A 52130-nucleotide genomic window follows, 5' to 3' on the forward strand; every position below is an offset into this window, starting at 1 on the left:
GGGTGCGGATTTCTTGGCCTGTTTCTACATTCCAGAGTTTGATAGTCTTGTCCCAACTACCGCTCACCAATGTCTTGCCGTCGGGACTAAAATTAACGCTATTGACAAGCTCATCATGCCCCTTGAGGGTGCGGATTTCTTGGCCTGTTTCTACATTCCAGAGTTTGATAGTCTTGTCCCAACTACCGCTCACCAATGTCTTGCCGTCGGGACTAAAATTAACGCTTCTGACCCAGTTATCATGCCCCTCTAAGCGATTGCGTTCACTTTTGCGGTTGAGAAGTTCCTGTAAGGCATTAGTCACCTCCTTGTTGTACGTCTGCTGCTTTTGTAGAATTTTTCCCGCTTTAATCGCTTCGACGAAAGCTTCCAACTCCTTATGTTCATTAAACAGAGACACAGAAGAAAAGCCGCGAGAGTGTGCTAGATTGAGTTCTGCTTGTTGCGTTTTTTGCCAAGCCATCCAACCTAAACTACTACTAATTATAACCGCTACCAACGAAACCGCCGTAATCCTTCGCGCTGTTCTAATTTTTTCATTTTTTTGACGTTCAGCTTGAGTAACACTCGCCTTAATAAACTCTATCGCCACAGCCTCTAAATTAGGCAGAGAATTATTCTTTTGAAACTCAACAATTTTAGCTAACTTAGAACCTCCCCAAAGCTCACTACTCGCTTTTACTGCATCTTGCTTCTGTAAATCATCCCACTGTTTAGCATCAGCATATAAACGACTTCTCAGAACAATTATCTCCTCTTTTTCTCGAATTAAATCCTGTAACACTTGCCAAGAACGTAATAACGCCTCATGTGCCACCTCAACCGTTGCTTTCCCGTCTTCTCCCTTACTCACCAAAAGACGATTATCTATTAATTGATAGAGAACCTCTCTTTGCATTTCCTCCTGTTCAAAACTCGATTTATCCGCCCTTCTGCTAACCGCTTCTTTCCCTTCTAAACTAATTAACTCTAGAAAAATTTCCTCTGCTGCTTTCCGTTGCTGTTCATTAAATTGACTATAAATTTTATCCGCTTGTTTTTCTAGCGCACCCGTTACCCCACCAATCTCTTGATAAATCTTAATATTTAAAACCCGATTTTGAATATGATTTTTTTCCCACAATAAATCTAACGTATATTGTAACAGAGGTAAAGAGCCAGCCTGTTCATAAAAATCGGCAATAATTTGATTAATTAATCCCTTTTCAAAGATTACCCCATTTCTCGCCGCCGGTTCAGCAATAGCTAATCTTAACTGACTTTCATCCATATCTGTTAACATCTTGCTATACTGATCATGGATTTTTCCTAAACTGGGATAAGGACTTAATTTATCTAAAAAATCCGCCCTCATCGTCATCACAATTTTAACTAAACTATCATTATTTTCAATTAATTTAATCAAACTTTTAATGAAAATATCTCTTTCCGTCTTCGGTGTACGAGTAAATAATTCCTCAAATTGGTCAATAAAAATAAACCATAAATCAGAATTATTTTTTAATCCTTCAACCACCTTAATTAAAGTCTCTTCTTTAACAGCTTGTGCTAATTTCGCTTGGTATTGTTTATATCTATTTGCCAAAAGACAACCATAAAAAGACTCAAAGGGATTAACATCAGGAACAAAAGTTAAATTAACCAATTTATTTGCGCCCAAATTATCCTTTAACTTAGGAATTAAACCCGCTTGCACGAGAGAAGATTTACCGCTTCCTGACGCACCTAAAAGCAATAAAACATTCTTTTGCTTTAAATAATCAGTTAACTCAATAATCCAATTATCTCGCCCAAAAAACCTATCCTTGTCATCTACCTCAAACTTCCTTAAACCCAAATAAGGTGAACCCGTAATTAAAGTTTGAGCCTGAATCTCAACTCCTGACTTTTGGGTGATAATATATTGATTGATTACACCGCCACTAATATCACCTGCAATTCCCTTAAATTCACCATCACCGATAAGACCTTTAACATCACCCCCTATTTCTAAATAATAACTTTTATCAGTCATTTTTGCTACCCCAAAATTATTCTTTTAAAGTTAACTTTAAATTGCAGTTTTAGAATTAGCACTCTTTAAGGACTTCCTACTAAACCAAACAATTTAGCCAAACCGCCTAAAATCGTTACAATTAAAGCAACTAAAATCCCTCGACTGACAAACTCTTGATTCTCTAAGCGCTTTTCCAATCCATCAATTTTTCCCTCTAGACGCTTCTCGACACCATCGATTTTTTCCTCCAGACGCTTCTCGACACCATCAATTTTTTCCTCCAGACGCTTCTCGACACCATCGATTTTTTCCTCCAGACGCTTAATTTCACCTTTAACTTCACTAAGTTCAATCTTAATATCAGTAACATCTTTTTGAAGATTGTCTAACTTTTGATTGATTTGAATTAGAAAATCTTTAAGTTCTACCTCAACAGTAATTGACATAAATTTCCCTCCTAAATAATCCTCAACTAATTAATCTTCTGACTAATATTTCCACCACTAATATCTCCTGCAATTCCCTTAAAAGTGCCATCTCCCACCATTCCTTTAATATCACCACCAACATTAATATTATACTTACCTGCGGCAAATTCTTCAGGTTTTAATTGCTTAAGTAATGCTTCTGCTGTCTTAATAACCTCTGCATCTCTATCAATTTTTGCTTCAAGTAACTCTTCTTTGAGCAGTGTTTTTACCCCCTCTGAATCTGGTTTTTTCTCATGTTTATCGACGATATCACTATCATCTGTTTTCCCTTTTTCTGCAAATTTCTTCTTAATCAACGCTTTTAAACTCTCATAAGCATCCTTAACGGCTGTTCCTGCCGTATCCTTAGCAGCAGCAACCGCACCAGCAGCCAACGCAGCGAGAATTAGAGAAATCGGTTCCATTGCCTGAGACTCCAAATTAGATATTGCTGACTCAATCTTAGATCAAAGCAAAGTATCTGACGCGATTATGGCGCAGGTATTGGGCGCAAATGGCTTGCTCGTCGGGGTTGTTGGCTACTACTATAAGCTGGACGTGGGGGACTTGCTTGGGAATAATATCCCAGCTTTGAAAATCGCTCTGTAGAAGAATCAGACCAGCCAGATAGCATATTATCAAAGCGTAAGTCCCTTAGCTGCGGGGACTCTCGAAGGACTTCCCCCTACTTAGGGTGATCAGCACACTTGATCGATCGGAGGGCGCAGGTTCCTGGCACTTCTACAGTAACGGATTTTGTCCACAATGTAGGGGCGAACTGCGTTCGCCCAAAAGATACATTATCAAAGCGCAAGTCCCTAATCCCGTTTAGAGCATATTTCATTTAGACGAGAAAGGCTGTACTTAAAAAAATATGGTATGATAGTAAATTGTCAGTTTTACGAAAGCCGATGAAAACGGAAGAGATTATCAAATCAATCGAAGCCGAGTATCTCAAGAGCGATCTGCCCATTATCCATGTCGGTGACACGATCCGGGTAGGGGTGCGAATCGTTGAAGGAGATAAAGAGCGGATTCAGCCCTACGAGGGTATTGTCATCGCCAAACGCCATGGCGGTATCAACGAAACGATTACAGTACGCAAAGTCTTCCAGGGTGTGGGAGTAGAAAGAGTTTTCCTGCTCCACTCGCCCCGGGTTGCCAATATCAAGATCATCCGTCGTGGTAAAGTACGCCGGGCGAAACTCTACTATCTGCGCGATCGGGTTGGCAAAGCCACCAGGGTCCAAGAACGTTTCGATCGCCCTCTCTAAAAAATTTCCGGCGACAGCCTAACCAAGAAAGTTGCTTAATCGCCAACAACTACGCTATAATAAATAAAGGCCTTAAAAAAGCCAAATAGTTTAGCGAATGGGCGCTCTTAGTTCAGTTGGTAGAACGCAGGTCTCCAAAACCTGATGTCGGGGGTTCAAGTCCTCCAGGGCGCGTTTGGTAATCACCAAGCCGATAATTGCAAAGGACATAATCTAAATGTCTGGGGGTTAGTGTGGGTTGTCCGGTGAAAATGATAAGTTAAGGATAGCTTGAGTATCATTTTAAGGAGTAGCGATCGTGGCCAAAAAAGAAACCCTAGAAAAAGACGCGAGCGACAAGAAAGAGGGAAGCTCCTTTCAGGTCAAGGAATTCGTCAATGAAACCAAAGAAGAACTCGCCAAAGTCGTCTGGCCTTCCCGTCAGCAACTTTTGAGCGAATCGGCGGCGGTGATGTTAATGGTGACTTTGGTAGCCACTCTCATCTATCTGATTGATAAATTCTTTGCCTGGGGTGCGGGGAAGGTGTTCCCATGAATCTAGAAGAAGAGCAGTTTCCCGAAGAACTCAATCTTAGCGGCCTACCGAAAAAACCCCGTTGGTATGCCGTGCAGGTGGCTTCCGGTTGTGAGAAACGGGTCAAAGCTAATTTGGAACAGCGCATCCACACCCTCGATGTGGCCGATCGCATTCTGCAAGTTCAGATTCCCCAAGCGGCCACCGTCAAAGTCCGCAAGGATGGCTCACGGCAGCACGGCGAGGAAAAAGTCTTCCCCGGTTATGTCCTGATCAGAATGATCATGGATGATGACGCTTGGCAGGTGGTGAAAAACACCCCCCACGTGATCAACTTTGTCGGGGCCGAACAAAAACGCCACTACGGACGCGGCCGCGGTCACGTCACCCCGCTACCCTTGAGTATGTCAGAAGTTGATCGCATCTTCAAACAAGCTCAGATTCAAGAACCCGTCGTCAAAATCAATATGGAAGTTGGCGATCAAATCTTGGTCCTATCTGGTCCATTTAAGGACTTTGAAGGGGAAGTGATCGAAGTTAGTCCCGAGCGCGGCAAACTCAAGGCCCTGCTCTCCATTTTTGGTCGGGATACCCCGGTCGAATTGGAATTTAATCAAGTCGAAAAACAAAACTAAATCATGGCTAAAAAAGTCGTCGCAATTATTAAACTAGCTTTACCTGCTGGTAAGGCTAACCCTGCTCCTCCGGTCGGTCCTGCTTTGGGTCAACACGGGGTGAATATTATGGCGTTCTGTAAAGATTACAACGCTAAAACCGCCGATCAGGCCGGGATGATCATCCCTGTGGAAATTTCCGTTTTTGAGGATCGGAGTTTTACCTTTGTTCTCAAAACTCCCCCCGCTTCCGTTCTCATCCGCAAAGCAGCCGGCGTGGAAAGAGGTTCCAACGAACCTAACAAGAAATTTGTCGCCACCATTACCCGCGACCAATTACGCGAAATCGCCCAAACTAAAATGCCCGATCTTAACGCTAACGACATCGAAGCGGCCATGAATATTGTGGCGGGAACGGCCAGAAATATGGGTGTCAAGATCTCAGACTAAATCTTATTTCGGGGAGAAGTTAAGCTTCGTTATTACCCAAGGAGCAACAAATCAGATGGTAAAAAAAGTTTCACGACGTTTGCGAGATGCCCAGGCTAAGGTAGAAAATAAAGCCTACGAGCCATTAGAGGCACTGACATTATTAAAGGAATTAGCGACGGCGAAATTCGACGAAACCGCCGAAGCTCATATTCGTTTAGGTATCGATCCTAAATATACCGACCAACAACTGCGGACAACGGTAAGTTTACCCAAAGGAACCGGACGCACGGTGCGAGTAGCGGTCATTACTCGCGGGGAAAAGGTACAGGAAGCGAACAACGCCGGGGCCGATATCGTTGGTTCGGAAGAATTAATCGAAGAAATCGCCAAGGGGATGATGGATTTCGAGGTGTTAATCGCCACCCCCGATATGATGCCGAAAGTGGCTAAATTAGGTCGTCAACTCGGTCCACGGGGTTTAATGCCCTCACCGAAAGGGGGAACCGTAACCACGGATTTAACGGGGGCAATCGCTGAGTTTAAAGCGGGTAAATTAGAATTCCGGGCCGATCGCACTGGGATCGTTCACGTTCAATTTGGTAAAGCTTCTTTTAGTGCTGAGGATCTGTTAGTTAATTTGAAAGCTTTACAGGAAACGGTGGACAGAAACCGTCCTTCCGGGGCAAAAGGTCGTTACTGGCGCACAGTTTACGTTTCTTCCTCCATGGGGCCATCGATTCAAGTGGATATTAGCGCTCTGCGGGATCTGAAATTAGCAGAAGGTTAATGACAGTTATTTTTTCTGAAAAAGCCTCCAAGTAATTGGGGGCGTTTTTTTGGCTTGATCCCCCGATTGATATAGAATCAAAAGGCTACACTCAAGATTAATCGCTTGAACTATTCTCTTGTATCTGTTCTTAGAGCCAGCGTGTGGATTGTAGATTCCCCTAATACCCGTATTTTAGCCCCTTGTGCGATCGCTCTTGGTAACTTTGATGGTTTGCACCTAGGTCATCAAACCGTCCTACAGCCAATTTTTCAGGATGAACCCGCTTATCCCACCGTTGTTAGTTTTACTCCCCACCCGCGGGAATTTTTTACGCGAGAAAAATGGCAATTATTAACTCCTCTAGGGGAAAAGGTGGAGGTTTTAGAGAATTTAGGCGTTAAACAATTAGTTTTACTGCCTTTTTCTGCTCAATTAGCTTCCCTGACTCCCTTGGCTTTTATCAAACAGATTTTAGTAGAAAAATTACAGGCTAAATCGATCAGTGTTGGTCAAGATTTTCGCTTCGGTTATCGTCGTCAAGGTACAGCCGAAGATTTATTACAGATCGCCTCTCAATTTAATATTAAAGTCGAGATTGTTGCTTTAAAAAACTGTGGGACGGGTCGAATTAGTAGTTCCCTAATTCGTCAAGCTTTGGCAGCAGGAAACGTTCAGCAAGCTGGGCAAATGTTAGGTCGTCCCTACAGTTTAACCGGTCGCGTGGTCATCGGGCAACAGCTGGGCAGAACATTAGGTTTTCATACCGCTAATCTAGAGGTTCCCCCCGATAAATTATTGCCGCGATTCGGGGTTTATTGCGGTTGGGTGCCTCTTGATGGTTCTCGCTTACCGGCAGTTATGAATATCGGTTATCGTCCCACGATTGAGGGAAAAACTATCAGTGTGGAAATCCATTTATTGGATTGGTCGGGCCATGTATATGATCGCATTTTAACGATGGATTTAGTGCAATTCCTGCGACCAGAACAGAAATTTAATTCTCTCGATCGATTAAAAAATCAGATCGAGATAGACTGCGATCGCTCTCGGTTAATTCTAAGTTCTGTAACCGACAACTCCTAATATTTTTGGTATTCTCTTTCCACTTTACCCACGGCTTTCAATAAAGGAGAATCGAGGGAATCGATCCAATCAGCTACTTCTCGCGCCAATCCTAGGGTAACAATGCCTTGAGACGGTGGTAATTGACCAGCTAACGCCTGACTTTTGATGGTTTTCAGGACAGAAATTAAACCCTCAATCCGAGTTGATATTTCTGTTTTCCGCATCTGTTCGGCCACGGTAATAGCTTGGTCAATTGATTGAACTAATTCCCTCATGTTCGTTTCCATAATATTCTAGCGACAGGAAAAAGATGTAACCGTTATTGCTCGCCCCTCTCCCCATTGTATATTGGCATCTCGCGAGTCTTTAATAAAAGTTTGCTGACCACCACCGGGATAACAATCAGCCGGATTCTGGGGGGCGACAATTCCTTGATAAACCGTTGTTCCCGCCGGTAAAGTCACCGATACCACTTTGGTCGCTTGATTGGGGGGATTCCACTTTTGATCGAGGGCTAAATTTCTGATCACCTCCACATTGGTGGTATATTGATCCGTTGTTAGAAAACGACCTTTTTTGTAATTTTCGTCACTATAATAACGGAAGAAAGTCTGGGGTTTTTCTAGGGTAATTGCCTGACATTCACTATTGCGAAAAGTGATGGCAAGATCTGGAGGAAGGGGACAGGAAGGCGCCTGATCTTGAGCCAATATTTTCCGAGAATTGAAAGTCAAATTTTCGGGTAAACTATTGGTTAATGTACTGGCAGCGATTCCTAAAACAAGACTAAAAACGAGCGAACTAGCTTTCATCTTCACTGATTAAGAGAAATTCTTCTCGATTTTACCGTACTGAACCGACTGAAAATCTTGATTTCGCCCACTGGCAACAATTCTTAACTAATTTTCTCTATGCTCGCCACCCTAACCCCGATTAGCTCCCTAGCAGAAAAATTACCGCCATTGTCTGTCAACTTTCCTCGCTAGTGTGGGCAAATTGGGAAAAGAATCGTTAAGATCAAAAAAATTAACATTAATCTTCTTGACAAAATACCCCATTTGTACTATGAGAGACGCTATTGATATTTTGATGGAAAATTTGAGCCAGAGCATCGTCGGCCAAACCGAATCGATTCGCATTGTGCTGGTGGCTTTGCTCAGTGGTGGTCACGCTCTCCTCGAAGATGTCCCCGGAGTCGGCAAAACCCTGTTAGCTAAATCCTTAGCGCGTTCAATTAACGGTCGTTTCCAACGGGTACAATGCACCCCTGACCTCCTCCCTAGTGATATCACGGGAACCACGATTTGGAACCCCAACAGTCGCGAATTTGAATTTATCCCCGGCCCCGCTTTTGCTAACGTCCTGTTGGCCGATGAAATCAACCGGGCCACCCCGCGCACCCAATCGGCACTTCTAGAAGTCATGGAAGAAAAACAAGTTACCGTCGATGGAGAAGCGCGGCCGGTCCCCCAACCCTTCTTTGTTATCGCCACCCAAAACCCAATCGAATATCAAGGCACTTTTCCGCTTCCAGAAGCACAAATGGACCGTTTTGCCGTTTGCCTGAGTTTGGGTTATCCCAGCGCCACAGAAGAATTAAAAATGTTACAAAGACAGCATTCTCAAGAGACGGTTAAATCCCTAGAAGCTTGTATTTCCCTAGAACAGGTGGGAGAATTGCAAAGATTAGTCAGTCTGGTCCGGGTAGCTCCTGCTTTACAGCAATATATTGTCGATTTAGTCCGCGCTACCCGTGACCACGAAGATATTAGTTTAGGAGTCAGTCCCCGGGGTTGTGTGGTTCTGCAAAAAGCAGTTCAAGCTTACGCTTTCCTCGAAGGTCGCGATTATGCTATCCCCGATGATGTTAAGTTAATTACTCCCTACGTCTTCTGCCATCGTCTGATTCCTAGTCACGGTCGTCAAGCTAAAGCTATCGTAGAAAGACTTCTGCAATCGGTGGCGATCGAGGATCGCATCTATGCTTAAATTTCAGTTATCGATGAACGGTAAGTTACAGGGGATTTCTAAATTCTGCCAAATTGGTAGAGCCGATCTATATAATTGCTAGTATTGCTTTAGCTCACTAAAGACTTGAGTAAAAGTATTTAGTGAGTCCACGGAAAATCTGCTCTCAGGAGAAAACAATGTTTTGTTCACAGTGTGGAACCAAAAGTGGACATCTCTAAAAATTATCACCCGATCAGAGCTTGCTTTTATGCTCTGTACTAATCAAGCAGTTCGATAACGGAAATGTATGTCTATCGTTGCTAATTCGATTTCAATGATCATTCCTTTCCTCCTTCCAAGAAAAGCGATCACCCGATCTTGTATAGACTAGATTAATTTTCTGTGAAATTACCTCTCTGAATTCGAACATCAATCAATTTTGATACCACGGAAGTATGTAATTTTTAGAAGCTCTAACAAACCCTTTTTGGTTGTTATATTCAACCATCAGCCATAAACCACTATTGCCAAAACCAACATGGAAAACTTTAGGTCTTTGAGAACTAGAGTCAACCAGACTTTTGATCACTGTATCTATAGGGATAGTGGTGATAGGCGGTGAGCCTGTACCAACTGAAGGACGTAAATTCAAATCAGTCAAGGTTTTAAAGTTTGGCGCATTCATAATCTCCCAAACCTCAACATCATTTTCACCGGCCTTTTCTTGCATTTCTTCCTGCGTCATGGAGTAGGTTACGTCACCAAAGTATTCTCGAAAGACTTCTAGACCCACAGATTGAATTTCATCAAAAGAGGATGGGATAGGTCGTGTAGCAGTTGATTTTGGAAAAACCAGGTACTCAACTCCAAATTCGATTCCACTAATAATCTCAGTTTTACCAGCATTCCAAGGGTTTTCTCCCAATGCTTCAACCAGTTTGATCGAGCCTTCGCCAATTTTATCGGTAGGTCCTTGATCAGCATAAATTGCCAAGATTTCATGTCCTTGCCAACGAACAAGAGCTAAGTCTCCTAGTTTACAAGTTACACCGGAGACTGAAGCAAAATTTCCGGGTAAAACATAATAGGGAATGGTTTCTGCATTGACATACTCAGCATCTCCTCGCCAACCATTGCTCTTGCGGAGAGATGTGGGAAGTTGACCATATTTGGGATCAATCTGGTTTGCGCGAGGTGAACCATCAGCATCCGTATCCATATCAGCTTTGATGTAAACAGCACCGTTACTGAGTATCTTGATGCGTGATTGAGTTGGTTTATAGGAATGGGAAATGCTCCTTCCTGCTTGTATAGCAGAAACAATTTTATCTGACCATAACTGAGACATATTGACTTTCTCCAAAGGATAAAAGATAATTTTAGTTTGACATTAAAAACCGACTGGATTTACTCGCATTTAAAATATCTACCTTCTTTATCTTCAGACTTTTGTTTACACCAATCGTTCAATCTCTCGTAAAAGTTTTTGTGCTTCTGGATAGCATCGATTTATTACGAATGTTTCACTCATTTTTCTTTCCCTCCTAAGTCGTTACTCACTAGCCCCTGGCTGTCCGAGAAGCCTTTACTCTCGGACTTGGAGCGTGACAGTAAATCGTTCGACAACTGACGATTCTCCTTGCCACTCTCGCCAGAGCTTAAGCCTTAGTTGGTCTATCCCAGCCCGTTGCGCTTTAAAGGTCAGGATTCTCCGACCGCCCCCGCCGACTTTCGACTCCCCGGCAGGTACATACTCAGAGGACTGCAGCTCCACTAAATCGCCCCCGCCGCCATCAAGCGCCCACTGAAAGCCGGTAGTGGGATTCTCGTCGAGGGACAGTAGCAGCAGGTCGTTGACCTGCATGATGATGGATTTGCCGTTGTCAGTGCGAGTAAGGGTTAGCATTGTATCTTGACCGTTCCCTCCTTTCGGGTTCCACTCTGTCGCCCCAAAGCCCTGGGAAAAGACCGGGGAAAGCACGAGGATTAGAGTTATGACAATCGCAACGGCCCACTTAAGAGAACGATCCATTATTTTCCTCCCTCGTCTCTATAACGGCCACAGGGATTTACTCTCGTTATTGCAGTTAGGAAATCGCGCCAAGCGCAGAACAAACTGGGAAACGATCCAATTTAATTGTCTCTTGCTTTGCCCACCGAGAAATGGTAGGATGGAAGATTTGTGATTTTTCTTAATAATCCCCCTCGCCTACGCCTACACGAGCTTCAAATACCCTTCAGAGCAGTCCTATCCGTAATTTGAAATAACTCCTCAATGCTCCCCCATTTCGCCCCCCTAGAGGAGAGAATTGCCAGGATCAAAACCTCTAGCGGGGGAATAACAACGACTAGCAATTAAACCCAAAACTAACCACCAGAGGGTACTAACCTGGGGACGATACCAAACCGTATCAAAAAAACCGTGGGCAAGAATTCCAGCCATAGCGGCAATTGCCCCGATTAACCAAAAGCCTTGACTATCCATTTTATCGCGTAAAAGTTTAATTTGATGGATGCCTTGGCCGATAGTTGTGACTAATAACCAGAGGAAACAGGTAAAACCAATAATTCCCGTTTCTACCATGATTTCTAATAGCACAGAATAGGCACTTAAAGCCGTGTATTTTGGCTTCATGAATAGGGGGTAAATTTTCTTAAAAGCATCATTACCCGGTCCGATGCCCAAAAGTGGATAGGTTTGAATCATGCGAATAACTGCATCCCAAACATTAATCCGAAAGTTATTACTACTATCTTCCCGTCCGGCGAAAATACTCATCACCCGAATTCGCAGGGGATCGACCAATAAAATCGCCCCTAAAATCACCACCGCTAAACCACCTAAAATTAATGGTAAAAGCCATGTTTGCCAAAATAACGGTAGATAATTTTTGAACCAATAAAATAATAGCAATAAGAAGACGATTCCTAAGACCATCAAACCAATCCAACCGCCACGACTCTCGGTAAAAAATAAACAAGCGGCATTGGCTAAAGTTAATAAAGCCGCTAAAATTTTCGGTAGCCATCCCTGCCACACAAATAATGCCGCACCGCTAAAGGCAATACCAGGGAATAAATAACTAGCTAATAAATTAGGATTACCGAGATAACTATAAACCCTAGTATCCCCCGCTAATTCTGAAGTGGGATCGTTCCAAGTTGCTAACTGTTCCGCACCAAAAATTTGCTGACGAATGCCGTAAACGCTGACTGCTAAAGCGGTTAAAACTAAAGTAGTCAGAATCCAATTTGTTAGGCGTGGTGATCGCATGATTCGGGCGGTAAAGGCAAAAAAGATGAGATTGAGAGTTAATTTAATTAATCCTTCCAAAGCTGCGGTTTTAACGGGAGAAAAAGCCGTAGAAACCGTGGCAATTCCCCAATATAAAAGTACTAAAATGTGAATCGGTGTCACCCCGATTTTGCCTTCATCCACAAGGGTTAAGAGTAGCCAATAACCCGCTATTGCTAACAATAAAAAACCGATTTGACTGGTGGAGAAAAACGGCGCAGTGGCGATAAGGAGAGAGATTAACAGCGCACCCATCAGTTCTGTCCACTGCACAAACCAGCTACCCTGTCGCCATTGACTAAAAAGGCCGACTAAACGATGCAGATAGCTATATTTTGACCAAGAAGCAGGCGAAAAGTTCAATAGGGTGATTTGTTTCCATAAAGCATTCATAGGGTTTTTAGTTGTGGTTGTCACCATCACACTTTGATTAAGATACCGATTGTATCTTAATTGTTGACTCTTGGGAGCCAAAAGAGTTTCAGTCTGGTGTCTTAGGACAGCTTCACACAGTCAAAACCTAATAGCATAACCAGTCTAAGCGTGGGGTGAACGTAAAGCTTGACCTAAACGAGTTAAGCCTTGGGAACAGTCAAAACGATCGAGATGTACTTCAATAAATGATAGGCGATCGATGTTACCTTGGGCAATCGATAAAGCCTTTTCTAATTCCCCTTCTGTCCTGACTTGACAACTCCAACTTTCCCCGTTAAATACTGCTGGTAATTGGTGATATTTCCACGGTTGTAGATCATTATAAATATTATCCTGAATTACCCGCTCGATCGTGTAACCGTCGTTATTAATTAAAAAGATAATTGGATTGAGATGGTGACGGATAATTGTCGAAAGTTCTTGGGCGGTCATTTGAAAAGCACCATCACCCACAAAGACGATAGGACGAGTATTGGGTGCGGCAAAAGCTACTCCCAAACAGGCGGGAATTGAATAACCAATAGAGAGATAAAATGCTTGACCGATAAAGTCGGTTTTTTGGGGCATTAATAAATCAATTGTGGCAATAATTGAGTCCCCCGTATCGGAAATAACAAAAGATTCTTGAGCGATAAAATGATTCATTCGCTCATAAAAACGAGCATTAGTTAATTTTTGCTCTGGCACGGGGATGAATTCTAAATTCTTCAATTCGGCCGCGGGTTTAATCTCTAGTGTAGCCGCTTCTTTGTGACTTAGCTTATCAATTAAACCATCGATAAAATCCCCTAGGAATACCGGTTGATAGAAGTGATGTTTAATTTTTACTTTCTCGGAATTGGCATTAATCAAATTATTGGGATTTAAATTAGCCGTAAATCCGCCTAAATTCATGTCGGACATTATTGCCCCTAAACAGAGGACACAATCGGCATTTTCCACCCGTTGATTAACGTATTCGCGACTTAATGCCCCCACATAAGTGCCGATAAATTGCGGCTGCATTTCCGAAATTGACGACTTACCTAAAATAGTGGTGGCTAAGGGATAACCCGTTACCTCTAAAAGTTTCAGCAACTTATCCTGGAGTTTAAACCGATGGAATTCTACCCCTGCTAAAATAATTGGTTTTTCCGCTTTTTCTAATAAAAAAACCGCTTCTTCAATGGCTTCTTGTAAAGCGGCGGCATCCGTGAGATTATCGGTTAAATAAATTGGCTTTTCTGAGGGGATACAGGGACGATAGACCAGATCCCGGGGAATTTCGATATACACGGGACGTTTGTGATGCAAACAAGCGGCTAAAGTTTGATCGATTTGACTGGCTGCTTGGGCAGAATTAGTGAGAATAACCGAGGCAACCGTGACTTTTTCCATGATGGACAATTGCAGATTATAATCGCCCGTGGTGTGGTGTAATAATAAATTATCCCGGCGAATCGAGCGATCGGAAGCTCCACTAATTACCACCAGGGGAACTCTTTCAGCGTAAGCACCGACCACAGCATTAACCAGGCTAAATCCCCCAACACCGTAGGTGACACAGACAGCACCCATCCCTTTGACTCGCGCGTAGGCATCGGCGGCATAACCCGCGTTAAGCTCATTACAGGTACAAACTAATTCGATCGGACTTTCCACCAAAACATCCATCAAATCGAGGACATAATCCCCCGGCACCCCGAAAACATGATTAATCCCTAAATTATGGAGACGCTGGCATAAATATTCGCCGATCGTGATCATAGCAATTTTCTCCCCTGTGTTGGCACTTTCACGCCGATCATAACGATTTTTTCAAAAAATAGGCTAATGCCCAGTAATAAACTGGAAAGTAAAGATCAGGAAACCTTGATTATATCTAGGCGATGGTGATCAATGCTATAGTATAAAATCTGGGGTTTTTTCTTGGGTGTAAAAAAATATCTGCGGCACTTTTTCAGGTATAATTTTTACAGGAGATTCCCTAAAACTTTCGACTTAACTAAGGCTGACTGTTAATGATTTTTACTGAATTAGTTTTGCAAAATTTCGGTCCCTACGCCGGTCGTCAAGTGATTAATTTACGTCCCGAAAAAGATAACAATCCCTGTCCGATTATCCTTTTAGGAGGCATGAATGGCGGCGGCAAAACTACTTTAATGGATGCGATTCGTTTGGCTTTGTACGGTGCGCGGGCGAAGTGTTCTACTCGCAATAATTTAAGTTATGCCGAGTTTCTCAGTCAAGCAGTTAATAATCAAGCTTCCCTCATCGATCAAGCTAGAATAGAACTGGCTTTTGAACATCTAGTTAATGAACAATGGCGACAATATCGTATCGTTAGATACTGGACAAAACAGCCCAAAGATGGTAGGGATACCCTCGGTATTTTAGATGAAGATTGGCCCGATCCCGCCTTAGCTAATACTTGGGATGAATATATTGAAACTTTATTACCTTTGGGTATTTCTAACCTGTTTTTATTTGATGGGGAACAGGTAAAAGAATTGGCAGAACAGGATGTACCTCCTGACAGCGTTAAGGATTCGATGCAGACTTTATTAGGGTTAGAATTAGCGGAAAGATTAGCAGTTGATCTTGATATTTTAGCTGGTCGCAAGCGCCGGTTATTAGCAGCAGAAAATGAACTGGCAACTATTGAAGCTATTGAGAAAAAATTAGCTCAGTACCAAGAAGATTTAGAATTGGCTAGACAAGAGATGGAAACTCAACAAAAAAATTTAGATTTGGTTAGAAATGATTTTGATGCAGTCTCGGATAAATTTCGCATTGATGGCGGAAAAATTGCCGCCGAAAGAAGTCAATTAGAGAGCAGAAAAAAGGATTTAGATAAAAAGTTAGATAAACAGAGAGAATATTTAGGTCAATTGGCGGGGGAATTTTTACCATTAAAGTTAATTTTTCCTCTCCTAGAAGCGGCTAAAATTCAGGGAGAAAAAGAGCTAAAATTTCAATCGTCTCAAGTCGCTCAATCGGTTTTAGAATCCAGAGATAAAAAGTTACTTGCTTATTTAAAACAACTGAATTTAACTTTAGAACAATTAGATAATATTAGAGAATTTTTACAGCAAGAAAATCAGTTTTTAGCTGAGGATTGCGATTCTTTGATTACTCCTTACTTAGATTTAGACGAGGAGGCGATCGAATTATTAAATCGAGTCTTAACCCATCAACTACCGGCACAAATTAACCTCGCTCATCAAGCGATGGAACAATTAAGAAATCTGGAAGTTGACTTAGATAATTTAGAGCGAGAATTAGCAGTAGCAGCCTCTCCCGAAGAATACGAAACCCTGAGTAATAACTTAAAAACCGCTCAGAAAAAGTATCTAAATGCTCAAGCGGAATACGAGCAAAGCCACAAAAATTATGAGGAAATCAAAAAGAAAATTGAGAAAACTAAAAAAGAATTATTTGCCTATAGTGAGAAAGCTTTAGAATCGCAAAGTAACGAACATATCGTCAATGCAATTGTCAAAGCACAGCAAACTTTAAAAGTGTTTAAAGAGCGCTTAACTTTAAAAAAGTTAAATAGATTAGAGGGAGAAGTGGCGGAATGTTTTCGTTATTTATTGCATAAGTCCGATCTGGTGCAGAAAATAGCGATCGATGCTGATACTTTTGGTCTATCTCTCTTTGGTCCCGATGGACAAAATGTGCCTAAACACCGTCTTTCTGCTGGAGAAAAACAACTATTAGCGATCGCTTTTTTGTGGGGATTAGCGCGAGTCTCCGGGCGAGATTTACCCATCGCTATCGATACACCCCTCGGACGTTTAGATTCTTCCCATCGCCATAATTTAGTTGAACGTTATTTTCCCGCCGCTTCCTCTCAAGTCATCCTCCTTTCTACCGATACAGAAATTGGACAAAATGAGCTACTCTTATTAGAAGAACAGGAAGTAATCGCCCGAAAATACCTGCTAGAATACAATTCCCAACAACGTCAAACCACTATTCACCCTGACCGCTACTTTTGGTAAGATTATGACTGAGATAAATTCCCACGAAATCCTCCCCCAATTAACTTGAGACATTGAATCAGTTATCAGTTATCAGTTCACTGTTTACCGATCACTGAAAAAAAGCTCTCCACTTCCCACTCTCCTATTAAACAGTATTGAGTATGACTAACTATTTTATCATCGGTAAGATCGAGGGAAAATTATAGATTATGGAATCACCGATCGAACGTTTTCGACTATCTCAAACCGCCAAAGATAGCCTAATAAAATTAAAACGCTACACCAAAATTGACCAATGGAATATCCTCTGTCGTTGGGCTTTTTGTCGTTCCCTTGCTGAACCGAGTCTCCCCTCTCCCGTTCCCATTCCTGCCGATAGCAATGTAGAATTATCCTGGAAAGTATTCGGTGGAGAAATGGCCGATATTTTCTTAATTGCCCTCAAACAACGTTGTCATCAAGACGGATTAGGAACCGATAAAGAAACTCTAACTCAACAATTTCGCTTACATTTACATCGCGGGATCGGTTATCTTGCCGGGGATGCCAAGCTAAAAAAAATCGATAATTTAATCGAATTAGAGAGAGAAAATCTCAGAGAATCTTAATCAAGAATGATCTGTTTTCAGGGGGAGCGCATCTCAAACGCTATTGACAATTGGCCAATTTTGTGATGGTATTTAAAAGAGGGCGGCTATCGGGGGATGAGAAAAAATGGAAAATTTAATCGAGGAAGCACTAAGCCATCGAGCGATTAATCATCCGTATTTACTGGCTTTAGAAAAAGGAGAATTTCAACATATTGATGAAGTTCTGACAGACTTTGCCAGTCAATACGGAGCTTATAGTGACTGGTTTTCCCGTTATTTAACAGCAGTAATATCAAAGCTAGAAAATCCCACTCATCGAAATCACCTGCTGAAGAACTTAGCTGAAGAAAACGGACATCTACACCATGAAGATCTCGAAGCAATCCGTAAATTAGGTATTAAGGACGAGTGGGTACAGGAAATTCCGCACCCACAGTTATTCAAGCGTTTTCAAGAAGCGATGGGAGTAGATAGCACGCAAACGCCTTGTGTTGAAGTGGAAATCTGGCGTGAATCATTCTTATCGCTGCTCCAGAATGGAAGTTCACTCCAAGCTATTGGAGCGATAGGTTTAGGGACTGAATCTGTTGTTAAATTTATCTACAAACACATTATTGAAGCGATCAAAAAACATACATCATTATCCTTGCAGCAATATGTATTTTTTCCTTTACATACAGAAGTGGAGGATGAACACAGCTTAACTTTAGTTGAGATTGCTAAAGAATTAGCCAGTGAAAGCGAACAGGCTGTTCTGGAATTACGGAAAGGAATGTTAAAAGCCTTAAATCTACGTGCTGCTTACTGGGACAATATGTATGAACGTGCGTTGGCACTAGATAAATCTTTGACATCATCAGACCAACTCAAGATTGTTACGCTTTTCACTAAAATGATTAAAGGCAAAAAGCTGTCTAATCAGGAACAGGAACTTTTATTGCATCAAATCAATGACGTGCGTATTGGATTGACGGAAGACTTATCTACTGTTCCAGTGGAAAAACTACTACCCGGATTGAGTTCACTTTTGCTATACGGGATGCAAACGGAAAAGCACAAAGAAGAAGTTCTGAACCTGTTAAATTGGCTTGCAGATCCATCTAATGAATGCCAATGCTCTCAAACAATATTAAGGCTTGCATCACAACTTTACCATGATTTTCAAACAGTGCGACTGGGAGCATTGACCGAAAAAATCAATGAACAAAAAAGCTTGACTCATGTGCAAGAAGGTAAAGAGCTTATTTCAACAATCAGCGCCAGCAACTTAGAAGCCTTATACAACAATAAGGTTGATAAACTCAATATTGATTTTAACGTATTTCGCCTACCATTTGATCTAGAAGTTTTAGATCCACGCCTAGTTATAGTCAAGCCAGGAAAGGCGAATGAAATGCACAGACACGCACATGAAACCGTATTTGTATTTCTTCAGGGTCAAGGAAAAGTTATTGTTGATCAATACGAAAACGAAGTCGAACCGGGTACTTTTGCTGTTATTCCCCGTTGGTGTGTGCATCAATCTGTGAACTTAGGAGAAGAAGATCTGGTTTTTCTGGCGATAGCTGATTTTGGATTAACTGGTAAAAGTTTTATGGGTAATTACTTACACAGTGCTAGACTAAAACAAAATTAGTGCAAATTTTATCACGTTAGATAGGTATGAAAGCAACACAAGAAACCAAAAAACTTTACGACGAAAGCGCAGCAGACTGGAAACGAGTAGAACCGATTTTGCTTTCTGATTACTCCGCGCGTCCGTTTGTCATTGATTTATGTGAACCGATTGTCAACAAGAATATATTAGATCTAGGCTGTGGGGAAGGTTATGTAGGAAGAGAGTTAATTAACCGAGGCGCTCAATATGTTCATGGGATTGATATTTCATCGCAAATGATCGAGCAGGCCTTGATTCAAAAAAACGAGTATCAGATTACTAATGCTTCTTATGAAACTGGTGATATTCGTGATTTTGCGGTCACTGAGTCCGAACAATACGATTTAGTTCTGGCTATGTTTTTGTTCAACTACTTAAATGTTTCAGAAACTATTAGCACGATGCAAAAAGCCTACCAACTTTTGAAATTCGGTGGCTATTTCCTGTTCGCCGTACCCCATCCCTCTTTACCTTTTCTGAAAAAAGATGAGTTTCCGTTTTATTTTAAACCGAAAGCCGGTTATTTTTCTGGGCGCAATCAATTATTCCCCGGGGAGATTTGGCGCAGAGATAGAAAAGCCGTCGCCGTGCAATGTGTTCATAAAACTATGGAAGATTACTTCACATCTCTTCGTTTAGCCGCCTTCACAAAAATGCCAGAAGTTTATGAACTAAAAATTAATCAGGAACATTTAGAACTAGACCCAGAATTTTTTACTCCGCTTATTGACCTTCCCCTTCACGTTGCTTTCAAAATTCAAAAATGATTATACCAATTTCTGATCCTAATATTTCATTACTGACTTGGAAAAAATTGCCTGATCCTTCTCAACTATTTTTTAATTTACCAGAATCATTAGTCTCAGATTTACTAAAAAGAAGCAATCACAAATGGCTTGAAAAACCCAACGAAATAGGACAGGAAACAGTCAATAAAAATCTTGATTTTTTACTACCATTTCGTGAGAAATTGCTCCAGGAACCAGGAATAATTATTTTCCGATTAGAACCGGAATTAACAGAAACGGAAATGCGATTAATTTATGCTTTTATTTCTCGTGTTTTTGGACTGCTAAACCACCGCTATGGCTATTTTTTTGATGTAATCGATCGAGGAATGGATTACACTAAAGAAGCTATACCCGTTTCGATGACGAATGCAGAAACTGGCTATCATACCGATAGTACAGCCAAAAACTACTTCCCTGATATTGTTGGCTTACTCTGTCTTGCTGCCGCGGATGAGGGAGGAGATTCCCTGGTAGTAAACGCCGCCAATTTGTATCAATATTTCTGGCAACACCATACAGACCTAGTTCCCTATCTTTACGAACCTTTGGCGCGGGATGTGATTACACCTGGAGAGATTAATTCTCAAGAAGCTATTCAAAATAATAATTTCCCCTTATTCTCAGCCGATTCTCAGGGTCTGGTTTTTCGTTATATGCGGTACTGGATTGAAGTCGCTTACTCCAAACTGGAAATAGCGCAACCGGAAGCTATCACAAAAACACTCGACATCATCGACGACTTTTTTTCGGAACTGGAAAATACAGTCCGCTTCAAAATGAAAAAAGGTGATATATTTTACATTAATAATCGCTTTTTATGCCACAATAGAACCGCTTTTAAAAATTCAGGAAAACCCCGACAGATGGTCCGTAGTTGGATTAACCTTTAAACAAAATACGTCCAAGGGAGAAAGTGAACCGGTCAAAGTACAGAGTACAATGACCTCAACTTCCTTGTCACCCCTTCAGTGGTTCAAACTCACCTTAAAAAACTTTCGGTCGGCCTAAAGTAGTGATATAGATAACTGCTTCATCGGAGGGAATTCCTAACACTTCATTCACTTGATCATCAAAAAAACCACCGATACCACTAACCCCTAACCCCAGATGAATAGCCGCTAAATTTAATCTCTGTCCCAAATGGCCCGCATCTGCATGAAGATAACGATAAACTCGATCGCCATATTTAGCCACTGCTTTTGACAGATCCGCCGTATGAAAAACCACAGCAGCCGCATCCCGTCCCAAATCCTGACCTAAACAGAGATAATGTAACTCTTGCTGGAAATTTTTAAAGCGAATTTGCCGCAATTCTTGGGCTTTAGGAGCATAATAATAACAGCCTTCCTCTAATCCAGTTACTGCCGAAACAGCGATAAAAGTTTCCAATAAATCCAGAGCAAAATAATCGGGATTGGGATCGAGATTTTGACTGGCATAATCTTGGGGTTGATAGGTAAAATGCAGCAGCGCTCGCAATTCGTCTAAACTGAGACTAGCACCACTATAAGCGCGGGTAGATCTGCGTTTAAGCATCGTACTTTCCAGATCGATTAAATCTTCCCCCCAATTGACGGGACGGGATGTCACGGAAACTTTTAGACAAAAAGGAAAATTATATTTATCTTCCCAATTAGAGGGGGTAACAGTTGCTTCTATCTTCTCATCTGTAGCTATGATAGTGGCTCGGTGTAGGGAGTTTAATAATTCTCCCTCGGGAATTTTGGGATAAAGAGTCGTGGTTGCCGAAGGGAGTGCCGTGGTACTATGGGGGAGATTTTGCCGGATATTGAGCAGATCTGCCAAAGGAATCACCGTCATGACACTTTCTTTCTCGGAATCAAGATAAAGTAATTCATTCATCTGACTATCGTTAAAACCACCGATTAAATGAGCGCGATAGTCATTAATCGAGGCTGATAGCTCAATATTGCCCAATAAATGCCCTGTATCGAGGAAAATACGCCGATAAGCTCGATCCTCGTAGCGCCAAGCAGACCGATAAAAAATGGCACTGGTAACTAAAGCGATATCGGTATTTTCTAAAACAGGATTCCAGAAACAAGCAGATTGTAGGTTGGTCCAGACATCACTTTCCCAGAATAAAAGCAGCGAGTGACTTTGACCTTGATAACTGTAGAGACCGGCGGGTAAAAATTCCGTGCCACGGGAGATCAGATAGACCTCGGCGGGGTATAATCCACCAGCAGAGGGTGCAGAACGTAGGTACAAGGGACTACCCATAGTGGCGATTTTGGCAGTTAACCCATAGCTACAGCCCAAAATTCGCGATATACGTCGCCAAAAGTCTCCTTTTTGGGGAACCGTTTGACGGGAGAGGTAGGGTTTGAGATCGAAAGTCTGACCGATTTTGTATTCTTTGAAGGGATGGGGTTGTTGACTCCAATCAAGACCTTTACTTTTTGAGGCGATCGTCTGGGGGTCGTATTTGGTCCGCTCGTGGTAGTATTGGGCGATCGAGATTGGCTGATCTGGCATGATAAAGATAGGCTATCTAAGCTTTACTTTTTAGTTTAATATCGATGACCCCCAAAAAATCAACCAGCCAGAGAGTCGATCGGCTAAAAGTAAAGATAATTACAAATTTCACCCACATAAAATCTATGGAAATTATCGCTGTTTTACTGGGAGTTTTCGGTTTAGGGACAGGTGCGGGTTTATTGGTCATCCGTAACTATTACCACATCTGTCAACCGAGTGAAGTTTTAATTTTTGCCGGTAGTCGTCGTCCCACGGCCACGGGCAAAACCATCGGTTATCGTTTGGTAAAAGGGGGCAGCAGTATTCGTTTACCGATGCTAGAACAAGTGTATCGAATGGATCTGACCAACATGATCATCGATCTCAGGGTGGTTAATGCCTATTCTAAGGGCGGTGTGCCTTTGATCGTCACCGGGGTGGCGAATATTAAAATTGCCGGGGAGGAACCGATTATTCATAATGCGATCGAGCGTTTATTGGGCAAGAAACGCAAGGAAATTGAACAATTGGCTAAAGAAACCCTAGAGGGGAATTTGCGCGGTGTCTTGGCGAATTTAACCCCAGAACAAGCGAACTCCGATCAGATCGCTTTCGCTAAAAGTCTCTTGGAAGAAGCGGAACAGGATCTGGAAAAATTGGGTTTAGTTTTGGATAGTTTGCAGATCCAGAATATCTCCGATGAGGTGCGTTATCTCGATTCGATCGGACGGAAGCAAAAAGCCGAATTACAGAGAGATGCCCGGATAGCAGAAGCAAAAGCCCGAAAAACATCGATTATCAAGGCTTCCGAAAACCAACGCCTAACCGCTTTGCGTCGTATCCAAAAAGATTTAGAAATAGCCAAAGCTGACGCAGAAAAACGGGTGCGCGACACTCAAACTAAGCGCGGCGCCATGATTGCTGAGGTAGAATCGGTGGTTATGTCCGATTTAGCTAAAGTACAGGCCGAAGTGGCGGTACAAACTGCCCGAATTAAGCAGGTGAAACAGCAATTACAAGCAGATGTGATCGCCCCAGCGGCAGCGGAATGTCAACAAGCGATCGCCAAAGCCCGGGGGGAAGCGGCCAAAATTATCGAACAGGGGAAAGCGCAAGCGGAAGGAACCAAAAAATTAGCGGCTTCTTGGCAAGGAGCGGGAAATAACGCTAAAAACATCTTTTTATACCAAAAATTGGAGTTATTGCTTAAATTAATGGTCGCTAGTGTCCCAGAAGTGCAGGTGCAAACGGTGACGGTAGTGGACGGGGGTGATAGTAATCTTGTCCCGAAAATGACTGCCTTTGCCGAACAATTGCGTCAAGCTACCGGAGTGGATCTGGTACAAATGGCTAATCGCCTAGCACAAACCGAGCCATCTGTCAAGGGTAAAGACACAAATTTTGATTTTAAACAATTGCCCTCTTGAATCAGTGATCAGTGATCAGTTATCAGTTTTGAGTTTTAAGTTTTGAGTTTTAAGTGAGCAGTGTGTATTAAGTGATCATCATCAAATGGCAGTTTACTGCTGTCTTTTCACTGTTCACTGATAACTGATTACTGTTCACTGTTCACTGATTACTGCTCACTGATTACTGATTATTGTCCACTAGAATGTTGATCAAGTTTGGAGACCACCGCCATGGATGACTTAATTAATGCTCCCTCCCCTTCTCCCCACGACCTAGAAATGACGCGAACTCCCCCCTGGGGAACGGTGACGGTATTGGAGGAAGGTCCGCGGTATCGCATCAATCGCATTGTCATTAAACCCGGCCATCACATGAGTACCCAAATGCACTACCATCGCAGTGAACACTGGATTGTCGTCTCCGGTACAGCGCGGGTAATTTGTGATGAAAAAGAAACTCTCCTCAAACAAAAAGAATCTACCTATGTTCCCATGAATACCCGTCATCGGGTGGAAAACCCCGGTTCTATTCCTTTGGTGATGATCGAGGTGCAAAATGGCGAATATTTAGGAGATGATGATATTCACCGTTTTGATGATCGAGAATAGGACAGTTTTCTCCTGTATATACTTTAGTTATTTGCCAAAATCTCGATCGTGGATGAAAAAATTATCCTAGTTACAGGGGCCGCCCGTTCTGGGAAAAGTGAATGGGCCGAATATTTAGCCAAAATCAGCCAAAAACCCGTTATTTATATCGCTACCTCCTCGGTGGATGAAAAAGATCAAGAATGGTGCGATCGCATTGAAAGACACCGGCAGCGACGTTCCCCCCAATGGCAAACCCGAGAAATTCCCCGACAATTAAGCGAAACTATTGATAATAGCCCATTTACTCACTGTTTGTTAATTGATTCCCTCGGTACTTGGGTAGCCAATTGTTTAGAAATGTCGGCAGCTGAATGGTTAGAAATCAGCGATCGATTCTTGTATTCCCTCAAAAATGCGGCGGTTGATGTTATTCTGGTGGCGGAAGAAACCGGTTGGGGTGTGGTTCCCGCTTATCCCCTCGGTCGTCTGTTTCGTGATCGTTTAGGCGATCTCTGTCGTAGAATTGGCACAATAGCAGACGCGGTTTATCTAGTTACCGGCGGCCATGCTCTTAATTTAAGTCAATTGGGTCAGTCTTTGTCGATAATTGGGCAATAGAGAAGATGAGCAACGATTATCAGCGTCAAGTGATTGATTTTTATGCCCGTCGTCACGATTACGATAACGATTTTACCGAAGCTCGCGCCCTTAAATTAGTAAATTATCTCTATTTACAAAAAAGCCAATCTGTGCTAGACGTGGCAACGGGAACGGGATTTATTGCGGTCGCAATCGCCCCAAAAGTAAAAAGTGTCATCGGGGTTGATTTCACGCCAGAAATGATTGCCAGAGCCGAAAAAAAGCTAGAAGCATTAAATATCGAGAATATTGACCTAATTAACGCTGATATAGCTGCCATTGACTTTGCCGAGTCTAGTTTCGATCTGATTACCTGTTCTCTGGCGATTGCACTTTTCCCCGATATCCCGCAAGTGCTGGCAAAATGGTATCAATGGTTAAAAAAAGGCGGTTCGACCGCCTATCGGCTGCCGAAATTGCGACTCTAGTGAACAATTATCGCCGAGAAATCCAGAAAAATGCCACCGATCAGGGGGTATGGCAAGATGCAACCACCTTTTTTATCACTGCTAGTAAAAGTTAGAAAAAGATCATGAGTCAAGTTAAAACCATCTCCGGACGAGCTTTACCCTTGCGAGGCAACGATATTGACACCGATCGCATTATTCCGGCTCGTTTTTTGCGTTGTATCACCTTTGAAGGGTTAGGAGAACAAGTGTTCGCCGATGATCGAGCCGCTTTACAGGGGAGTCATCCTTTCGATCTACCCCAGTACCAAGGGGCGAAAATTCTGGTAGTCAATGGTAATTTTGGTTGTGGCTCTTCTCGGGAACACGCACCGCAAGCGATTTTACGTTGGGGAATTCAAGCAATTATCGGGGAAAGTTTCGCCGAAATATTTTTTGGCAATTGTATCGCTAATGGGGTTCCCTGTGTCACTGCCGAGGCTAAAACCATCACCCATTTACAGGATTTAATTGCAGCTAATCCCGAAATTCCCGTCGATCTTTCTTTGACAACCATGACAGTGGAATGGGGGGATTTTGTCGCTACCGTCTCTATGAATGAAGGTTCCCGACAGATGTTAATAGAAGGGGGTTGGGATACCTGCGGACAGCTGTTACAAAATCTCGATCTGATTCAATCTACCGCCCAAAAGTTACCCTATTTAAGTTTCGTTTAGGGAAACAATCTAGGCTGAGGGTGCGTTAGTAATAGATTAACGTACCCCGGCAAGGATTTTGTTTGCAATGCAGCGGCTGTAAATATTAAAAAATCTGCCCTATGACTAATCCTGATAATAATCTCCAAAATATCCAAGAACCGATTTTAAACGCTCCCGAAGATGTGCGAAAAATCATCGATCGAGTTTTAAAATTGGAAAGAGATAAGTTATACCAGCGCAATCCTCGCAATATCAATGATGATGTTTTAACGATTATTAAAGAAGTAATTCAATAATTAGCTTTTAGCTATCAGGAGTCAGGAGACAGGAGTTAGGAGTCAGTAGTTAGGAGATTAGTTTTATTTATTCTCCCCTCTCCCATCTCCCCGCTCCCCGCTCCCTTCTCCCCACTTCATAATTCATAATTCATAATTCCCACTTCCCCATTATCCCCTCTATCGAACTATGAAACTACTATCAATAAAGTTATGTAATTTTCGACAATTTTATGGTAAGACTCCTGAGATACATTTAGCGGCGAGTTCTCGCAATACGACGGTAATTTATGGCAATAATGGGGCGGGAAAAACAACAATTTTAAATGCTTGTACCTGGGTTCTTTATGAAAAATTTACAGCAGCTTTTGCCGAACCAGAGTTATTAGTTAATAAACGGGCAATTACGGAAGTAACCACGGGAACTTCCATAGAATGTTCCGCAGAAGTAAACTTTGAACATGAAAATAAACGCTATCAGGTAAAACGAAAATTTTTCGCCTACCAAGATGTAAATAGCAAAATTAAATACGGTTCAAATAGTTTATATATGCTCTACGCTGGTGATGATGGCAATTGGTACACACCCAATCAACCAGCGGAGGATATTATTAATCAAATTTTACCCGAAAGTTTACACCGTTATTTCTTTTTTGATGGCGAATATATCGATCATCAATTCCGCAGTAGTAGCCAAGGTAAAATCGCCGAGGATACAAAAGAATTATTGGGAGTTAAAGTATTAGACAGAGCGATCGAGCATTTAAAAAAAGCCAAAAAATCTTTACAAGATGATCTTAAAGATTTAGGGGAATCGGATTTAAAAAAGTTATTGAAACAGGAAAGTAAAATTGAGCAGGATTTAGAGAAGTTAAAACAGCGTCAGCAGGATATTATTAACCAGTTATCCCAGCAGGAAGAATTAAAAAAAGCCGTCACTAATCGCTTACTAGATTTAAGTGGTGCCGAGGAATTAAAACAGTTAAAAGAAAAATTAGAACAACAGGAAAGAAATCTGCGGCAAGATTTAGTCAGAACTAAAGATAAATTAAAGAAATTAATTTCTCAGCAAGCTTATCAAGTCTTTTTAAAAGGAATTAATCAAAATTTTCAGCAATTAATCGATCGCCTACGACAACAGGGGGAATTACCCAGTGGTATCAAACAGCAATTTGTCCAACAATTATTAGAGCGGAAAAAATGTATTTGTGGCCAGGAATTACAGGAAAATAGCCAAGCTTATTTACAGGTGGAAGACTGGATGAATAAAGCAGGAATGGCCGATGTGGAAGAAGCGGCCATTCGCTTATCTTCCACAGTCAAAGAAATGGATAAGAGGGTCTTAGATTTTTGGCAAGAAGTGGATAGTTATCAAGCTAATATTCACCAGTGGCGCTTAGAATTATCTTTGGTAGAATCAGAATTAGATGAAGTTCGGGATAAATTTCGCCATTATCCCGATGAAGATATTAAAAATCTGCAATCTCGCTTAGATGCGATCGAGGATTCCCTAAAAGATTTACGCTTGGAACAGGGCAGCAATAAAAATCAACTAGATATCTATGAAAAAGAGTTAGAATCCCTGCAAAAACAGGTACAGAAACAGCAACAAAAAGAGGAAAAATATAATTTAGGACAACGACGTATTTTAGCGACTCAAGAGGCAATTAATCGCATTAGTGAGGTAAGACAGAGATTAGAAAATCAGTTTCGTTTGTCCTTAGAAAAACGGGTACAGGAAATCTTTAACTCAATTTCTTTTACTCCCTATATTCCCCGTATTAGTCCCGATTACGAGGTAAGATTATTAGAAAATACGACAGGATTCGCCATTCCCGTGGCAGCTTCCACCGGAGAAAATCAGATTCTCAGTTTATCTTTTATCGGGGGAATTATCGATCGAGTGCGAGAATGGAGTCAGAAAAATACTTTGATGGGAATTGATAGCAGCACTTTTCCTCTGGTGATGGATTCCCCTTTTGGTAGTCTTGATCATATCTATCGTCGGCAAGTTGCGATCGCTATTCCTAAATTAGCCAATCAGTTAATTGTTTTAGTGACAAAAACTCAATGGAGAGGAGAAGTAGAAACCGAGATTTCTCCCTATATTGGTAAAGAATATGTGTTAGTTTATAATTCTCCGAAAGCGGATTGTCAAGAGGATTTAATTAATCTTCATGGTGTTGATTATTCTCTAGTGAAACGCAGTCCTAATAATTTTGAATATACGGAAATTATCGAAGTTAATCGATTTTCCTCCTGACTGCTAAATTCTGTTGTTATAACTAAATTTTAACTTCTAATAAAACGATCAATTGCTGTGTTCATTACCCCAACACGACTGGATAATTCCACAAGTTCCGTGGTGACAATATTATAATCCCCTAAATATTTATGGAGATTAGTTCCCTCTTTTTGATGGGCAATTTCTACTAACCTTTCCTCTCGCAATTCTTGCAAATGATCGAGGATGCTTTCTAAAGTATCTTCGAGGGGAGGTAAGGGAAGAGGAGGATTATTTGTTTGCAAAGCTTGGGTTAATTGCGTCAAAGCTTGGGTTATTTGTTGCGTGAACAGACTTAGATTAGGATGGGGAGGACTACCGCGATATTGTTCCAATTCCGTCAATAAAACTGTCACCCCGCGACCAAAACGAGGAATATAATTACTTAAAGTGATTGCCGGTTCCATTTGTGGAAAGGGTGTGCTAGGATCATCAATTAATCGTTGTAGGGCCGTTTGCATAGTTGTATTTGCTCGTCGAGCTTTATGGCGATGGGAAGATAAAATTGCAGTTTGATAGGATGATTCTCCTAAATAAACTGCCATAACTGACTGAAAATATATTTGATTAGCTTCTAATGCTTTAATGGCAGCGAGGGAAAAACGTTCATCTTCATTAAACCGTAAAAAACCGAAGGAAAGTGCAAAGGCTAAAGCACTACCGATTAAAGTATAAACTATTCTGATATACTCTAAATTAATACCGTCATTGCTGGCATCCAGACGACTGATGATTAAAGCAAAAATTGTGATAAAAAATACGGCCAAACTATAGTGAAATCGCACCAAAGTTAAAGCGATCGCTATAGAAATCACTCCAATAATTTCTAACCAGATCGGATTATCTATAATTCGCAACAGTGCCAAAACAAAAAACGAGCCTAAAATCGTGCCAAACACCCGATTAAAAAAGCGTTGAAAAGTCAAGCTAAAATCTGGTTTTAACACAATAACTAAGGTTAAACCAATCCAAAAACTATGGGTAATTCCCAGCTTATTGTAGATCAACACTCCTACGGCACTTCCCAAACCCAAACGTAAACCATGGCGAAATAGGGGCGATTCTAGATTAAAATTAGATCTTAATGGTTCCCACCAAGCTTTTTCTTGACCGTACTCTTTTTCTATCCCTTCAAAGTTCCGCTGCCAGAGATTTTTTTTATCGGAAAAGTTCTCGCTTTGCCGCAAATGTTGCGCTGTTTCACTGGCTATTTTTAGCTGTTTAGATAATTTTTTTAAACGATTATTTAATTGCGAAATGGCCACATAACTGGTATAATCATCTCGGGCGTTTTCTAAAACTTTAGCTTGCAGGTTTTTTTGTTGCTCGATCGCTTTGAGTAATAGCTGCAAACGCTCACAATCCGGTTGTTTATTTCTACCCAAAATTAACCAGGCAATATCTTCGCTAATTTCCGCCACTTGCACGAGAATATCTTCTAATAAAATACCCACCGTGGTCAGTTGTGGCAAGGGATGAAGATGAAGCAATTCTCGCAGCGCAATTAAGCTGGTATTAATGCGATCGCTATCTTCAATCAAGACGATTAACAATTCCCGCAGCTCACTCTTTCCCCAACGTCCCCGACGCGTCAAGGTGACAGTTTTCCTAGAACGGAGCAACAGTTGCCGGATTTTGTTAAAAGATGGCTCCTCATTAGCATTAGAACGAGAGTTTAAGGGCAAAGAGCGGAGATAGGTGGCGATACCATGAAAATTTTCCGCCGTTACCTGACGTAAAGGCTGATTAGGGCGAAAAGGCCAGATAAACAGGGCTAAAAAAATTGTCCATCCCCCTCCCAACACAGCGATTCCGGCCCGTTGTAAAGCGACGATAATATCTCCCGATGGCAAAGAAACAGCAAAAAGCAGCAATAAACTAATTACTACCCCAGCTAACGCCCCATTTTCCCCGTAAACTGTCAAATAACCCGCTAGAAACAACCCGCAAAAAACTATGACTACGGTCAATCCTAGCCAAGCACTGGCTAATGTGCCGATAATCAAAGCTAGAGCCATCCCGATAGTCGTAGCGACCAGGGTTTTCGCTCTCAGGCAGTAAAGCCCCCCCACATCGGCTAAAATCAAGATTTGAGCCGCTAAACCGACCATTAACCCCAATTCTGACTGATTTAAAATATCACCGATAATAATCGGTACCGCGAGCGCCAATAAAGTCCGAATCCCCCGCTCGATCTCGATATCGCCACTAGGACGGAATAAAAAAGCAAATCGCTGAAGTAGCATAAATTCACTGAAAACTTAACTCTGGAACCTGATAACATAGCTACCGATCAATAATTTTAGGGCAGCCAACGGGGTTTAAAACCGGCGTTGAGTTCTTGCGGTAAAATTTTCGGGGTGCTATCGGGACTGAACTGATCAGGAAGTGGTAATAACCAGAGACGACCATCGGCAATGCTCGACCCCTCCCCGGTGACTAAATCATTTCTGACTCCAAAGGGTGTGGTTGCTAACTGATCAAATAATAAGGCCACGCCATCGGGAGACATACTCATCTGCACGTCACGATAATTAGGTAAGGCCAGCAGGGGCATCATTTTACCCGTTTCTAGCTCAATAATCCCTAAAAATGGTTCTTCTTTCACTTTGCCATCGCTGCCCATAACCAGATCGCTTTTCAGACAGTAAAGGGTTTTTTCTTGTCGCGGTTCAAATTCACAGCTAATAATCGGATTAGCTGTTCTTAATAGTAGTCTTGACTCTCCCTGATCGTTGAGCAAAAATAGCGATCGCTGATTATCCGCTTCTGATTTCACCATTAATTTTTGGCGACCATCCTGGGAAAAAGCGAGTATTTTTTCGTAGGTGGGCAAAAATTGCGATTTTCCCGCCTGGACATCCAAAGGAATCACCGCTACCCCTCCCGTTTGACTGACAACCGCTTTTTTACCGTCGGGAGATAGTAAAAAATTATCCGCTTGTATTCCTAACGGTCGCGATTGTCCATCATCACTGATTACCCATAAACTGGCATCCCCCGGATTACTGTGATTGATTCTCTGCACGATTAGGGTTTTGCCGTTATCTGAGAGATCAAAGCGCAGATTTTGATAGGTTTTCGCATCTAAAAACCTTTCTATACGACCACTGGGCAAATTTTGACCATGTTCGTCATGATTTAAACCCGTGGTAATTGTGTAAAGTTGCTGTTTCGGGGTATCCCGTCCTAAGTCAGAGCGATCGAAGGCCGAGAATAAAATTCTCTCCCCCCTCGGATAGATTTGAAAATCCGTGACCACCAGATCCCCAGGGGTAAGGATGGTTTTTTTCAGTTCTGTGACGTTATTTGCCCCCTGAATGATATTACAGACGATTAAACGGCCTCTTTCCTCTTGGTTGACTCCAATATAGGCAAAAGCTCGATCGTGGGTGTAAAATTCCCCGATAAAGTCCTCACCTTGGGCAATGAGTAACTTTACTTGATATTTTTTGCCGTAGATAGGCAATTCCGTCAAGGTATAGGTCAAGCGATCGCCAGACCAGCTAATTTTACCCGGCAAGGGAGGATCGATCACCAAGCTGGTTTCCACGTCCGAACGGTCAATCGGTCGATTAAAACTTAAAGTAAAATAATCGTCCCTAACGCCGATTTTTCGCCCTTGCCAGCTAAAATTCTCCCCTCGCGTAGGAACTTGATTTCCCTGGATCAAAATCGACGATATTGCGGCAATTAAAGCCAAAATAGTCGCTAACACTAAGCGATCAAACCAAGCTAATCTTTTCATCAGTTATCAGTTATCAGTTATCAGGAGTCAGTCAGGAGGCAATAGGTAAAAGGCAATAGGCAATAGGCAATAGGCAGTTTTATTCTCCCCACACCCCACACCCCACACCCCACACCCTACACCCCACTTTCTTATCAGCTTTAGTAATGATTGTCATCGGTTTTTTCAATCGAATAAATAAAAACGCCCCCAAAAAGGAAGCGTTTTTTAACTTATCATGAGGACTTAGCAAAATGTGTGCAGAGTTAGAACGCGGATGTTGGATGGGGATCCAGCATCTGTTTATTTTTAACCATTGATCGCCGCTGCCGTCAAGGCCATGGGGATAGCATCACCGGAAGCTAAATCGAGGGGGAAGTTATGAGCGTTGCGTTCGTGCATTACTTCAAAACCAATGTTAGCGCGGTTGATCACATCCGCCCAAGTTGCGGTCTCGCGTAGCGAGCGCGTTGCGACCGCACGTCCCAGGGAATCGATAATCGACTGGTTAAAGTTGAAACCGTTGAGGTTAAAAGCCATGGTTGAGATACCTTTTTTGGGTTTATTTATTTCAAAAATTATCTCTTTATTTGTATATTTTTAAACTTGTCTTAAATTGATTTAAGTTTTGTAAAAAGTAGTTGACAAAATCTGATCGAGATAAAGGATAACCCTATCCTTAAAGTTGACAAAATATGGTAAGGTGGACTGAGTAATAAAACTTATCACTAAAATCAGTGACAAGTGCCAAATTCACCAGAGAAGGCTAAATATAACTATGTCCAAACGGTTTAAATTCGACTCCTCCGAGATGATTTATCTCACCGATAAACTGATGAATGCGGCCAGCAATCGTTACTCGATCGTCGTGCAAGTCGCTAGACGGGCCAAACGCGTCCGCTACGATACCGTAGAAAATATCGATGACCCGATGATTAAACCCGTCCAACGGGCCCTGATGGAAATGACCGACGAATTAACCGAACCAGAATTATTACGCGATTAATCCCCTAAAATTGCCGGAGAACCCACCCCTAAATTTCATCGGGGTTGATACCCAGTGATCTTAGTCTTTCCGCTAGTCGTTGGGCTTTTTGTTCCGCTTCCTGTTTGGCTAAACGTTCTTGCTGGGCGATCAAACCTGCTTGACTGGCGATCGCCGCAGCTGCCCTCGCCCTTTCCTCTGCGGTTAAATAACGATTTCCCGATACTGGGAAGAAGGCGATTTTTGTCTAGGAAAGGTTAACCATAGCGATTGTTTTGACTAGGGAAATTACCAAGTATTCGGTTGAAAGTCGGCATCATTAATAATGACCACCGTATCCCCGGAGGGTTTAATCACAAATAGACCTTTTTTATAAGCGTATCGATCGATCCCCTCGTTGATTTCAATTCCCGCCACCGCACCGTAAGCTTGATAGTTTTGATAATGGGGAAAAGCGATTTTAAAGCGGGTCAATTTTTCAATAAATTCATCCACATCATCTTTAGATAATCTAGATTTACATTCCACCACCACGAGATCGGTATCATCTACCGCTAGAATATCAATTTCCATGGCGATGCCCTGACGCTTGACTCTAGCGCGGGGATAAACTTCTTTAATATCGATGCCTTTTTCCTGAAAAAGCCGTAAAACCGCCGGTTCTACCAATTCTTCCACAAATCGACCCCAGCGAGTGGTGAGACTATCTACCGCTTTGCTGGTTCGTTCAACCGTCCGTTTCAGTTCTGCCATCGAGCGATCGCTTTCTAGCTTAGATTCGGCGAGGAGGTTCTCTATTTCGACTCTATGGCGATCATATTCCGCCTTGGATTCGGCAGCCCGGCGATCATATTCCGCCTTGGATTCGGCAGCCTGGCGATCATATTCCTCGGCGGAAGCGCGGAATAGCTGGTAAATATCCTCAAGAGTTACCGGTTCATTCATAGACTTACCTCTAAAACACCCCTGATCATTTTAGCGATTCCGTCGAGAAGCCAGACGAGAGCCAGAGAGCAAAACGAAAAAAATATTAAGAATTATTTAAAAGACTTGACAAATGCGAAGGGTTAGGGTGAGTTTTCTCTGGAATTTACTTGCTTCCAAAACTTGCATAATCCTTACAACGCTCAAAGAGCTTGATCTTAGATGAAACTAACGATTATCGGCATTTCATCTGGGGTTGCCTTCGCGACATAAATGCTAATAAACTGAGTAATAGATGGGGAATGTCGTTGGTGTAACTGGTTATCCACCGGCGTTTCGTCAGCACAGGGCAATTCTTCGGCACTGGGAAGAAGGCGATTTTTATTAGACATCTCCAAAAATTATAACCCAGTCATAGCTTGCTTTTAGTCTGCGTACTAATTAGATAGTTCGATAGCTGAAATGTACATCTATCGTTGCTAATTTAATTTTACTGAAAAAATATGAGGCAATTAAAATAATTTTTATTCAGGTAGATTCCTTAACTAGAAAGACTTTTAGTCTTGAGATAATATTAGGTCGAGGTCTATTGTAGGAAAGGTTAACCATAGCTCCTGCAAGCGTGGTGTTTGATTGATGCCAATTCTAGCAGATAGCCTCCAGACCCTCTGACCAAGGCAGTCCTAGCCGCGATAACCACAGCGCTCAACTTCCGCGAGAATGCTAATATAAAAAAGCTATTGGCTAATTTTTTCTTATTTTAACTTGCAATATGCTCCCGTCTAATCTCGATCGCATCGTCGAACGCCTCAAACGTCGTACCGATCCTAAGCAAAAATACGAACAATTACTAGCTTTTGCTAAAAAACTAGAACCAATACCAGAATCTGCCAAAATACCCGCTAATAAAGTTCATGGCTGTGTATCCCAAGTTTATATCACTGCCGACCTCGAAAATGGCCAGGTTTGGTACAAAGGGGATTCCGACGCGCAATTAGTCAAGGGTTTAGTTGCTTTGTTAATCGAGGGTTTAAATGGACTGACTCCCACGGAAATCCTGCAAGTCACCCCGGATTTTATCGAAGAAACCGGTTTAAAAGTCAGCCTTACCCCTTCCCGCGCCAACGGATTTTATAATATTTTCCAATTAATGCAGAAAAAGGCTCTCGGTTTTCAGTTGGGAATGTCCGCTTAGATGTCTAGTTTTCCGGTTCTGGCTCCTTTGATTCGGGAATCTCGCAGTTTTGGAAACGAGTATCCACCAGCGAACGCGTACAGCACCAATTACTCGGTATTCCCGACGGCCAACCCATCCGCAAAGCTTCCGGACAGATAGCCATCACCGTTAACTGACAGTCAATTAACTGAAAACCCTCTTTCTCACACTGTTTGAGACTGTGTTTGAGAATAGAATCATTGTTAAATTCGATGGTTTTATTGCACTGAATACAGACCAAATGATGATGGTGGTGGGGATAGGGTTGATTGAGTTCGTAGTGTTTATGACCTTCGGCCAATTCCAACTCCCGCAAAATTCCCATCCGCGACATTAGTTTAACACTGCGGTAAATCGTCGATAAACTAATTCCTTCCCCCCGTTTGTCCAGTAATTCCTGCAATTCTTCGGCACTGAGATGATTGCCTTTCGGTAAATTCTGGAAAACGTGCAGAATTTTCTCTCGCTGGGGAGTTAAGCGCCACCCCCGCGCATTGAGTTCCGCTTTCAGGGAGGAGGCAGTGTAGGCAGACATAAGCGATCAACTCTCAATAAAAGCTATTTAATTGACAATGATAGTCGTTTCGGCGAGCCATTGGCAACAATTTTCAGTAGTTGAAAATTCTCCCCCCATTCGAGTATGAAAAATTACTATGAAATCCTCCAAATTCCCCGTAATGCCAGTAATCATCAGATAAAAGCCGCTTTTCGTCGTCTGGCCCGGCAATATCACCCCGATTATAATCCCGATGATCCAGAGGCAGTCAGAAAATTTCGGGAAATTGAACAAGCTTATCGGGTTTTGAGCGATAAAGAGAAAAGAAAAGAGTATGATCGCAATTTATCCCCAGAAATACCCACTTTTCACCGCAGTGCCGAGGATTTTTATCAACAGGGATGGCGCTACGCTCAAGAGAGAAATTATCAATTAGCGCTCGCATTTTACCAGCGAGCGATCGCAATTAATCCGCAATTTTGGCAGGCCTATCTGCAACGGGCGGAAGTTTACTACTATAATCAGCAGGATCGGCAAGTTTTGAGCGATTGTCGCCAAGTTTTGCAGTTAAAACCCGATTGTTCCCAAGCTTACTATTACCTCGGTTTATCCCGGCAACGACTCGGTTACACCCAATCCTCCCTAGAAGCTTACCGTCAAGCAATCGCCATTGACCCAGATAACCCCCAATTCTATTATCAAAGAGGATTGGCTCTAGAGGAACTCTCGGAACTGCCGGCAGCACGAAAGGATTTCCAAATAGCAGCCAAAAAATTTAAGCAACAGGGAAATTTTCGCCGCTATCATGCCATTGCCAATAAATTAAGAGACCCTCAGAAAAGTTATCGACAACGGCAATCGATCAAGTGGTCAAAAACTCTTTTTATTGTTTTTAATTTGCTGAAAATCTCTTTTTTATCTTTGCTCAAACCCAAGACCGGTCTAGCAGAGGCTTTTTTAAAGTTCAACCGTAATCAGGCTTTGGCTATGGGTGTATTGGCAGCAATCATCAGCAGTTTTTTTATCGCTTTGACTTGGCAAAACTGGACAGTTAAATCTGATTTTTTACTGTTATTAGGCTGGGCAGTATTTCCTTTTATTATTCTGACTTTATCTAGTTGGTTGGGCAGAAAATTAAGTAATAAATATGGTAGTCTCACCGGCGATATATTTTTAGGTGGCTTGATAATTTTGCCCTTTTCCCTCGTCATTTTGCTCACTTCCTATTTATCCATAAATGGCGATATTATCGGCGCAATTATCGGTGTAACTGGCGGTTATCTAACCGGAATGCTCTACTATGGTTATCGCCATTTATCCAATATTTCTTCGCCGATCTCTTTACTTTTACTCCCTTTTGTGCTAGGTTTTCTTACGGTTAATATCTGGGGAGTTTATTATTATCTCTAAATCTTCTGGGGTATTACAGTTAAATAAAATCTCGGAATTATCGATAATTAATTTCTCCACCACGGAGACATTTAACCATTTTTGAAAAGAAGTTCCCCCTTGCTGAATATAAGTCTGCAAAGATTCTAAACAACGACGATGATAAAAAGCACAGAGAGGTTCCCAACGCTCACCGCAGCGGGGAACCAAAGCCATGGCATTTTCTGGTACAGTGGCTAATAATCTTGACCATCCTTGAATAATTGGGGGCGTTAGTAAAGGTAAATCGCAAGGGAGCAATAAAACCCAATCGGTTGATACAAAAGTTAATCCCAAGGCAAAGGCCAATAAAGGCCCCCTAGTGGGGAGAGGTTCCTTGATTATCCGGCAGTATTGGGGAATGATCAGTTCATAACGTTCCGGCCAAGGCGTGATCACAGACACCTGTGCGGCACAATCTTGGGCAATTAAACAGATATTCTCCAGAAAAGAGAGACCCTGAAAAGATAACAAAGCTTTATCTCGTCCCATCCTGGAACTTTCGCCACCAGCCAGAATTAACGCCGTTAAAGCGGTAAAATCACTCATAATAACCAGTTCTATCGGAAAAATACGATGATTAATCACGCTCCTTTCTGCGATCGCAAATTAGACCAAATCCGTTTTTAATAGTATGATTAACTCCCAATCTAACTTTAAAAACCCAATTGCAGGATTAAGGATAAACCACAGAGGCACAAAGGACACGGAGAAGAAGACAGAAAGGACAAGAGAGCCTACTAATCTAGCCAAGTTGCTCAAATCTATGCTAGTCTCTTGACAATTAATAATGTCTCCATAAACAAGCACTAGATGAGTTCCCATTTAATCAAAGTTCCCTTTGTCGATTTAACTTGGCAAAATCAGCCCCTACAAGCAAAAATTACCGAGGCAATCCAAACAGTTATCGACCGGGGAGATTTTGTTTTAGGCCAAGCTTTAGCCGAATTTGAAAGCGCCTTCGCCCAAGCTTGCGGAGTCGAGTATGCTGTGGGAGTAGCTTCCGGCACTGCCGCTCTTGCCCTGGCTTTACAAGCTTACGGCATCGGTGCCGGGGATGAAGTGCTAGTCCCCGCTAATACCTTTGTCGCCACCCTCATGGGTGTTATGCAAGCGGGGGCCAAACCGGTTTTAGTTGATTGTCACCTCGATACGGCCTTAATTGACCTCGCGGCGGCTGCCCAAAGAATTACCCCCAACACCCGCGCCATTCTCCCCGTACACCTGTACGGACAGATGGTATCACCCCAACAATTAGAGGATTTTGCCCGCAGCTATAATCTGATTATCTTTGAAGATGCGGCCCAGGCCCATTTAGCCAGTAGAGAAGGTTATCGCGCCGGCAGTGTCGGTGTGGCGGCGGGGTTTAGTTTTTATCCCAGTAAAAATTTAGGTGCTTTTGGCAATGGCGGAATGTTGGTGAGCAATGATCCCGAAATTAGCCAAAAAGCCCGCAGTTTAAGAAATTATGGCGCACCGAGCAAGTATTTCCACACCGATATCGGCACTAATAGCCGTTTAGATAGCATACAAGCCGCCATTTTAAACATTAAATTACCCCATCTGGAAAGTTGGAATCGCTCCCGTCATCGAGCGGCAAGACAATACGACCGGCTTTTGGCTCCTTTAGCCGATAAGGGCATTTTACCCATACGAGACGAAACCGAGACTGGTCATGTCTATCATCTCTACGTTATTCGCATCCTTGCCCATTGTCCCGTCCCTCGCCAACAACTACAAGAACAATTAACTGCCGTCGGTATTCAAACCGGCATTCATTATCCGATTCCCTGTCATCTGCAACCGGCCTATCGCTACCTGGGTTATCAACAGGGAGACTTTCCTAATGCAGAGATTCTCTGTGAAGAAATTGTCTCTCTCCCCATGTACCCCGGTATCAGCGAGGAGCAGATTGAAATCGTGGTTGAACAGATCACTGCGATCATCGGGTAACATAAATTCAGAATTTGTCACTAAATCGCTCTGTCCTATGGGTATTAGTCCTTCCTTATCCCCCGTCTCCCAGAAAAATCGGCAATCTTGGCTGATTATCGGTTTCTTGGCGGTTATCTATGGTCCGGTGATCTTTCATTGGTACGATGGTTGGCTGAATAAATCGATCGGCATCGAACACGAATACTTTAGCCACGGCTTGATCGGCCTTCCCTACGCCGCCTATATTGTCTGGCAGAATCGCAAAAAATGGCAACGCCTCGAAGATCGCTCCCATCCCCTCGGAGCGTTTTTGTTAACCCTAGGGGCGATTTTTTATCTCCTCGGTTCCTCTCTTTGGGTTAGTCTGTCTTTCCCGATTATGTTAGCGGGAATCTGTCTCTGGTTAAAAGGAACGGAAGGTTTTAAATTACAGGGATTTCCCCTACTTTTAACAGCCTTAGCGACTCCTAATCCCATCCCCTACCTGATCACTCCCTATACCCTACCCCTACAGGTTTTTATTGCCGCTTGCTCTGGTTTTATTCTCCAGCAAGCAGGCTTAGATGTCTCCGTTGACGGTATCCATGTAGCGGTAGAAGGTCGGATGGTGGAGGTCGCCCCCTACTGTGCGGGGCTGAAAATGTTATTTACCAGTCTTTACGTCACGCTGCTGCTGCTCCATTGGACTGATACCATCAAAAACGGTCGTAAAACGCGCTTTATGCTCCTCAGTGCCTTGGGAATTAGTGTCGGGGCTAATACTATTCGTAACGCGCTTTTAGCTTGGTTTCACGGCACAGGACAAGAGGAAAACTTCAAATTACTCCACGATAGCTGGGGGGGTGATTTGTACTCGGTCTTTATGTTATTACTCATCCTTTTGGTCTTCCAAATCATGCAGTATCGCGAGGCAGCCAAGAAACAGTCCCCGGCTCAAGAGGAAGGTAACCAGGATGATTAGTCAAAAAATTCCAGCCGAGGTAACTTTAGTGTTAGATAAAGTCAAAAAAAAGCTACCGGGTAATTATTTACTGCTGTTGTGCCTGCTGCTGCTATTGATTTTAGGGGGTATCTTGCCCAATTTAATTTCTGGCCAGTGGTCTTGGCTGGAGCAACCGAGAATCGGTAATATTCAGAAAATGCGGGTCCTACAAGAATCGGGAATCAAGTTCTCTGACCTGAAAACCATCGACCAGCAGCAAGGAGAAATCGGTGAGGGAAAATGGTCGGTCCAAGTGGTGGAAAGTCCTGAGGGCAAGAGGATAACCGTGCTTTTAAAGCCACAGATCTACTATAAAAATCAACCGGGGTTAGAATGGTCGGATATCAGTTCTATTAGTCGTTGGAATCAGGGGGAAACAACCGAGCTATTAATCCCCACCCAGTCGGGAGGAAAGGCCACGGCCAGATTCTATCGGGCTTGGACACAAAACACCTTTGCCGTGGTGCAATGGTATGCTTGGCTAGGTGGTGGTCATTACGATCCCTCGGTGTGGTATTGGCTTGACCAATGGGCGCAATTAAAAAGACAGAGAGTACCCTGGATAGCCGTTTCCTTGCTGATTCCCTTAGAACCGACCAAAGAACTGCAAACTCTCACTCCCTTTGCTCTCAGTCTCGCTGGGGAAGTGCAAAGTTACTTAGAACAAAATGTCTTAAGTCAATTAACTTCTGTGCCTCAGAGCAAAAAAGAAAAGTAATTTCTCTGCTCCTAACCATCTCTTTGAAAAAACTAGCTCAAGGCACTTTTCTAGCCCTTAATAGCTTCTTTGTTCCTCTCCCACTAGATAACTCCCAGAAAATAAATTGTCATCGTCAGAACCCAAAAATTGATAGATCTGTATGATTCCACCAATGCTCAACAAGTTTTTGCCAGTTAATTTATCCAGAACCGGGGCTATGGCCTTATCGGGGTTGAGTCTGACAGGGTTCTTATGGGTAATTGACTCCGAAGGACTCAAGGCCCAGGGTCCTTTGTCCATACCCCAGACTCAACCGGGAGCTGGGTTAGAGTTTTTGCCACCCCAACCCCCTAATCCCACCTTTCCTGAAAACACGATTCCCCCCGCTGGCTACAGTCCACCGGTTTACTCTCCTAATAATCGCCAATTCCGACAAATTCAGTCCTATCGACTCGATATCGGCGATCAAATTACTGTCTCGGTTCCCGATTTTCCCGAATTTAATTCCTCAGGTCCTGTGGATCCCGATGGTAATTTTCTGGTGCCGATTTTAGGGCGTATTCCCTTGTTGGGCTTGACTTTAGACGAAGTGCAAACTAAAATCCGCCTGGAATTGGGGCGAAAATACTTGCGGGAGGAACCGGAAGTCATTGCGGTTTTAAGCTCTGCCCGTCCCGTCCAGTTAACCATTCTGGGAGAGGTACAGCGACCGGGGTTTTATAGTGTTGCTCCTAATACTCCCCTAGCGCAGGTACTTTTGGCGGCGGGTGGTGGCACTCCCAGGGCCGATCTGCGTTCGATCGTTGTCCGTCGGGTTTTAGTCGATGGTACAGTATTAGAGGAGAAACTTGACCTTTATACTCCCTTAATTAAAGGAGACCGCTTGCCAGATCTGCGTCTGCAAGGGGGCGATGCCGTGATTGTTTCCAAGTTAGAAGTGGGTCAAGAGACGGGATATAATCGCACATTGGTGGCGAGAACCACCCTCGCCCAGCAGAATATCACGATCAGGGTTTTAACTCCCTTAGTTCCTTCGGGAATTGCCCTGAGAAATGTTTCGATTCCTAATGGCAGTACCTTCCTCGATGTGGTGGCTAGTTTACCAGTTTCTGATCGCCTGCGGATTAATGTCAATGAAGTGTCCCTGCTACGTTTTGACAGTGCCAAAGGGGGAATTGTTAGTCAAACTTTGAGTCCGATAGCGGCAGTTAGGGGAGATATCTCGCAAAATGTTCCCTTAGAAGATCAGGACGTAATTATCGTTACCCGCACCCTATTAGGGGAAATTTTCGCCGCTTTTAATATTATTACCCAACCCATCCGGGATATTACGAGTTTTACCAATACAATTCTCGACATTAGCAATCAATTCGATAACTTCCGATAATTGAGGGGCAACTCGCTCGTCTCACTCCTTAACACAACTTCATAAGCTAGGATTTCAAGGACGAGAATAACTCTTGACCGCTAAAATGTAAAGAATCTGGGAATACATTAAAAAGCTATGGCTCTACCAATTGTTAAACGATTTCTCATCTCGCTAGATCAGAACAAATTTGTGGGAATATTCGTCTTCCTCGTCTGTTTAGGCGGTTCTGTGATCTTTGCTCTCCTACCCGATCCTGAGAAACCCCCCACCTTTTATCGGGCGGTGGGACAATTGGCCTACCGGGTGCCGCCGCCAGCTTTTACCAGTACAGGAAGCCAACTGCAAGAACAAGGGCGGGCTATTGATCGCGATTTACTGCTATCTCCCCGGGTATTGGTCAATGCCGCCAAAAAATTGCAATTTAATCAGGAACAGATCGTTAAAATTCGCGATCAAGATTTGAAAATCACCTTCCCCGGTGAAGTGGAGGGACAAAAAAATAATAGCGACCAACCCCAAGAGATACTTTTAGAGTTAAGGTCCGACTCCCAGTCCAAGGCGGAGTTAATTCTCGAAACCTTGATGAAGGAAATGGTGGAATACAGTCGCTGGCTGAATACTTCCCAGTTACGGGCCCGCATAGAAGCTCTCAGTGTCCGACTTAACGAAGTCCAAAAAGATTTAACCAGAGCCGAAGAAAAGTTTTATCGCTACATTAGTACCCAGGGTTCAGATTTATTGGCGATTCAAGATGGGAGTTTATTCACCGCTATCACCAGTAGTCAACAGCAACAGCGAGAAATTCGCCTAGAACTGCAAGGCATTCAAGGACAGATTAATAGTCTGAGTAAACAACTCGATTTAACCCCCGATCAAGCTTACACCTCCTCGGCCCTTAGTGCCGACCCGATTATTGCCAGTATCCGAGCGCAGATCTTGGGTACGGAAGCCCAATTGGAGCGACTACAGAAGGATTTACGTCCCGAACATCCCACCGTAGCTAAATTACGCAAAGAACAGGAAGTTAACGAATCTCTCTTACAAAAAAGAGCCGCCGAGGTGATCGGAAAAGATGGCATCCTGACCGATCTTCCCAGCAGTCGCATCCGTCAGCAAAGTAATCTCGATGCCACCCGTCAACAACTAGCGGCTCAATTAGTCACCCTGCAAACCCAGCGCGAGGGTTTAATGAAACAATTAGAATCCTTAGTGACTCAGGAACAGCAATTACGCTCCCAATACGAGAAATTCCCCGATAAACAGCTACAGCAAGCTCGTTTAATCCAAGCTGTCGCCTTTCAACGGGGTATCTACGAGAATATTCTCAATGCTCTGGTGGATGCTCAGGCTGCAGAAGCGGAAACCGTGGGTAGTCTCACCGTCGCCCAAACGCCAGTTGCTCAACCGATCGAACAGGTGTTTAACCGCAAGAATCGTACCTTGATTCTCTTGGTGGGCGCTGGTTTGGGAACTTTAGCCGGATTGGGCGTGATTCTCCTGTTAGCAGTGATCGATGATCGCCTGCACAGTCCCCAAGAATTGCGGGAAGCTTTGGTTAGTCGGGATATACTACTCTTAGGACAATTGCCCATTGTCCGCAATTTAGAGGGCGAGGAAATCGAGCCGATTCTCGCCGATGCTAATGCCAATTATCTCCCCTACTACGAACGTTTACGCAGTACCCTGCGACTTGTGGGCGGCGGCGAAACGGTGAAAGTGGTCATTGTCACCAGTATTACTGGCGGAGAGGGGAAAACCGCCACTGCCTATAATCTGGCCATCGCTGCGGCTTTAGCGGGCCGACGGACTCTGTTAGTCGAAGGAGATCTGAGAAGTCTTTCTAAGGCCGAAGAAATCGGAGTCACTCCCGATCCCAATTCTTTCCGAGAACCCCTACTTTACTACGGGGCAAAAAGTAAATCGATCCGGCTGGCCCCAAATATTGAAAACCTTTCCATTTTGCCCAGTCCCGGTCCGCAAAAACAAGCGGCAGCTATCATTGAATCGAGCGAATTACAATTAATTCTCAAAGATTCTCGCGGCCGTTTCGATCTGGTGATTGTCGATACTCCTTCTCTGTCTAGCTGTAATGATGCGCTGCTCTTAGAAGAACTAGCAGACGGGATTATTCTGGTAACGCGCCAGGCGATAACTCGTTCTAGTCTCTTGAGTGAAGCAACTGATCAGTTAGCAGAAGCGGAGGTGAAAATTTTAGGGGCGGTGATTAACTACGTCGATATTACACCGACTCTCAACACCGCCGGACCGGAACTGCCGCCTTTGATAGTTCCCCCAACACAGGGACAAACAGAGGAAGTGAAAGTGGAGGTGTAAATGCGGTTACGTTGGACAAAATCTTCTGGCTCGATCGAATTGTGGTTCTTGCCAAGAAAAAGCAAAATGACTGATACTATCTATGGTGGGAAAGGCTATGCGAATTGCTTCCATTTGCACTTCTAAGGAGGGACGATTGTTATAGGGTTGTCCCCATAAACCCGCTAAAGCTGGGATAACAGGAGTTTGATTTCCCCTGCTTGCCACTACTCTTTTGATCTGATTAACCACACAGGTGGTATCGTTACAATTAGCGTAGGACATAGGATGCCATTCTAGGGAAGCGGGAAAACTATCCCAAGCTTGTAAACGAGAATCAAAACCTTGATTACCCACAAGACGATTCCCATCGGGAAAAAACACTGCCCCGGCGGGAATTCCCTGACGTTCCACTAGGGCAGAAAAATAACTAATATAATCAATGACACCCTGGGCAGCATGGGCAACCGCTAGGAACCAAAGTTCTAATTTGAGGCGATCAAAACGACTTTTAACTGATTGTTTCATCTCCTCTTCTAAGGGGATTCTACCCTGCCAAAGAGGGGCGGTTTCTTGGGGATAAAGGCGGTCGGCTTCGACGATATCATCGGGGGAAATTTGGCCGCGAGTCAGATAGCGATCGATTAAAAATTTGCCCTTATTATTCAATCCTCGATTAATTAAAGCTTGTCGGGATGCCGGACTAAAAATCCATAAATCTTTGACATCATCAGCAACGGAATCGACTCCTGTTCCTCTGGGATAGCGAATATAATCAAATAAAACTCCATCGGGACGACGTTGTAAAATGGCTTCTAGGAGAATTAAATAATCCTGTCGCGCTTGATTACTGTAGGGATCGACAAAAGTTTGGGATTGATCATCGACAAAAGAGGTGCTATCTTGTCCTTTACCATTGCGTACTAACACCTCCTGTCGATAGGGTTTCAAGCTATAAGCATAGCCAAAATTGAGGCTAAATAACCAAGCATAAACCTTTAAACCGCGTTTATGTCCCTGTTTGATCGCTTGTGCTAATAAATCCACATTTCCGGCACTGGGATTTTTAATGACGCTATCCCAAACGGTGGGATTATTGTTAGGAGGTAATAGGACTTGACCATCGGCAAAAACTTCCAGATAAACTGTATTATAACCTTTGGCCACGATGCGATCGAGGATACTTTCGATCGAGCCGGGGCGGGTATCACAGGAGTAGAGACGTAACCAGATCGCCTGTTCCTGTAACCAGTGTCGGGAACGACAAAAGCGCAATTGTTCAGCATATTTATGCAATAAAATGTTATATTCTTGGGGCGAAGTTTGACGCAGATTTTCTTGTTGTTGGATTTCTGATTCGGACAGTTGACAATTATTATTGACAGCGAGGCTAGAGTTGATCCCTAGATGACTACTCCAGAGGATTGTAGCGAGGAAACAAAATAGCGACCGCAGATAATTGACTTTTTTTAACATAGTTGTTCACAGCGTTTGCTATTTTTTTATTGTTGGCACTTTCAGATAAATAGCCATTTTTCAGGAGAAAAGCTCTCAGGGCAGTGGGAAAGTCTGGATATTTGCCGATCACTGTACTTTCGCCATTGATATCGAGACCCCAATCGGAGTTTTTATCGTAATTAGCGAGGAGAAATTGCCAAGCTTCTTCGTATTCTCCTAGGAGAATTTTTTGGGCCACATAACCGGCCAAAATGCCATTGACTTCGGCTTTTTCTTTTTTAGCTAACTGCCAGGCTTTCAACATTTCAGCTAAAGTTTTTCTTAATTTTTGAGGATATTTTCTGGTGACATCTGCTAATTTACCCTGTTGAAAAGTATAAATTCTCGAGGGAGGAAAAGAGGCGGCGTAGGAACTAAAAGCATACAAAAAAGCATTATCAACGGTGACAAATTCATAATTATTATCTCCATCTAAATCTTCAAAGGAACCACCACTACCATCTAAAAAACCCGTTTCTTCTCTAATAAATTTATCTTTTTGCCAAGTATAAATTACCAAAGATGTGCAGCAGTGAGCGCCGCCGCTATAGGTGGAGACAATAATCTCATCGATGCCATTATTATCTAAATCTCTCAATTCGACATAGCCGGCTCCAAAGGCACTATAGCCGCTATTTTCCTGATAAAGTTGCTCGTTATAAAAGATTTTATAAGAAACATTATTAATATCAGAACTGTCATCAACTCTCTCATTCAGATTCCTGGGTTGATAGCTAACTTTTACCTTAATTTTTCCCGATTTAATTACTTGATTTGTTAGGGTTTGACCGGTATCAAAATCGAGTTTAGTCACGGCTAAACTCGCAGCTGTATTGCCCAAAAATTGAGATAATAAGCAGAAAATAAAGCAAGTTTTGCTAATATTCATCGGCCGATTCACAGAGAGATTAATTTCAGTGTATCTTACTTATTACCCCCGACAATCAGCCGTTAACTTTTCGAGAAAAACTATCTATTCCAAAGTTTTAACGCTCAAAACTTGGGGAGGTGTGGCATCGGGGGGATAGAGAAAATCGAGATTAATGTCGCGTCTGGCTCCGGGGGGAAGTTCCACCTGTACTAAAGCTTCTCCCTGTTGTCCTTCCCGTTGAACGAGATGGAAAAAACGTTCCTCGGTGCGTCCCAGTGCGTTAAGATAGGTAACGCGCACTGCACCCCGGAAAAATACCGGTCCCTGGACGGGTTCAACAAATAGCAAGCGATCGAGATAATTGTCTTCTTTAATTGGGGTTTGAATACTCAAAGCCACCACCTGGGTTTTGCTAGTGTTGTTATATAGAGGTAAAGTCAGATAGTAGTGAACACCGTAGTTACCGTGAGCTTTGAAAGCCGTATCGGGATAACGCACTAACATGGGGGCGCTTTGAATTTGTCTGGTTCCGAAAGTAGCTGCCGTCACCGTACTTAAAGGATAGGCAAAAGCTTGACCGGGTTGAGGAATGGTGAGATTAATTCCCCCTTTGGGATCGACAATGCGGGTTGCCCATTCCGAACCGACAGAAATTCCGGCGACGCGACCATAAAAATTTCTTCTTCCGGGGGACCATTGATCGGGGGGAGTGGGGGGAAAATCGCGAGGAGCGGCTAAATCACCTCTAACTAATAGGGTACGCCATTCCTCTAGGGTAGGGGGACGAAAGGTTGCTATTTCCCGATCTTCGATTTTGACTTTTTGGGGAACTTCGTAGAGGGCTAAATTGGCCATATAGACGGGTCCATCGCTGTAGAGACGTAGGAGGGTCGATCGGGCGCTACTTCTGGGGATAACCAGATCGAAGAGCATCCGACTTTGGCCTGGGGGAATGACGATCTGGGTGGGAAATTGGGTATCATGGCGACGACGCATGATATCGCTGGCTAAACGGGAACCGGGACCGGAAAAAACCCGGCCGTTCGGATCTTCCACCAGAGAGGGTAAATCGACAAAAGGGGCATCGGCGGAGGTGACGTAACTGACTCCTTGCAGGATGCGGATAACGAGGTTTCTGGAGGTGGGATTAGTAACGATCAGGCCCTGGTGTAGGTCGCGATTGGGATCGGTTTGACGGGCGATGTGGTGGGTGAAAACGTCAAAACGTCCTTGTAGGGGATGATTGAGATGGGCTATGGGATAACGTTTTCCTTTGCCGGGGAAAGTGGAGAGGAGAATGCCCTCTTTTTCTACGATTTCGGGACTATTGCTATTAAAAACTAGAACGTCATTCAGTTGACCGGGCAACTGACGCACTTCCTGATATTGGGTGATTAATTTCCTCTCTATCTGGGGCAGAACCGAGGCGGACTGAGCTAAAAGAATAGTGGGTAAGAAAGAAAGCATAGAGATTTCATATTTATAGTATCTAATTAGAGCTTGCTGAATAAATCTAAAAACCTTGTTAGGTAAGACTTTTAGACTTTTTGTCAATCAAAAAGTAGCAAATATGGGAGTGATCGGGGGGAAATTTCAGGGACTTTTTCCCTGAAAATTAGGTAATTGACCCCCTCAAAATCGGTAAAACCCCACACCCCACACCCTACCCCCACGAAAAACTTTTTCAGCAAGCCCTAATTAAGGGTGAGTCGATGGAGAGATGAAGTTATACAACAATATAGGCGAGTTTGTCCGGGCGATCGATAAAGAATCTTAATATATTTTTCAGGTTTGAGCAAGCCATGTCAGGGGTGATGTGAGCTAGGGGCGGTTTTCTGGGTGAGCAAGGGAGAATAACCCTTGCTATTGCCGATTTTAACGGTTAAGTTGACAATGAACCGTAACTGCTCACCCTAGCTTTAAATTTCGCCGCGAATTTCTTCGACTATGCCATCTCTAAGGACGAGTTCCACATTCATTTTGGCTACTAAGTTATCGCCTTTTTCGACGCGGAAAAAGCTTTCTAATTGTGCTTGGGCGACTTCTTGATTGAGTTCCAAGAGTTGTACCTGTTGCAGTTGTTGCAGATACTGGTTTTTTTGTTCGAGAAACTCACTTTTCTGTTGATTGACTTGGATTTGAATATTATCAATCTGTTGGGCAGCCGCGGGGGGTAAGGGGATCAGACTCTGACGCTGAATTTCGGCGATCGCTCTTTGGCCTTGGGTTTCTAATTGTTGAATTTGTGCATCAATTTGCACCATTTGTGCTTGTAATTGCTGTTGTGCTTCTTCTTTCCAGCGCGGAGTCACGATGACTTTAATTGTCACCGGGCGCTTCAGTAATAAACTGGTTTGTGCGTCATCCATGATTTGCCTATCCTAAAAAGGTCTTTTTGTCAAGGGGTTAGGGAATATTTGCCGGAAATATTTACTTGGCAAACATCTCGTTAATCATATCGCGATAGCGTTGCGTTACTACCGGTCGTTTAATCTTTAAAGTTTGGGTCATCATGCCGTTTTCTTGGGAAAAAGGCTCTAAAATTAACTCAAAGGTTTTAATCTGGTCATCGGCACGATAACCGGGCCGATTTCTTACCTCGCGCTTTAATTCTTGTTGGTAGAGATCTAAGACTTTTTTGCTGTAGAGATCGCTAGAAAGAATCGTGGAGCGATCACTGTGAAGATCGGGTAAATTTAAGGATAGTTTCTGTTCTTGGGCCCAATTGGCCAGTATATCAAGATTAGGCACGATCAAAGCCCCCAAAGCTTTTTGATCCTGTCCCACTAGCATGATTTGGGAGATAAAGGGACTGCGTAAACAAGCATCTTCAATCGGTTGCGGTTCGATATTTTCACCATTGCTCAAAACAATTGTATCTTTGGCCCGTCCGGTTAAGACTAAATCCCCGGCAGCGGTTAACCAACCAATATCACCGCTATCAAACCAACCATCGGGAGAAATCGCTTTTTCGGTTGCTTCGGGTTTTTTATAGTATCCCTGCATCACCTGCGGACCGCGAATCAAGACTAAACCGTGTTTTTCTGTCGGTAAGACTTCTTTGCTGTGTAAATCGACAATACAGATTTCTGTCTGAAAGACGGGACGACCGGCAGACCCGCGCAGGTTATGATCGATACGACGGACGGTAGCCACGGGAGAAGTTTCTGTCAGTCCATAACCAACTAAAATCGGGATTCCCGCAATCTCATAGAAAGTATCTAGATGTCTGGCTAAGGAACCACCGCCACTAACCAAGATTTTAACTTTATTTCCCACTGCTTGGCGAATTTTGCCATAAACTAGCTTATCACCGATGGCATGGAGGGGATAGAGTAAGAGGGATTGAATTCTTGCTTTTAGTCTTTCTCCGGGGGAAGCGTGAAGATGATCTAGACTGAGATTATCGGCGATGCGTTTAGCAATAACGTACTTTTCCGACTTTTCTAGCAAAAATCGCACTAATTTCTGTTTTGTGGCCGATTGTTCGCTAAATTGTTTTTGGATACCCTCGTAAAGAGATTCCCAAAGACGGGGAACTCCCACCATTAATTGCGGACTAAATTGCTTTAAATCGGACTTAAAAGTGCGAATACTGGTATAAATCTGGGTGCAACCCTGAGCTAGACTGAAATACTCACAACTGCGCTCGTAGGAATGCCATGAAGGTAGTATACTTAAAACTCGATCGCCAGGATCCGGTTGAAAGATAGCATTTAAGTTGCGTACCTGATGCAGCAGATTACCATGACTTAACATCACCCCTTTGGGTTGTCCCGTCGTTCCCGATGTGTAGATGAGGGTAGCCAGATCATTTTCGCTCTTGGTGATAGGTTTAAGGGTGTTCTCAGCCCCGATCGCCATTAGTTGCTTGAAATTTAAGGTCTGCACGGAAATCGCCCCAGTAGCGGGGTCTTCGTCGGTGAGCAGCACGATTAATTTTAGGGGCAATTCAGGGATTTTCGCCAGCAATTTCCCTAAAGTTTTGTTATTTTCGACAATCAGCGTCTGACTGTCACTATCAGCGAGAATATAGGCTAATTCCTCTGCATCTGCTTGAGCAGATCGTACCGCATTGGCGGCCCCGGCTGCCATGGAACCTTGGTCGGCAATAAACCACCGGGGACTATTATCGGCAAATAAAGCGACATTTTCGGTTTCTGTGACTCCTAATGCTTGTAAAGCGGCGGCAAATTGCTGAATTTGTTGATAAAGTTCCCGATAGGTGATAATTACTTCTGGTTTACTGTGGGGATCGTGCAGGGCGATAATATTGGGGAAACGCTGGGCAACTATTGACCAAACTTCGGGTAAAGATTGAATATTTGAATAGTCAATTAGGGTTGTCATAGCAGTAGTTATAGAGAGTTACAAGGGTAATAGCATATAGATTAACCATTCTAGGCTCTTTTTGCTGGTTCTCCTAGACAGTATTTCAACAGGTATCTAGTCCTGCAAAGTTAATTTCCTAGTGGAGACTCGGAGACAGGAGACTTTTCAGTTATCAGTGAACAGTGAACAGTAATCAGGGAATGCTAACGGCTTAGATGTATAATTAATTTTGCTTAGGTACTTAATATAGTTGTGATTAGGATAAAAAACGATGATTGCTTTATCTAACTATAATAATCTCACTCCAGAAGAATATCTTCAGTTTGAAGAAAAAAGTCCCATTAAACACGAATATATCGATGGGCAAATTTACGCCATGGCAGGAACGACGGATACTCATAATATTGTTGCGGGGAATATATACACAATTATTCGTAATCATTTGCGGGGTTCCGATTGTCGGGTTTATTTTGCCGATGTGAAAGTCAGATTAGAGAAGCGCAATCACTTTTATTATCCTGATATTCTTGTCACCTGCGATGACAGAGATAGAGAAACTGCTACCTACAAAAGTTTTCCTAAATTGATTATCGAAGTTCTCTCCGATTCCACAGAAGCTTTTGACAGGGGGGATAAATTTAATGATTATCAAACTCTAGAAAGTTTAGAGGAATATGTCTTAGTGAATAGTAAACACCAACGAGTGGAAACTTTTCGACGGGGTGAACAGGGTTTATGGATTCTGCAAACC

Annotated in this window: 48 protein-coding genes, 1 tRNA gene and 3 pseudogenes; 29 read left to right on the forward strand and 23 right to left on the reverse strand. The window is 43.0% G+C overall.

Annotated features, from left to right (window positions below):
- The 3 genes from IM473_RS15795 to IM473_RS15805 all read right to left on the reverse strand — a co-directional run.
- Positions 1-2014, reverse strand: a 2014-nt coding sequence (locus tag IM473_RS15795; RefSeq protein WP_287690526.1) for an nSTAND1 domain-containing NTPase, incomplete at its 3' end; no start/stop codon positions are given.
- A 65-nt stretch (positions 2015-2079) separates the two neighbouring features.
- Positions 2080-2442, reverse strand: a complete 363-nt coding sequence (locus IM473_RS15800; RefSeq protein ID WP_002763821.1) for a coiled-coil domain-containing protein — start codon at positions 2440-2442, stop codon at positions 2080-2082.
- Between the two features lie 26 nt (positions 2443-2468).
- A complete protein-coding gene (locus IM473_RS15805) occupies positions 2469-2891 on the reverse strand; it encodes a Het-E N-terminal domain-containing protein (RefSeq protein WP_287658530.1) in 423 nt (140 codons plus the stop codon).
- A gap of 486 nt (positions 2892-3377) precedes the next feature.
- Between IM473_RS15805 and rplS the strand changes: the two genes are divergently transcribed.
- The 7 genes from rplS (at position 3378) to IM473_RS15840 (ending at position 7152) form a co-directional block, all read left to right on the forward strand.
- Positions 3378-3740, forward strand: coding sequence for a 50S ribosomal protein L19 (gene rplS, locus IM473_RS15810; protein ID WP_002754314.1), 363 nt, complete (start codon positions 3378-3380; stop codon positions 3738-3740).
- A 101-nt stretch (positions 3741-3841) separates the two neighbouring features.
- Positions 3842-3914 (forward strand) — tRNA-Trp (locus IM473_RS15815).
- Between the two features lie 124 nt (positions 3915-4038).
- Positions 4039-4275 carry a preprotein translocase subunit SecE gene (gene secE, locus IM473_RS15820; protein WP_002737505.1) on the forward strand — a complete coding sequence of 79 codons (237 nt, stop codon included), beginning with the start codon at positions 4039-4041 and terminating at the stop codon, positions 4273-4275.
- Positions 4272-4889: a transcription termination/antitermination protein NusG gene (gene nusG, locus IM473_RS15825; RefSeq protein ID WP_002735925.1), complete on the forward strand. Its 618-nt coding sequence runs from the start codon at positions 4272-4274 to the stop codon at positions 4887-4889. Before secE ends, nusG begins: the two co-directional genes overlap by 4 nt.
- A 3-nt stretch (positions 4890-4892) precedes the next feature.
- On the forward strand, positions 4893-5318 hold the full coding sequence (gene rplK / locus IM473_RS15830) for a 50S ribosomal protein L11 (protein ID WP_002735897.1): 426 nt from the start codon (positions 4893-4895) through the stop codon (positions 5316-5318).
- Positions 5319-5373: 55 nt separating this feature from the next.
- Positions 5374-6087: a 50S ribosomal protein L1 gene (rplA, locus tag IM473_RS15835; protein WP_002796882.1), complete on the forward strand. Its 714-nt coding sequence runs from the start codon at positions 5374-5376 to the stop codon at positions 6085-6087.
- A 141-nt stretch (positions 6088-6228) separates the two neighbouring features.
- Positions 6229-7152: a bifunctional riboflavin kinase/FAD synthetase gene (locus IM473_RS15840; protein ID WP_287658531.1), complete on the forward strand. Its 924-nt coding sequence runs from the start codon at positions 6229-6231 to the stop codon at positions 7150-7152.
- Here IM473_RS15840 and IM473_RS15845 read toward each other — a convergent pair.
- Together IM473_RS15845 and IM473_RS15850 are read right to left on the reverse strand one after the other, a co-directional pair.
- Positions 7149-7421: a hypothetical protein gene (locus IM473_RS15845; RefSeq protein ID WP_190380108.1), complete on the reverse strand. Its 273-nt coding sequence runs from the start codon at positions 7419-7421 to the stop codon at positions 7149-7151. The genes IM473_RS15840 and IM473_RS15845 overlap by 4 nt on opposite strands.
- Positions 7422-7427: 6 nt before the next feature.
- Positions 7428-7946 carry a hypothetical protein gene (locus IM473_RS15850; RefSeq protein ID WP_104395601.1) on the reverse strand — a complete coding sequence of 173 codons (519 nt, stop codon included), beginning with the start codon at positions 7944-7946 and terminating at the stop codon, positions 7428-7430.
- A 253-nt stretch (positions 7947-8199) separates the two neighbouring features.
- Here IM473_RS15850 and IM473_RS15855 point away from each other — a divergent pair, with 253 nt between their 5' ends.
- Positions 8200-9123 (forward strand): AAA family ATPase, encoded by a 924-nt coding sequence (locus IM473_RS15855; RefSeq protein ID WP_193957400.1) that lies wholly within the window; start codon positions 8200-8202, stop codon positions 9121-9123.
- A gap of 394 nt (positions 9124-9517) precedes the next feature.
- On the opposite strand, the gene IM473_RS15860 is transcribed toward IM473_RS15855, so the two are convergent.
- The 4 genes from IM473_RS15860 to IM473_RS15875 all read right to left on the reverse strand — a co-directional run bounded on the left by IM473_RS15860 (position 9518) and on the right by IM473_RS15875 (position 14560).
- Positions 9518-10432 (reverse strand): glycoside hydrolase family 75 protein, encoded by a 915-nt coding sequence (locus tag IM473_RS15860; protein WP_287658532.1) that lies wholly within the window; start codon positions 10430-10432, stop codon positions 9518-9520.
- Between the two features lie 237 nt (positions 10433-10669).
- The gene (locus IM473_RS15865) at positions 10670-11116 is read right to left on the reverse strand and encodes a protease inhibitor I42 family protein (RefSeq protein WP_287658533.1); all 447 of its coding nucleotides are present in this window, start codon (positions 11114-11116) and stop codon (positions 10670-10672) included.
- A 264-nt stretch (positions 11117-11380) separates the two neighbouring features.
- Positions 11381-12772, reverse strand: a complete 1392-nt coding sequence (locus IM473_RS15870) for an IctB family putative bicarbonate transporter (RefSeq protein ID WP_287658535.1) — start codon at positions 12770-12772, stop codon at positions 11381-11383.
- 144 nt (positions 12773-12916) lie between these two features.
- Positions 12917-14560 carry an alpha-keto acid decarboxylase family protein gene (locus tag IM473_RS15875; RefSeq protein ID WP_287658537.1) on the reverse strand — a complete coding sequence of 548 codons (1644 nt, stop codon included), beginning with the start codon at positions 14558-14560 and terminating at the stop codon, positions 12917-12919.
- Positions 14561-14814: 254 nt separating this feature from the next.
- Here IM473_RS15875 and dndD point away from each other — a divergent pair, with 254 nt between their 5' ends.
- From dndD to IM473_RS15900, 5 genes are all read left to right on the forward strand, one after another.
- Complete coding sequence (gene dndD / locus IM473_RS15880) at positions 14815-16800, forward strand: DNA sulfur modification protein DndD (protein ID WP_287658538.1); 1986 nt, start codon at positions 14815-14817, stop codon at positions 16798-16800.
- Positions 16801-16991: 191 nt separating this feature from the next.
- On the forward strand, positions 16992-17390 hold the full coding sequence (gene dndE, locus IM473_RS15885) for a DNA sulfur modification protein DndE (protein ID WP_002735106.1): 399 nt from the start codon (positions 16992-16994) through the stop codon (positions 17388-17390).
- A 106-nt stretch (positions 17391-17496) separates the two neighbouring features.
- Entirely contained in the window at positions 17497-19008 is a 1512-nt protein-coding gene (locus IM473_RS15890) for a cupin domain-containing protein (protein WP_287658540.1), read from the forward strand.
- Between the two features lie 26 nt (positions 19009-19034).
- Positions 19035-19796 (forward strand): class I SAM-dependent methyltransferase, encoded by a 762-nt coding sequence (locus tag IM473_RS15895; RefSeq protein WP_287658541.1) that lies wholly within the window; start codon positions 19035-19037, stop codon positions 19794-19796.
- Complete coding sequence (locus IM473_RS15900) at positions 19793-20710, forward strand: TauD/TfdA family dioxygenase (RefSeq protein ID WP_287658542.1); 918 nt, start codon at positions 19793-19795, stop codon at positions 20708-20710. The genes IM473_RS15895 and IM473_RS15900 overlap by 4 nt, the downstream gene beginning before the upstream one ends.
- Before the next feature lie 94 nt (positions 20711-20804).
- On the opposite strand, the gene IM473_RS15905 is transcribed toward IM473_RS15900, so the two are convergent.
- Positions 20805-22319, reverse strand: coding sequence for a SagB/ThcOx family dehydrogenase (locus IM473_RS15905; RefSeq protein WP_287658543.1), 1515 nt, complete (start codon positions 22317-22319; stop codon positions 20805-20807).
- Positions 22320-22444: 125 nt separating this feature from the next.
- Here IM473_RS15905 and IM473_RS15910 point away from each other — a divergent pair, with 125 nt between their 5' ends.
- The 7 genes from IM473_RS15910 to IM473_RS15940 all read left to right on the forward strand — a co-directional run bounded on the left by IM473_RS15910 (position 22445) and on the right by IM473_RS15940 (position 28583).
- A complete protein-coding gene (locus tag IM473_RS15910) occupies positions 22445-23728 on the forward strand; it encodes a flotillin family protein (RefSeq protein ID WP_287658545.1) in 1284 nt (427 codons plus the stop codon).
- 213 nt (positions 23729-23941) lie between these two features.
- The gene (locus tag IM473_RS15915; RefSeq protein WP_287658547.1) at positions 23942-24319 is read left to right on the forward strand and encodes a phosphomannose isomerase type II C-terminal cupin domain; all 378 of its coding nucleotides are present in this window, start codon (positions 23942-23944) and stop codon (positions 24317-24319) included.
- A 48-nt stretch (positions 24320-24367) separates the two neighbouring features.
- Entirely contained in the window at positions 24368-24919 is a 552-nt protein-coding gene (gene cobU, locus IM473_RS15920) for a bifunctional adenosylcobinamide kinase/adenosylcobinamide-phosphate guanylyltransferase (protein ID WP_002755665.1), read from the forward strand.
- Between the two features lie 5 nt (positions 24920-24924).
- Positions 24925-25368, forward strand: coding sequence for a class I SAM-dependent methyltransferase (locus IM473_RS15925; protein WP_287658549.1), 444 nt, complete (start codon positions 24925-24927; stop codon positions 25366-25368).
- A 104-nt stretch (positions 25369-25472) separates the two neighbouring features.
- Complete coding sequence (leuD, locus tag IM473_RS15930) at positions 25473-26063, forward strand: 3-isopropylmalate dehydratase small subunit (protein ID WP_002740602.1); 591 nt, start codon at positions 25473-25475, stop codon at positions 26061-26063.
- A gap of 101 nt (positions 26064-26164) precedes the next feature.
- Complete coding sequence (locus tag IM473_RS15935) at positions 26165-26341, forward strand: hypothetical protein (RefSeq protein ID WP_002737666.1); 177 nt, start codon at positions 26165-26167, stop codon at positions 26339-26341.
- Positions 26342-26510: 169 nt separating this feature from the next.
- Positions 26511-28583, forward strand: a complete 2073-nt coding sequence (locus tag IM473_RS15940; protein WP_287658550.1) for an AAA family ATPase — start codon at positions 26511-26513, stop codon at positions 28581-28583.
- 29 nt (positions 28584-28612) lie between these two features.
- On the opposite strand, the gene IM473_RS15945 is transcribed toward IM473_RS15940, so the two are convergent.
- The 3 genes and pseudogenes from IM473_RS15945 to IM473_RS15955 form a co-directional block, all read right to left on the reverse strand.
- On the reverse strand, positions 28613-30850 hold the full coding sequence (locus IM473_RS15945; RefSeq protein WP_287658552.1) for an FUSC family protein: 2238 nt from the start codon (positions 30848-30850) through the stop codon (positions 28613-28615).
- 56 nt (positions 30851-30906) lie between these two features.
- Entirely contained in the window at positions 30907-32352 is a 1446-nt protein-coding gene (locus IM473_RS15950; protein WP_287658554.1) for an Ig-like domain-containing domain, read from the reverse strand.
- A gap of 288 nt (positions 32353-32640) precedes the next feature.
- Positions 32641-32883 (reverse strand): annotated as a pseudogene (locus IM473_RS15955) (photosystem II q(b) protein); the annotation flags it as partial.
- Positions 32884-33109: 226 nt separating this feature from the next.
- Between IM473_RS15955 and IM473_RS15960 the strand changes: the two are divergent.
- The gene (locus IM473_RS15960) at positions 33110-33337 is read left to right on the forward strand and encodes a DNA-directed RNA polymerase subunit omega (RefSeq protein ID WP_002761217.1); all 228 of its coding nucleotides are present in this window, start codon (positions 33110-33112) and stop codon (positions 33335-33337) included.
- A gap of 28 nt (positions 33338-33365) precedes the next feature.
- Here the strand turns inward: IM473_RS15960 and IM473_RS22595 are convergent.
- The 3 genes and pseudogenes from IM473_RS22595 to IM473_RS15970 all read right to left on the reverse strand — a co-directional run.
- Positions 33366-33551, reverse strand: a pseudogene (locus IM473_RS22595) (hypothetical protein); the annotation flags it as partial.
- Between the two features lie 53 nt (positions 33552-33604).
- Complete coding sequence (locus IM473_RS15965; RefSeq protein WP_287658555.1) at positions 33605-34261, reverse strand: DUF3782 domain-containing protein; 657 nt, start codon at positions 34259-34261, stop codon at positions 33605-33607.
- A gap of 247 nt (positions 34262-34508) precedes the next feature.
- Positions 34509-34632, reverse strand: a pseudogene (locus IM473_RS15970) (Uma2 family endonuclease); the annotation flags it as partial.
- A 380-nt stretch (positions 34633-35012) separates the two neighbouring features.
- Here IM473_RS15970 and IM473_RS15975 point away from each other — a divergent pair.
- Positions 35013-35435, forward strand: a complete 423-nt coding sequence (locus tag IM473_RS15975) for a SufE family protein (RefSeq protein WP_046663438.1) — start codon at positions 35013-35015, stop codon at positions 35433-35435.
- Positions 35436-35439: 4 nt separating this feature from the next.
- Here IM473_RS15975 and IM473_RS15980 read toward each other — a convergent pair whose 3' ends face one another.
- Positions 35440-35991: a ferric uptake regulation protein gene (locus IM473_RS15980; RefSeq protein ID WP_061431859.1), complete on the reverse strand. Its 552-nt coding sequence runs from the start codon at positions 35989-35991 to the stop codon at positions 35440-35442.
- Between the two features lie 105 nt (positions 35992-36096).
- Between IM473_RS15980 and IM473_RS15985 the strand changes: the two genes are divergently transcribed.
- Positions 36097-37362: a DnaJ domain-containing protein gene (locus IM473_RS15985; RefSeq protein ID WP_287658556.1), complete on the forward strand. Its 1266-nt coding sequence runs from the start codon at positions 36097-36099 to the stop codon at positions 37360-37362.
- On the opposite strand, the gene IM473_RS15990 is transcribed toward IM473_RS15985, so the two are convergent.
- Positions 37315-37929 (reverse strand): molybdenum cofactor guanylyltransferase, encoded by a 615-nt coding sequence (locus IM473_RS15990; protein ID WP_287658572.1) that lies wholly within the window; start codon positions 37927-37929, stop codon positions 37315-37317. The two genes, IM473_RS15985 and IM473_RS15990, sit on opposite strands and share 48 nt — an antisense overlap.
- A gap of 264 nt (positions 37930-38193) precedes the next feature.
- Between IM473_RS15990 and IM473_RS15995 the strand changes: the two genes are divergently transcribed.
- From IM473_RS15995 to IM473_RS16015, 5 genes are all read left to right on the forward strand, one after another.
- On the forward strand, positions 38194-39333 hold the full coding sequence (locus tag IM473_RS15995) for a DegT/DnrJ/EryC1/StrS family aminotransferase (protein WP_287658558.1): 1140 nt from the start codon (positions 38194-38196) through the stop codon (positions 39331-39333).
- 37 nt (positions 39334-39370) lie between these two features.
- Positions 39371-40276 carry a cyanoexosortase B gene (gene crtB / locus IM473_RS16000; protein ID WP_287658559.1) on the forward strand — a complete coding sequence of 302 codons (906 nt, stop codon included), beginning with the start codon at positions 39371-39373 and terminating at the stop codon, positions 40274-40276.
- A complete protein-coding gene (locus IM473_RS16005; protein ID WP_287658560.1) occupies positions 40269-41015 on the forward strand; it encodes a cyanoexosortase B system-associated protein in 747 nt (248 codons plus the stop codon). Before crtB ends, IM473_RS16005 begins: the two co-directional genes overlap by 8 nt.
- Before the next feature lie 154 nt (positions 41016-41169).
- Entirely contained in the window at positions 41170-42384 is a 1215-nt protein-coding gene (locus IM473_RS16010; RefSeq protein WP_287658561.1) for a polysaccharide biosynthesis/export family protein, read from the forward strand.
- A gap of 117 nt (positions 42385-42501) precedes the next feature.
- The gene (locus tag IM473_RS16015) at positions 42502-44700 is read left to right on the forward strand and encodes a GumC family protein (RefSeq protein ID WP_287658563.1); all 2199 of its coding nucleotides are present in this window, start codon (positions 42502-42504) and stop codon (positions 44698-44700) included.
- A 6-nt stretch (positions 44701-44706) separates the two neighbouring features.
- Here IM473_RS16015 and IM473_RS16020 read toward each other — a convergent pair whose 3' ends face one another.
- From IM473_RS16020 to IM473_RS16040, 5 genes are all read right to left on the reverse strand, one after another.
- Positions 44707-46155 carry a family 10 glycosylhydrolase gene (locus IM473_RS16020; protein ID WP_287658564.1) on the reverse strand — a complete coding sequence of 483 codons (1449 nt, stop codon included), beginning with the start codon at positions 46153-46155 and terminating at the stop codon, positions 44707-44709.
- Complete coding sequence (locus IM473_RS16025) at positions 46091-47065, reverse strand: hypothetical protein (RefSeq protein WP_287658566.1); 975 nt, start codon at positions 47063-47065, stop codon at positions 46091-46093. Before IM473_RS16025 ends, IM473_RS16020 begins: the two co-directional genes overlap by 65 nt.
- 84 nt (positions 47066-47149) lie before the next feature.
- Positions 47150-48514, reverse strand: coding sequence for a DUF3370 domain-containing protein (locus tag IM473_RS16030; RefSeq protein WP_287658567.1), 1365 nt, complete (start codon positions 48512-48514; stop codon positions 47150-47152).
- 452 nt (positions 48515-48966) lie between these two features.
- The gene (locus IM473_RS16035; protein ID WP_002735919.1) at positions 48967-49416 is read right to left on the reverse strand and encodes a YlqD family protein; all 450 of its coding nucleotides are present in this window, start codon (positions 49414-49416) and stop codon (positions 48967-48969) included.
- 61 nt (positions 49417-49477) lie between these two features.
- Positions 49478-51397 (reverse strand): long-chain fatty acid--CoA ligase, encoded by a 1920-nt coding sequence (locus tag IM473_RS16040; RefSeq protein ID WP_287658568.1) that lies wholly within the window; start codon positions 51395-51397, stop codon positions 49478-49480.
- A 253-nt stretch (positions 51398-51650) separates the two neighbouring features.
- On the opposite strand from IM473_RS16040, the gene IM473_RS16045 reads away from it, so the two are divergent.
- The coding region (locus tag IM473_RS16045; protein WP_287658570.1) for a Uma2 family endonuclease at positions 51651-52130 on the forward strand (480 nt) is incomplete at its 3' end.

The sequence above is a fragment of the Microcystis sp. M015S2 genome (assembly GCF_020245945.1).
In the GTDB taxonomy this organism is placed as follows: Bacteria; Cyanobacteriota; Cyanobacteriia; order Cyanobacteriales; family Microcystaceae; genus Microcystis.

Excerpts from the sequence above, each read along its gene's own strand:
- IM473_RS15985 (WP_287658556.1), top strand. The coding sequence starts at position 36,097 with ATGAAAAATTACTATGAAATCCTCCAAATTCCCCGTAATGCCAGTAAT.
- rplK (WP_002735897.1), top strand. The coding sequence starts at position 4,893 with ATGGCTAAAAAAGTCGTCGCAATTATTAAACTAGCTTTACCTGCTGGT.
- IM473_RS15980 (WP_061431859.1), bottom strand. The coding sequence starts at position 35,991 with ATGTCTGCCTACACTGCCTCCTCCCTGAAAGCGGAACTCAATGCGCGG.
- IM473_RS15805 (WP_287658530.1), bottom strand. The coding sequence starts at position 2,891 with ATGGAACCGATTTCTCTAATTCTCGCTGCGTTGGCTGCTGGTGCGGTT.
- IM473_RS15975 (WP_046663438.1), top strand. The coding sequence starts at position 35,013 with ATGCTCCCGTCTAATCTCGATCGCATCGTCGAACGCCTCAAACGTCGT.
- IM473_RS15935 (WP_002737666.1), top strand. The coding sequence starts at position 26,165 with ATGACTAATCCTGATAATAATCTCCAAAATATCCAAGAACCGATTTTA.
- IM473_RS15995 (WP_287658558.1), top strand. The coding sequence starts at position 38,194 with ATGAGTTCCCATTTAATCAAAGTTCCCTTTGTCGATTTAACTTGGCAA.
- IM473_RS15990 (WP_287658572.1), bottom strand. The coding sequence starts at position 37,929 with ATGAGTGATTTTACCGCTTTAACGGCGTTAATTCTGGCTGGTGGCGAA.
- IM473_RS16020 (WP_287658564.1), bottom strand. The coding sequence starts at position 46,155 with ATGTTAAAAAAAGTCAATTATCTGCGGTCGCTATTTTGTTTCCTCGCT.
- IM473_RS15865 (WP_287658533.1), bottom strand. The coding sequence starts at position 11,116 with ATGGATCGTTCTCTTAAGTGGGCCGTTGCGATTGTCATAACTCTAATC.
- IM473_RS15950 (WP_287658554.1), bottom strand. The coding sequence starts at position 32,352 with ATGAAAAGATTAGCTTGGTTTGATCGCTTAGTGTTAGCGACTATTTTG.
- rplS (WP_002754314.1), top strand. The coding sequence starts at position 3,378 with ATGAAAACGGAAGAGATTATCAAATCAATCGAAGCCGAGTATCTCAAG.
- IM473_RS15890 (WP_287658540.1), top strand. The coding sequence starts at position 17,497 with ATGGAAAATTTAATCGAGGAAGCACTAAGCCATCGAGCGATTAATCAT.
- IM473_RS16040 (WP_287658568.1), bottom strand. The coding sequence starts at position 51,397 with ATGACAACCCTAATTGACTATTCAAATATTCAATCTTTACCCGAAGTT.
- IM473_RS15940 (WP_287658550.1), top strand. The coding sequence starts at position 26,511 with ATGAAACTACTATCAATAAAGTTATGTAATTTTCGACAATTTTATGGT.
- IM473_RS15895 (WP_287658541.1), top strand. The coding sequence starts at position 19,035 with ATGAAAGCAACACAAGAAACCAAAAAACTTTACGACGAAAGCGCAGCA.
- IM473_RS16010 (WP_287658561.1), top strand. The coding sequence starts at position 41,170 with ATGCTCAACAAGTTTTTGCCAGTTAATTTATCCAGAACCGGGGCTATG.
- IM473_RS15905 (WP_287658543.1), bottom strand. The coding sequence starts at position 22,319 with ATGCCAGATCAGCCAATCTCGATCGCCCAATACTACCACGAGCGGACC.
- IM473_RS15925 (WP_287658549.1), top strand. The coding sequence starts at position 24,925 with ATGAGCAACGATTATCAGCGTCAAGTGATTGATTTTTATGCCCGTCGT.
- IM473_RS15900 (WP_287658542.1), top strand. The coding sequence starts at position 19,793 with ATGATTATACCAATTTCTGATCCTAATATTTCATTACTGACTTGGAAA.
- IM473_RS15945 (WP_287658552.1), bottom strand. The coding sequence starts at position 30,850 with ATGCTACTTCAGCGATTTGCTTTTTTATTCCGTCCTAGTGGCGATATC.
- IM473_RS16005 (WP_287658560.1), top strand. The coding sequence starts at position 40,269 with ATGATTAGTCAAAAAATTCCAGCCGAGGTAACTTTAGTGTTAGATAAA.
- IM473_RS15915 (WP_287658547.1), top strand. The coding sequence starts at position 23,942 with ATGGATGACTTAATTAATGCTCCCTCCCCTTCTCCCCACGACCTAGAA.
- dndE (WP_002735106.1), top strand. The coding sequence starts at position 16,992 with ATGGAATCACCGATCGAACGTTTTCGACTATCTCAAACCGCCAAAGAT.
- rplA (WP_002796882.1), top strand. The coding sequence starts at position 5,374 with ATGGTAAAAAAAGTTTCACGACGTTTGCGAGATGCCCAGGCTAAGGTA.
- IM473_RS15965 (WP_287658555.1), bottom strand. The coding sequence starts at position 34,261 with ATGAATGAACCGGTAACTCTTGAGGATATTTACCAGCTATTCCGCGCT.
- leuD (WP_002740602.1), top strand. The coding sequence starts at position 25,473 with ATGAGTCAAGTTAAAACCATCTCCGGACGAGCTTTACCCTTGCGAGGC.
- crtB (WP_287658559.1), top strand. The coding sequence starts at position 39,371 with ATGGGTATTAGTCCTTCCTTATCCCCCGTCTCCCAGAAAAATCGGCAA.
- IM473_RS15855 (WP_193957400.1), top strand. The coding sequence starts at position 8,200 with ATGAGAGACGCTATTGATATTTTGATGGAAAATTTGAGCCAGAGCATC.
- IM473_RS15850 (WP_104395601.1), bottom strand. The coding sequence starts at position 7,946 with ATGAAAGCTAGTTCGCTCGTTTTTAGTCTTGTTTTAGGAATCGCTGCC.
- dndD (WP_287658538.1), top strand. The coding sequence starts at position 14,815 with ATGATTTTTACTGAATTAGTTTTGCAAAATTTCGGTCCCTACGCCGGT.
- IM473_RS16025 (WP_287658566.1), bottom strand. The coding sequence starts at position 47,065 with ATGAATATTAGCAAAACTTGCTTTATTTTCTGCTTATTATCTCAATTT.
- IM473_RS15875 (WP_287658537.1), bottom strand. The coding sequence starts at position 14,560 with ATGATCACGATCGGCGAATATTTATGCCAGCGTCTCCATAATTTAGGG.
- IM473_RS16015 (WP_287658563.1), top strand. The coding sequence starts at position 42,502 with ATGGCTCTACCAATTGTTAAACGATTTCTCATCTCGCTAGATCAGAAC.
- IM473_RS16035 (WP_002735919.1), bottom strand. The coding sequence starts at position 49,416 with ATGGATGACGCACAAACCAGTTTATTACTGAAGCGCCCGGTGACAATT.
- nusG (WP_002735925.1), top strand. The coding sequence starts at position 4,272 with ATGAATCTAGAAGAAGAGCAGTTTCCCGAAGAACTCAATCTTAGCGGC.
- IM473_RS15860 (WP_287658532.1), bottom strand. The coding sequence starts at position 10,432 with ATGTCTCAGTTATGGTCAGATAAAATTGTTTCTGCTATACAAGCAGGA.
- IM473_RS15800 (WP_002763821.1), bottom strand. The coding sequence starts at position 2,442 with ATGTCAATTACTGTTGAGGTAGAACTTAAAGATTTTCTAATTCAAATC.
- IM473_RS16030 (WP_287658567.1), bottom strand. The coding sequence starts at position 48,514 with ATGCTTTCTTTCTTACCCACTATTCTTTTAGCTCAGTCCGCCTCGGTT.
- IM473_RS15960 (WP_002761217.1), top strand. The coding sequence starts at position 33,110 with ATGTCCAAACGGTTTAAATTCGACTCCTCCGAGATGATTTATCTCACC.
- IM473_RS15845 (WP_190380108.1), bottom strand. The coding sequence starts at position 7,421 with ATGGAAACGAACATGAGGGAATTAGTTCAATCAATTGACCAAGCTATT.
- IM473_RS15870 (WP_287658535.1), bottom strand. The coding sequence starts at position 12,772 with ATGAATGCTTTATGGAAACAAATCACCCTATTGAACTTTTCGCCTGCT.
- IM473_RS15910 (WP_287658545.1), top strand. The coding sequence starts at position 22,445 with ATGGAAATTATCGCTGTTTTACTGGGAGTTTTCGGTTTAGGGACAGGT.